Source organism: Serratia oryzae (genome assembly GCF_001976145.1).
Lineage (GTDB): Bacteria > Pseudomonadota > Gammaproteobacteria > Enterobacterales > Enterobacteriaceae > Chania > Chania oryzae.
On sequence record NZ_MOXD01000005.1, the window covers coordinates 288,356 to 345,878 of the forward strand.

A 57,523-nucleotide genomic window follows, 5' to 3' on the forward strand; every position below is an offset into this window, starting at 1 on the left:
TCTCTGGGCGCAGTGCCACCTGAATCGGCACCCCATCCACAACCGAAGAGTCAGGATCCACCTTCAGCGCATGGCGCAGGCCGGGGCTTTGCAGGATCAGAGCGTCATCGCGCCGCTCTTGCAGCACGCAGTCGAACACGTTGACCGAACCGATAAATTCGGCGCTGAAACGGCTGTTCGGATGCTCATAAATCTCTTCCGGCTCACCAATCTGCACGAACTTGCCACGGTTCATGATGGCAATACGGCCCGCCATGGTCATCGCTTCTTCCTGATCGTGCGTAACCATCACGCAGGTCACCCCCACTCGCTCCAGGATATCCACCACCTCAAGCTGCATGCGGTCGCGCAGTTTTTTATCCAGCGCCCCCATAGGTTCATCCAGCAACAGCAGCTTTGGCCGCTTAGCCAGGCTGCGTGCCAGCGCCACGCGCTGACGCTGCCCGCCAGAAAGCTGGTGAGGTTTGCGCTTGGCATACTCCTGCATGTGTACCAGAGAAAGCATCTCCGTAACGCGATCGTTGATTTCCGCGCGCGGCATTTTGTCCTGCTTAAGGCCAAAAGCGATATTCTGCTCCACCGTCATATGCGGGAAGAGCGCATAGGACTGGAACATCATGTTCACCGGCCGTTGATAAGGCGGAACGAGGGACATGTCCTGACCATCGAGGACAATCTGCCCTTCTGTTGGCTGTTCAAAACCGGCCAGCATACGCAGCAGCGTGGACTTTCCACAACCGGAGGGGCCAAGCAGCGCAAAGATTTCGCCTTTGTAGATCGTCAGGCTGACGTCTTCGACCGCGTTTTGGCCATCAAAGGTTTTGGTGAGGTTACGGATTTCCAGCAGAGGGGTAAATACCTTCTGCGACTTGGCTTGAGGACGAGGAATGGCGTCGTTCAATCGGGGTGCTCTCCGGCTAAAACAGTACAAATAACCACGGCAATTACCATGGCCCAGAATGGCAATGCAGGCGGGAATACCCTCCGCCTGCTGGTCAGATAATATGGATAATCAGGCTCTATCTGCAGAACCCTTACACATTACTTCCCGCTTTTAACTTTAGTCCAGGCGCGGGTAATTACACGATCAACTTTCGGCGACTGCACGTTCAAGGCAAACAGTTTGGCACGAATATCCGCTGGCGGATAAATGTTCGGGTTATCACGCACCTGGGCATCCACCAGCGCAGTGGCTTCTGTAACCGCATTGGCATAGAAGACGTGGTTACTGATATCCGCAATCACTTCCGGTTTCAGCAGGAAGTTCAGGAACTGGTAGGCCGCATCTTTGTTTTTCGAGTCTGCTGGCATCGCAAACATATCGAAATAAGCCAGTGCCCCTTCCTTCGGAATGGTATAGGCCACATTCACACCGTTCTTCGCTTCCTTGGCACGGTTGGCTGCCTGCATCACGTCACCGGACCAGCCGATCGCCACACAGATATCCCCGTTCGCCAGATCGTTAATGTATTGCGAAGAGTGGAAATAACGGATGTTCGGGCGCAGTTTCATCAGCAGATCGTTCGCAGCGCCAGTGTAATCCTCTGCATTGGTGCTGTTCGGATCTTTGCCCAGATAATGCAGGATGGTGGCATACACTTCACTTGGCGCATCCAGGAACGACACCCCACAGCTTTTGAGCTTTTCCAGGTTCTCTGGCTTGAGGATCAGATCCCAGCTGTCAAGCGGCGCATCCTTGCCCAATACGGCCTTCACCTTATCGACGTTATAACCGATACCGGTCGTTACCATCATGTAAGGAATGCCGTACTTGTTGTCTTTGTCGTTATTTGCCACCAATTTCAGCATCTCAGGATCGAGATTTTTGTAATTAGGGATTTTGCTCTTGTCCAACGGTTCAAAAATACCGGCCCTGGACTGGCGCTCAAGGAAGTTGGACGAAGGCACGACCAAATCATAACCGGTGCTGCCCGCCATCAGTTTGCCTTCCAACACTTCATTGGAGTCGAAGACGTCATACACCACTTTAATGCCAGTTTCTTTCTGGAATTTGGCGAGGGTATCCGGCGCAATATAGTCGGACCAATTGTAGATGTGCAGCGTATTCTCCGCGGCTGACGCTGTAACAGAAGCAGCCATCAGCAAACCGGCGACAACACCCGATAACCACTTTTTACGTTGGTTGACCATCCGTAACTTCCTCCAAAAACAAGGGGTAAATTTGTATCCTGAATTGATACAAAACCTTCGACTCACCGAGCGCAATCGTTGCGACCACGAATGAATGGCTATGCAGTTGATTACATAAACTTTTTTCATCTGCTCAGCCCATGTGTTCACAAAGGGAAACACAAGCCTTGAAAAGAATCAGCAGCATAACCGGAGTTGCCGGGGTGTACCAGCCTTCAGAGTAAAAAACGCCTTTTATCGATTTTTTATGCAGCAGTTCTTTATGTGATACGCCAATAGCGCTACAAGTAGCGATAAATATCTGGCGAAAAAACAGAAATACAGAATATTTAATGGTTGGGGGAAACAGGTATAGCATGCCACCGGAGCTATGGCATGCATAATGTACAAAGGGGATCAATGCAGCATCGGTTGGCGGGCAGCAGTAGCCAGGTTCTCTTCTTCATCGCCCATAAACAGCAGATCGTTCGCCCTGGCTTCCAGGATCACCATCGAGATCTGCTCTTCACCCTGCTGCATAAAGTACGCAAACTGTTCATAGGCCACGCCAACGGCAATGCTCAACGACTGGCACACAATCAGTTTCGGCAAATTATCGTCCTGAATATCGACAAACGCTTTAATCGTCAACGAACTGGCATTGATCTGGCTCAGATCGGCCACCAGCGGGATCAACGCCGTCGGTTTGACCTCCGCCAGTGCAGAGAACAGAATCACGTCATCGACCAGATCGATTTTAGCATCGAATACACCGTCAAAATTTTGCATGTGCGGCAAGTGCAACGCCTGGCAAGAGTCACATTCAAAGAATGAGATACCCAGTTGATCCAGCCAACGTCGTAATAACGCCAAATCGGGGACGATGAGTGAATCCATAAATAACCAGCCTCACAATGCTCAAAACGTGAAAAGGCGCATAGCTTACGGAATATTCACCCGAGATACCACGATCAAAGGCACTAAATTCGTTAATCAGATAATTACGAATGTTGCAAGGCAAGATTGCGCTAGCTAAAACGAGCCATCAGCCACCGTTGACATCACCTTCCCGACTTCAACCGAAGGCTTGGCCGAACACGCTGTTCAACGTATTCCAGCATTATTCCGGCGATATCTAGCCCAGTGGTGGTTTCTACCCCCTCCAACCCTGGAGAAGCATTCACTTCCATCACCAGCGGACCACGATCGGCGCGCAGAATATCCACCCCGGCCACATCCAGCCCAAGCGTCATTGCGGCTTTGATCGCCGTGGCGCGCTCCTTGCCGGTGATATGCACTTTGCGAGCGGTGCCCCCACGATGCAGGTTCGAACGAAACTCGCCAGGCTTTGCCTGCCGCTCAATGGCCGCAACCACCCGCCCCCCAACCACCAGACAGCGGATATCGCTACCTTTGGCCTCGCGGATATACTCCTGCACCAGAATGTGGGCATTCAGGCCGCGAAACGCATCGATCACGCTCTCTGCCGCCTGACGGGTTTCTGCCAGTACCACACCGATCCCCTGCGTGCCCTCAACCAGTTTCACCACCAGCGGCGCTCCGCCCACCAGCTCGATCAGATCGCCGGTATCGTCCGGCGAGTGAGCAAAACCGGTAATGGGCAGATCGATTCCCTGGCGGGCCAGCAGTTGCAACGAATGCAGTTTGTCACGCGCGCGGGTGATGGCCAAAGATTCATTCAACGGATAACTGCCGAGCAGCTCAAACTGGCGCAGCACGGCGGTGCCGTAAAACGTCATGGCAGAGCCGATACGCGGGATCACCGCATCGTAACGCTCCAACCTGCGGCCACGGTAATGAATACTCGGTGCCGCCGGGTTGATATTCATATAACAAGAGAGCGGATCGATGATGTCGATACTGTGCCCGCGCTGTTCCGCTGCTTCCCGCAGCCTTTTGCATGAATACAGCGAACCATCACGCGAAAGAATGGCAATTTTCACTCGTCACCCCAGGAGACATTATCACCTGCACAGGCAGGCACTCCCCACGGCCGCGGTCACTCCTGCGGGCCATGGTCTTTTTTATCGGCTGGCGGCACCTTTTCTGGCGGCTGACGGTTGCGCAATAGCGGGCTGAATCCCTGCGCCATACGCAAAACCAGATAGGCCGCAGCCGGAACCATCAGCACCACACCAAGAAAAATCATGCCGACGGCGGCCTGCTGTGAGGCCAGTATGCCGGGCAAACGTACGTAGTCATGAGTACTCAGGTAGGATAACACCAGCAGCACCATCCCCAGGCCTTCAAGCACCAACACCGGGCGCGGTAAGTCACCGAATGAACGCATATTTTTCCTCTCCAGACTTGCAGCGTTCAGTGTAGTGAATTCCCCGCTGCCGCAACAGCCCCTCGTGATTAATCGGTTCTATGAATCAGACTAACAGGCAGATCCCGCTTTTTTTTACTAACGGCAACGGGCATAGTAAGGCCCACGAACGTGAGTGATTACGCTACTGATGTCTTTTTATGACGGATGGAATGTCGTTACAATAGCGGTTAATAATTTGAATAACAGACTAGGAGTGTGACATGTTTGCTGTAATCTTCGGACGTCCGGGCTGCCCTTACTGTGTCCGTGCTAAAGAGTTGGCGGAAAAACTGACTGAAGATCGCGACGATTTCAACTTCCGTTACGTTGATATCCACGCTGAAGGTATCTCCAAAGCCGATCTGGAAAAAACGGTCGGTAAACCGGTAGAAACTGTGCCGCAGATCTTTGTCGATGAGAAGCACATTGGTGGCTGCACTGATTTTGAAGCCTATGCCAAAGAGAACCTGAATCTGTTCAAGTAACCGTTCGCGGTTAGCTCGTCAAAAAGGCGCCTCCGGGCGCCTTTTTGACGACTATTGCCTTTCACGCTGGCAAAATCGCTGTAGGGCATGTACGGCAACACGCATAAACAAATACAGCATGGCACCAAAGGCGCACCAGAATACCGCACTGACGCTATACGCCAGTTCCTGCCAATATGAGTAACCGGGCATCAACCAGAAATAGCGGATAAAAAAACACAGTGGCACTGCATACAAGGCACCAAGCAGTGGGCACAAAATACGTTTTTTACTCGAAAGATGGCTGGCGATGACACCGGGGATCACAAACAGCAGCAGACCCGTTTCCCCACTGTTAGCCGTTCCTGCCCCATTAAAAACCCCGCCCTTCTGGGCTAAAAAAATCAGGCTGAACAGCAGGAAACTGCTGAGAATACCGACCCAGTAGCGATAGTTCGCCATTGTGCTTCTCCCCTTTAGCGATGTGACCACTGACTACACCGTAAAAACAGCCTTGCCACCGATGTGGTGATGCGTAGCCAATCTGGCAACGCTGACTGAACTTTTCCTTGGCTAAAAGAGGGTTAAAGATATCGATGGAGCACTTGGGCAGCTTTATGCTGGCTGTCGCGCACCAGAGCGACTAGAATAAGCGCCGCTGAGCGACGGTTTAATTGCCTTCCGTTGGCTAGCTGTTTCTATAAGTTTTTATCCATATATTCTATGGATAAATTTATATCTTATAGTTTTATACATCAAGAATTTACTGGTAAACAATAAGTTATCCTACGTGAACATAAACGTCGCTAGTTTGTTAAACGGTAACTACATCCTGTTACTGTTTGTGGTACTCGCCCTGGGGCTCTGCCTCGGAAAACTCCGCCTGGGTTCAATTCAACTCGGTAATTCTATTGGTGTTTTAGTGGTATCACTGCTCCTCGGCCAGCAACATTTCGCTATTAACACCGAAGCGTTGAATCTCGGTTTTATGCTATTTATTTTTTGCGTTGGCGTTGAAGCTGGCCCGAACTTTTTTTCGATTTTTTTCCGCGACGGCAAAAACTACTTCATGCTGGCGTTGGTCATGGTCGGCTCGGCGATGGTGATCGCCATCGGCCTTGGCAAACTGTTCCATTGGGATATCGGCCTGACTGCGGGGATGCTCGCCGGTTCCATGACCTCTACCCCCGTGTTGGTAGGAGCTGGCGATACGCTGCGTAATACCATTACCAATGGCCCGGCCTTGCTGGCGGCCCAGGATCATCTGAGCCTGGGTTATGCCCTGACTTACCTGATCGGCCTGGTGAGCCTGATTTTTGGTGCACGCTACCTGCCAAAATTGCAGCATCAGGATCTGCCAACCTCCGCCCAGCAGATTGCCCGCGAGCGCGGCCTGGATACCGACAGCCAGCGTAAAGTCTACCTGCCGGTGATCCGTGCTTATCGCGTGGGTCAGGAACTGGTTGCCTGGGCAGACGGCAAGAATCTGCGTGAGCTTGGCATTTACCGGCAAACTGGCTGCTACATTGAGCGCATTCGCCGCAACGGTATTCTGGCCAACCCAGACGGCGATGCCGTACTGCAGGTCGGGGACGAAATCTCGCTGGTGGGCTACCCCGATGCCCATGCACGCCTTGATCCCAGCTTCCGTAACGGTAAAGAAGTGTTCGACCGCGATCTGCTGGATATGCGCATCGTGACCGAAGAGATTGTGGTTAAAAACAGCAATGCCGTAGGCAAACGCCTGAGCCAGTTGAAACTGACCGATCATGGCTGCTTCCTGAACCGCGTGATCCGTAGCCAGATTGAAATGCCGATTGATGACAGCATTGTGCTGAATAAAGGTGACGTATTGCAGGTCAGCGGCGATGCGCGCCGGGTGAAAAGCGTGGCAGAGAAAATTGGCTTTATCTCCATTCACAGCCAGGTCACCGATCTGTTGGCATTCTGCGCCTTCTTTATTATCGGCTTGCTGATTGGGCAGATCACCATTCAGTTCAGCAACTTCTCATTCGGTATCGGTAACGCCGCCGGTCTATTGATGTCTGGTATCATGCTTGGCTTCCTGCGTGCCAACCATCCCACGTTCGGCTATATCCCACAGGGTGCGCTCAACATGGTGAAAGAGTTTGGCCTGATGGTATTTATGGCGGGCGTTGGCCTGAGTGCTGGCGCAGGCATTGGTAACAGCCTGGGGGCGGTGGGCGGCCAGATGCTGATCGCTGGCTTGATCGTCAGCCTGGTGCCGGTAATCATCTGCTTCCTGTTTGGTGCTTACGTGTTACGGATGAACCGTGCTCTGCTATTCGGTGCCATCATGGGTGCGCGAACCTGTGCTCCGGCGATGGAGATCATCAGTGATACCGCACGTAGCAATATCCCTGCGCTGGGGTATGCCGGCACCTACGCTATCGCTAACGTCTTGTTAACATTGGCAGGTTCACTCATTGTCGTGATATGGCCAGGAATATGGGGATGACCTATCAGCAAAAGGAATAATTCAGAGGCAAAATATTTTTGATTTTTTTATCGACAGCCAGAACTTTTCAAGTTGCCGACAGTCTGAATTAGTGCCACTGCTTTTCTTTGATGTCCCCAATTTGTGGAGCCCGTTAGTCCCGCCGTTTTAGGTTCAAGACTAGCGGGTTTTTTGTTGCCTGAATTTTAGTGCCATTTAAAACAATCACTTACAATGCAATGAATTACCTGATGGCGACGAAATGGCGGCGCATTTTTTATGGGCGAAAAAAAACCTGCTTTCGCAGGCTTCTTTCAGATCCACAGCGTTCCCTGGTTTTCCCTGGTTGGATGTGGCGGCACAGTATCAATTTTTCCAGGGGTAACGATCTGGCGCTGGATAGACAACTATGCTGACACTGAGGGTGCAGAATAAAAGGATCGCAAGAGGATCCTTTTTATTTTGTAGCCTTCTTGCCATCAGCAATTTCTTGATGCAACAAGATGATAATGATTCTGAATAAGTAACTAACAAGAAAAAAATAACCAGCTATAGCACCCTCACCGTATGTTTGCTAACCTAGGTTATCATCTTACTTTCTTGAATATAATTAAAATTAACGAAACACAAATCAAAAAGCCAAAAATGGCAGCTTTAAGAACATTGTCAGTAGCTTTTACAACTGAATCAATTGCCTGGAAATATTCATTTAGAGGTATTGGCCCAGAAAGTTGCATGCTTTGATTCTCGTAGAAAGCGGAAAATGAAAGTGATGCTACCGCCAACCCAAGAAAGTAACCAAGCGAAACAACGCCAATCAAACTCCAACGGAGTATAAACTTTTTTTTATTTATCAATGTCATAAGAACCACCTAAAGAACCACCAAAAGTTCCACCTGAATAAGGAGATAAAGAATTCCCCATAGCTGCACCTCCTGCTGCGACCTCTTGAATTTGTGTTCCCATAGACGGGTCTAATAGACTCAGGTTGTCAATGTTGGGATATTGCTCTTTAAATTTTTTTGTTACCTCTACAATATACATTGAAGAGAGATCAGAACTTTTAGCGATGAGGTATCGCTGCAATGATATAGGAACGGTAAAGTCTTCTTCGCCCTTAATTATCGGGAGCTTTGTCGTGATTGGAACATGGCTGATTTCAAACATTTTTGAGCCAGCAGCCTTAATACCCTCTATAGATCGAGTTGTACAGTTGTTACCTGTTACATCATACTTATCGATAGTACGTCCTCTTCTCTTCGTTATTTCTTTCATTTCAGGGGTTTGTATCGCTGGCTTTCCTGAGCTCCATAGTTTTTCAAAGAAATCTCGCGTTTGCTTCAAATTTGCATCATCGATCTGAAAAACCCGAGCGCCCAAACGATATAGCTCAAAACGATAATAACCTCTTGCGTCCTCATCTTTTAAAAAATTGAGGATACCATCACCCGTCAAATCAGCTGGCCCTGTTCGCCCGTAGCGTCCATAGGTGTAAAGATAAATAGTGTTATTCTCGTGAACAGAAACAAAAGAGTGCCCAGCACCTGTAGTCTCTGTCCATATGTAGACCCCATTCAACAATGGGTTATCTTCAGGTCTACATGTTCCAATAACTAGGCTTTCTTGTTTCACTTTTTTAGCCGACTGTCCGTACTGCTGTGATTCCGGCGAGGAGACCGTAGTATCCGAGGCCGAACTAGCAGTGACTGAACTCAGCTCATAACTATGCGTCAGCATCGACGGAATAAAGCGCGCTTTACACGGGCAACTGCTAAAGCTATCCAGCGAACCAGCATACTTACGTCCCCGAAGACTATCGTTACCAACGTGTCCCACAATGACGTACATCCCTGGATGTACACCACAGGTCACGCGGTCACTTTCACGGGCTGTCGCTTTCCTGAATATCGTTTCAGTAATATCGCCTTCGGTGATAATACCACCGCAGGTCGTTTTATCCCCGCACACCAGATAATAGCCTTTCGCCATTACTTCATTCCCCACATCCGAACCATGAAACCCTCTGGAAGTTGGTCAGTTTCACGGTAACAATGCATCTGCGAACCCTGCGGAGTACTGATAATTTCATCGCCATTATCAAGTTCACTCCCCACAAGAGCAACTGGCAGCCCTTCGATCATATGAGCAAAACCTGCGCCTGAAATAATGCGTGCCGTTGAACCATCTGGATAGATTACCTCATCCCCAACACGCGCTACGGCGTATCCTGCAGCCCACCTGAACTCATAGGTAACAGCCCTAATTTCGCCCCCCCTGACGGGTACGACTGCCAACCGTAGCTGTTCTGAATATTTTAACTACAGGTATGACGAGTTAGGATCATTGAAAGTGGCTAACACATCAGGAGTCAGTTCGTTGTTGTACTGCGTATCCATGCAATTCCTTGTGCTAAGAATAGGTAAAATTTCTTCTCATAATACTCAAGATATTATGATGAATGGAACGCACTCATATAATGCCGTTCCATTTATCACGAGTTATGAGCCAAAATTGGCAGGTGTAACTATTTAGAGTTGATAATTAAGAATAATATTCTCTATCATTGCAATGTCCTTATAGCCAATCCTTAGCAACGGCCTTTCCTCATACTTCACTTCAGGACTACGCACAGAAGGCCGATCCCGCAGGCCATAATGATGCACCTCGGCCATGCGCTTCACCCGCCCGACAAACTCCACCACGGCGGCATCGCTGCTGCCACTGGCTTTCATATAGCGGGCGGTGCGCAGCTTAGTGAACATCGCCCGCTTGATGTGGCCTTTCTTGTTTCTCAGTGTGGCCTTGCGTGGCGCATAAGGCGTGCCGTCCGGGGCCTGTTGGCGCTTGATATTCTGCTGCTGACTGGCGCGCAGGCGCTTGGCAATGGTCACGGCCAATGCCTTGCGCGATTGTGGCGACAATTTGCTAATCAACCCCGCCAGCCGGGTGTCAAAGGGTTTCAGCTCATTTATGCCATCTACTCACTAACTCACCGTGGACATAGAGCTGCATCGGGCGGGTGACGTTCTCCGGCAACGGCGGTTCCGGCAGGTGGTCAACGAGCAGTGCCCCAGCCTGTTCTTTCACTATCACCCGCTCAGTCAGTTGCAGATTAATGCTGATATCAAACGAACCGTCGTTGTTGATATCAGCTTCGAAAGTGTAACCGGTGCGCCGCTTTTCTTCGGTTGCCATAATGTCCGGCTGGTGCTCACACAACCACGCCAGGATGGGCACGATGATAAAATCCATGTCCCCGGTGTAATCCGTAATCAGCAGGTTCAGCCGAAACTGGTATTCAAACGAAAGTGAGTTTGCCAACGTGGACGCAATGCGCTCGCTGTCGGTAAACAGGCGCAGGTCCTCCGGGTGGCGTTGCAGCCAGGGCAGTGACTCAGTCAGGGCGGTGCGCAACTGTTGGTGGATTTATAAAAATACGTTATAAATTAATAAATATAAAAGGATCCTCAAATGTCAGCACAGGCTATGATTGATCGCTTAACGGAAAAATACCCAAACGCTATCTCCTGGGCATTTGGCGACTCACCGGAACTTGCCGATGAACTTGTGGCCTTGGTCATGCAAGGGGGAAAAACGGCAACCTGTGGTTCTCTGCACGCCTTTGAGCAGGAAGAAGTTTCCCCTTCAGTCGGTGGCTACAGCATCATTCTGAGCGGAGAAGGTCAACCGGTTTGCGTGATTAGAACTCTCGCTCTCCGTCTTGTGCGATTTTCCGAGGTGAGTGAAGAACAAGCCAGAAAAGAAGGTGAAGGCGACTTAAGCCTGGAATATTGGAGAACCGAGCATCAGGCCTTTTTCGAACGTGAAGGCACCTTCGCTGAAAATATGGAACTGGTGTTTGAAGAGTTTCAGCTTCTCGAAGTTCTATAATTTAGCGTTAATCGCAACGATGCAGACTCCCCCACTAACGCTCTATTGCTCAGCAAAAAAATCAGCCCATCGAAACCGACAGGCTGATTTAATACTGAGCAAACGCCTGAGGTTTATTTCACCACCGCCCGCCCGATAGTCTCGCTAGCGGACCAGATGCGATAACGGACTTCAACGTCTTTCGGGACATAAACCACGATCGGTAGCCTGCTGTTATAACGCTGCATCGCAGCATCTCCCAAATTAGCCGCGACGAACTCTGGCCGTTTGCCGCCATCCGGGCAGGCCATCATGGTGGATGCCGGTGCCGAGAGCTTAGCCAGTACAAAGTAGTCATAGCCCCAACCGGCCAGCGTTCTGCTTTCTAAATTGCCGCCCATCATATGTCGGTTACAGTCCACTTCCAGCGTTTTACCGATCAGCAACTCTACTTTGAAGTTCTCTTCATTTTCCTGTTTAGGCAAATAAATGACCTGGCGGCTCATCCCCTTCTCTGCTTTTGGGAATGGTGCGACTTTTTCTAGCGGTTGCTGGCTAAGATCGCCATTTTCAACGGCCATTGATGCGGCAACGGCGCTGGTCGAAGCTGCCATCAGCAGGCTGGTAAAGACGAAGGAAAACTTATTCATTTTTTTATCCCTATGATTCATCTGATGATATCGGGGTACGTTAGCACAATGTATAAAAATTGATTATAGGTTAAATCCAGATGTTCTCCCATTTTTGCCCGGCTCTCACCACACAACCCATTAAGGTTTTCTTAAGACGGAATAATTACAGTATTGTTATTCATTACCGCAAATGAGCCATCACGTGAACTCGTCGCCTCCTTCAGAACCTTCATTAAATCAATCCTCAACAGCCATGCAAATTAAGACCGATGTTCTTTACACTCTGCCAACATCCTTTTACCGTTGGCAGGTTTTGGGCTTGCTCACGGCTGGGCTGTTATTTATCTGGCTGTCGCGCAATGAACAGTTGGATTGGGCAATCAGTAATTACTGGTATGACGCCGCAAGCCAGCGCTTTCCTTGGCAGAACAACTACTGGCTGGATCTGATCAACCATCGTTTGCTGAAGATCGCTGTTATCACCAGCACTGTGCTGGCGCTTTTTTACGGCATTTATCGCCGCAATACGCGCCTGATCGTCACGATGCTATTGATTGGCGTCGGGCCCCTGGTCGTTGGCATATTGAAAGCGGTCAGTGCACATTCCTGCCCATGGGACCTGCTGGAATACGGCGGTAATGCGATGTCGTTCCCGCTGTTTGGCCCCACGCCCGCATTGCCAGGCCCGGGCCGCTGCTTCCCCGGAGGCCATGCCTCCAGCGGTTTTGCTCTGATGGCGCTGTTTTTTCTGTTTTATCCGCAACGCCCGCGCCTGGCTTACTGGTGCTGGTTGGGCGGCATCACCTGCGGCATGCTGATGGGTTTTGGTCAGATCATGCGTGGGGCACATTTTCTTTCCCATAACCTGTGGGCCGGGTGGTGGGTTTGGTTCGGCCAACTGGCTGTTTATTGGTGGGTTAGCGGTTATTTAAGCCGTAAGACGAGGTAATATATGATGGAGCAATTAAACTATCTGCTTTTCGCCTGGATCAATGCGACGCCAGCCAGCCCGGAATGGCTGATCGATCTCGCTACTTTTATTGCGCGGGATCTGATTGCCATCATACCGTTATTGATTATCGGTTTATGGTTCTGGGGGCAACAGCAGCAATTGAACTCACAGCGTGAAGTGGTGGCCAAAGCGACAATTGCTCTGTTATTTGCCATGAGTGCCTCTGCCGCTATTGGTATGTTGCTGCCACACGAGCGGCCATTTGCGGTGGATGTTGGCTATACCTTTCTGGCACACGCGCCAAACAGTTCCTTTCCTAGCAATCACGGCACCGCCATTTTCACTTTCGCGCTAGCTTTCCTGTTCTGGCACCGCACCTGGTCTGGTCTGCTGTTGCTGGCTGTGGCAGTAGCCATCGCCTGGTCACGCGTATTCCTTGGCGTGCATTGGCCGCTGGATATGTTGGGTGGCTTCCTGGTCGGCCTTGTCGGTTGCCTGTTTGCACAACTGCTCTGGAACCTGTTTGGTGAGGCGATCGCGCGCCAACTGACGCGTCTGTATCACTTCCTGTTTGCTTTCCCAATCCGCAAAGGGTGGGTGAAAGAGTAATTCCCGCCGACGGGGGCACATGCCCCTGTCGCTCTCGGTCTTTCCTCCCGCAATTGCCAATCTCGTCTCTGGTTTCATCCTGAGGATTACCAAGCGCAAATTGTTAGTTAAATAACATTTTCATCGGTAAATGAGCTTTTATTCTGAGACCTCCCCGCAATGGCCGCTATCAAGGCGCAACCCTAAATGTTAGAATAGTCACATTACACGTTATTTTAACCACCTCAGAGGGATCACCATGACCACCGAACAGATTGATTATGCCCGCTACATCGACCATACCCTGCTGGCGATGGATGCCACCGAAAGCCAAATTGCCAAACTGTGTGAAGAAGCCCAACAGCATAATTTTTATGCGGTATGCGTAAACTCCGGTTATGTTCCACTGGTGGCGCACCTGCTGCAGGAAAGCGAAGTCAAAGTCTGCTCAGTGATCGGCTTCCCGCTGGGTGCTGGCCTGACCGTCGCTAAAGCATTTGAAGCCAAAGCAGCTATCGCAGCGGGCGCTCAGGAAATCGATATGGTGATCAACGTCGGTTGGCTGAAAAGTGGTCTGCTGGATGAAGTAAAAGCTGATATCGCTGCGGTACGCGAAGTTTGTGCGGCAATTCCGTTGAAGGTGATATTGGAAACCTGCCTGCTCAGCGACGCACAGATCGTGCAGGTTTGTGAAATGTGTCGCGAACTCGACGTCGCCTTCGTTAAAACCTCAACGGGCTTCAGCACTGGCGGAGCACGCGAAGAACACGTCAAACTGATGCGAGCCACGGTTGGGAGTGAGATGGGGGTAAAAGCCTCTGGAGCCGTGCGCGATCGTGCCACCGCTGGGAAAATGATCGCCGCGGGTGCTACGCGCATCGGTACCAGTTCAGGTGTGGCTATTGTTTCAGGCGATAGCGCAGCAGCGGGCAGCTACTGAATATCGACACGGTTTGCGATGCGGGGGAGCACAGCGCTAGCCCGCATCGCTGCGTTGAATGCCATCCGCTATAGCAATGAGAGCAATTATATGGACACACGGCGTGCAGAGCGTATCAACCAGCTCGTTCAAGCCTTAAAGCGCACGGACAAGATCCATCTGAAAGACGCCGCCGCGCTGTTAGGCGTCTCGGAGATGACCATCCGCCGCGATCTCAATGCGCAACCGGCCGCCGTGGTTTTGCTCGGGGGTTACGTGGTGGCCGAGCCACGCAGCAACAGCGTGACCCATTACTTTGTTTCCGATCAGCAAGCCAAGCAGGTAGCCGAGAAACGCCGCATCGGCCTGTTGGCCGCCGCGTTGATCCAGCAAAACCACACGGTATTTTTTGACTGTGGCACCACCACGCCAGCCATCATTGACGCCATTGCTGACGAACTGGCCTTCACCGCGGTGTGCCATTCACTCAACACCTTTCTGGCGTTACAGCATAAAGCCAACTGCAAGGTGATCCTGTGTGGTGGCGAGTTCAAACCGAACAACTGCATATTCACCGCCGTTGGCCAGCATAATGAACTCGATCGCATCTGCCCCGATATCGCCTTTATCTCTGCCGCAGGCGTTACCCTGCAACAGGGTGCGACCTGCTTCAACTTTGATGAGCTGGAAATGAAGCACAAGGCGATGCGCATGGCGCAGCAAAAGATTCTGGTGGTGGATCATAGCAAGTTTGGCCAAATCAAACCGGCCTGCATTGGCCCGTTGACGCAATTTGACCGAATCATTAGCGATCGCCCGCCGGAACCTGAGTTCACCGCATTCTTCAGCGAGCAGGCGATCGCCATTCACGTTTAATCCGCAATTCAGGGCTGAATTTGCCCTATCCCCGGCTTGAAATAGCCAATGCCTATTGTGTTACGAAAACGCCAGGTCTGCCATTGTGGCCATAACACCTCGGAAATCATCGCGATCGCAATCCAGCGAAACCAGGTGGCGAAGGTGTTGCTGTAACCCTGTGGCTCTTTATACCCCTTCACCCAACCGTCATAACCGCGCTCACCGAGCAGCGTGTCGGGGAAGCCGCCGTCCGGATTCTGGAAATCCAGCAGTTTTACCAACATGCCACGCAGCCAGAATTCGATCTCATCGCGCCGATGCGGGCAGCGGGCAGCGCCGTGAGCCAGAATATCGATAATATCGACATCAATACAGGCGCTGCGAATCGCGATCGGCTGCTCTAGGCAACGACTCATCGACTGGTTGAAATAAGGGATCTCTTCATCCAACGCATAAAAAACATGAAGATTATGCGTTGCCCCACAGAGCGCAAACAGCAGCGCCTCTTGGCTAAACTGCTGGCCAGGCCCCCAGAAACCTGAATAAGGTTCACTTTGCTGGTTATGCCAGAAAATCATATCCTGCAGACGCTGAGCGGCTGCGCCAGTTGGGTTTCTCTGCTGCTCAAGCAGCAGGAAGCTGCCCAGGTTCACGATATTATTCCCTTCCAGCCAAGGGTCGCGCATGTCGCGCTGGCCTAACCACGCCCAGAAATATTGCGGATCAAGGAACGGGGTTAGAAAAGGCAGCTCTATGCGATCTAATTGCTCTAAAACCTCTAATGCCCCCATACAATAGTTGGTGGCATGAAAGCGCATATATTGGCGGGTCGCTTCAATATCGGGGCGCTTCCAGGTGTCCTCCCAACGTAACCCCGGCAACAGGAAATAGCCGTCTTCCTGCTGATGGCTTAAAATCCAGTCTGCCAGCCGCTTTTTCTCCTCAATATGATCGCCCAGCAGCACCCGGGCCAGGGTTCCGTCATAAGTGCCAGAAAGTAACATCTGCGGCCAGTATTCTGGCTGATGATATTCGCTAACGCGTAATACGCCGGGCACGCCATCAGGCAACTGCATGCTATTCAACCAACGCAAACTCTGGTTTTTAGCCGCCAGAATACGCTCCTGCAACAGGCTATCGGTCAATTTCATCTTATTTCCTTTTAATCGTTAAGTTTTGCCGCAGACATATTGGGGATTAAGAAGTGCATAATGAGGAAGCCAAGCAGATAGGCAAAACCGCCCATCAGGAAAATAGACCAGTAGCTTCCGGTGGCCTGTAATATATGCCCCGTGGCCTGCGCAAAAATAATAGAACCGATGGAGCCAATTAAGCAGCCAATACCGACCACTGCGCCTACGGCCTGTTTAGGAAACATATCCGATACGCTGGTGTAGAGATTCACCGACCATCCTTGATGAGCGGCAACCGCAATACCGATCAGCGCTACCGCCAGCCAAAGATTAGAGACGTTAGAAACCAGCAGAATAGGTAAAACACACATGGCGCACAGCAGCAGCGTGAATTTACGTGCCTTATTGACCGCCACGCCGCGATTGACCAGCCATGCAGGAAGATACCCTCCTCCCAACCCACCTAAGGTGGCCAGAATATTGATTAATACCAGCGGCATTGCCATGTGTGCCATATCAATACCGCGGGCATCATGCAGCCACTTTGGCAACCAGAAGAGGAAAAACCAGAAGATGGGATCGGTCAGAAATTTGCACAGCGCAAAAGCCCAGGTCTGGCGATGCTTTAACAATCCTAACCAACTGACTTTTTGCGCTGTCTGTTCAGCAGATTCAGGGGTATCGTCCTGATTGATCCAGGCTAACTCCTCCTGATTGACTTTTTTTATTTTGCCCGGCTTGCCGTATAAAAATAGCCAGAAAGCAATCCAGACAAACCCTACAGCACCTGTGACAATAAAGGCTTCACGCCACCCCCACTGCAGCGCAATCCAAGGGATGATAATCGGTGCGAAAATGTTGCCGATGTTAGAGCCTGAGTTAAAAATCCCGGTAGCGAAAGCACGCTCACGTTTAGGAAACCATTCCGCCGCTACCTTGACCGCTGAAGGGAAGTTGGCGCTTTCCCCCAACCCAAGAAAGATACGGGCGTAAATAAATCCCACGACCGTACTGGCTGCGCCATGGGCCATTGCCGCCAGGCTCCAGATCGCCAGGGCGATCGGTAACACCAGGCGAGCCCCGTACAGATCGACGATCCGGCCACAGATAAATAAGCCCAGGGCATAGGCGGCCTGAAACGCGGTGACAATATTGCCGTACTCAATTTCACTCCAGCCAATATCTTTTTGTAACATTGGGGCGAGTAACCCCAAAATAGAACGGTCAAGATTATTAATGGTGACAGAAAAGAACAATAATGCGCACACGGTCCATCGGTAGCGGCTCATGCTAACCCCCGACTTTACCGCCTGTTCACTGAGTTCGCTGCGTAATTCACTCATCGTATTACCCTCCAGTGCCAGATAGAAACAGCCTAAAAACACGCCATTCCAGTCTATGGGGGCACGGCAAAAATGCAGACGGGCACGAAATAGAATTGAGAGTTCAAAAGGCACCGGGTTATTTTTTGTGAGCAACTTCGCTGTTATCGGACGTTATTGTGATAAAGATCACGCGAATTAAAATAAATTCGTGAGCAACATCACTCTCTAACCTGGTTGAATTAAGATGTTCATCACAATTCTATTTTTTCATCATGCCTTGTTTCCTGCTCGCCGCCTTAGACTCCACAGCCCTAAAGCTCTACCGGTTATTCTTCAGCAATACTTTATCGTAGAAGGGAAATACCATGCTGGAAAAGTCTGACCTGGCTGACAATGCTGTTGAATGCCTGCACAACGAACAATACGATCGCCCCTATAACCTGCAGAATCTTAATTACCGCAACCTGCTGTTCTCCGGTGGCCGAGAGCGGGAAAGCCTCGGTGGCGAATGGCGCTTTACCCTGGATCTGCACGATACCGGGTTAAGACAAAAATGGTTTCTGCTGCAACAGCGCGACGCAGAAACACGCCGAGATCCCTACGACTATGATCCGTTCGCCGGGCAAACCATTCCTGTCCCCAGTTGCTGGCAGATGATAAAAGACAAGTGGTTTTATTTTGAAGGCAGCGCCTGGTATACGCGTGAAATTGATTATATAGAGCGCGACGAAGATGAACGCGTTTTCTTGCGCGTTGGCGCTGCCAACTACGACTGCAAGGTCTTTCTCAACCATCGCTTTATTGGTAATCACTATGGTGGTTCAACGCCTTTCTGCGCAGAGTTAACCCCGCAACTGCAACCGGGTAATAATATCCTGATGCTGTGCGTAAATAATAACCGCACCACCGACAGACTGCCGCTGCGCAACAATGACTGGTTTAACTATGGCGGAATTTATCGTGAAATCGATTTAATCCGCACACCCGCCAGTTATATCCGCGATCTTTTTGTCTATCTGGTTCCTGACGGCGGTTACAACCGCATTGCGGTCAGAATCGCCGTTGAAGGCCCGGCAACTGAGGTTAATTTTACTTTAACTGAGTTGGGTATCAGCCAAAGCTTACCGGTGGTTGAAGGGGTCGCAGAAGCTACCTTCTGCGTGCAACCAGTGCTTTGGTCGCCCGAGCAACCCAAGCTTTACCAGGTTATGGCATCACTGGGGCGAGATTGGGTGAGCGATCGCGTGGGTTTCCGGCAGATAGAGGTGGTAGGCACCGATATTCGCCTGAATGGCCGCTCGCTCTACCTGCGAGGAGTTAACTGCCATGAAGACGATCTGCTGCTGGGGAAAATGGCCAGTGAAGCCGATATTCGCCGCCGCTTTCGCGATGCCAAGGCGCTGAACTGTAATTACCTGCGCCTGGCGCACTATCCGCATCACGAAATGGCCGCACGTATTGCCGATGAAGTGGGCCTATTACTGTGGGAAGAGATCCCGAACTATTGGGCTATCGATTTCAATAACCCTGCCACGCAGCGCGATGCGCATAACCAGCTGATGGAGCTGATTATGCGTGACCGCAACCGCGCCAGCGTCATTATCTGGTCGGTGGGTAATGAGAACGCCGACACCGATGAACGCTTGCATTTTATGACCACGCTGGTTAAGGCCGCGCGGCAGGCCGATCCCAGCCGGTTGATTTCAGCGGCCTGCCTGGTTAACCACGCCAAAATGAAGATTGAAGATCGGCTGGCAGACCATCTCGACATTATCGGTCTGAATGAATATTACGGCTGGTATGAAGAGAACTTTGAGGATCTGATCGCGTTGGGGGAAAACTCATCGCCTACCAAACCGGTAGTGATTACCGAAACCGGGGCCGAAGGGGTTCTGGGCGAACACGCGCCACAGTCGGGCCCGTTTTCTGAACACTACATGGCTGAAGTCTATCGCAAACAAACCGCCTATCTGCCCAAGCTCGGCTACGTGCGCGGCTTCACGCCATGGTTGCTGTACGACTACCGCTCAGAAAGACGACAGAACCCTTACCAACAGGGGTTTAACTGCAAAGGATTGATCGCGGCCGATAAGCACACCCGCAAAGCGGCTTTTTACATCCTGCGGGATTTCTATCAACAGCTGAAGCAGGCCGAGTCGTTATCGGACTAATCCTGAGACAGGCTATCCGCCAGGTTCATCAGCCTGGCGGGATCAAATAGCATCGCCAGATAGTGGGGCTGCTGCTGTTCCTCCTTGTCCAGCCACTCCTCAATACGCTGCGCCACCTGCCGCAACTGCGCGATCTGCCGCGACAGCTCGAAGGAGGATATCTCCCCTTGGCTACCATAGCGTTCAAGCATCAACTTCATAGCCACCCCTTTCGCCACGGCATCGAACATGTCGGTGTAATAGGCAACCCGATCCCAGACCCGCTTGAAAAGAGCGCCCTTGTCCTCTTTAATATCAACGCATTGTAAAATATGGTGCAACTGACTGCGGGAGCTTTGTGCCAAAAAAAGTGCCCGTTGCTTCTCTAGCAGCAATTGCTGGTACTGTTCACGACCAGTATCAGGGCTATCGTTGGGAAAAAGCGACGATGCTGCCAGGTATCCCTCGGTATGACGCGCATGCAGTTGCAGCAGTTGCACCGCCTGAGCATAACTTTCCGGCACCTGGCTATAGTGATGCAAAACATGGCCCAATATATAAGGGGTTTTCCTCATCCATTCATAGCTGCTGGTATAGAGCTGATGGAACGCGTTCAGTTCGGCCACGTCCACTTTATGGTCCAGCATATCAGTCAGCCAACAGTGAAACGCCTGTTTTTCTGACAGACACATTTCACGGCCAAACATCGCCAACCCGTGCAGGTTGACCGAATTAACCGAGTTAATCAGCGAACTATTAGAAATCCATTCCCAACTGAGCCTGCCAGTGATGGCCTCCAGGCGATCGCCTGCCGCGTTCTCGCCCCAACTGAGCCGCCCCTGAATTTCGTCTAACAGATAACAAGGCAGCAGGGTCCATCCATACTCCAAGCCCCACATGTCAAACTCAATCCACTTGATGCGGCCTGCCAACTCGGTGAGCAATGGGTTGTTGGCAAATCCAGGGCGGTACCCGTTAGCTACCGCTTTCAATGACACTCGCACATCCGGCGGCAGCACCTGTAACGCATTAATCAATTGCCATGGTGCTGCATCATCATCAATATAATCGCGCAGCACCATTTTCTTCCCTTGGCTGCGCAGTGTCTGATAAAGGTAGGGAAGCGTGGACGACCAGTTGGCGCGATAGGCCTGATGCCGCGGCAGATTGACAATCACCCCGTCGATACCGGGCAAATGTTGTAATGTTTCAACCAACGCCTGCTGATAGAAATTTTTCCAGAACAGTTCGTCCGCACTGCTGTTTTCTATCAGTGCATATTCAGGGTACTTTTCCTGTAATTTTCCGCCATGAGGGAATGCCTCTCCCTGAAGCCAAACGCCGATACCGGCGAGATTGCAATAACGGTATAAACGCTGCAGATATAACAGGCGTTCCTGCCGTTCACGCAGCAGGTTGTCACGGCCATGCAGGCAATAAGGAGAGGGTAACACCAGCAGAGCGAGTAGATCCTGCTGATGGACAACCAGGCCGTTAAAACGATCCCGCTTCATAACGGCAATCACTTCCTGCAAATGTGGCCAATGCCAGATTAACGAGGAATTAACTTCCAGTAAGCGAAGCGGAATCAGCGTTTGCATGGTTATCAACGTCTAATTAGTTGCAGCTTGGCGGATATGACTGGATTAACTCAACAGCAACCCATCATCATCCAGCTTTTCGCCGCGCGTTTTTTCGAACATCTCCAGCAGATCGGTCACCTGCATGTTGGCCCGCTGCTGACCGCTAACGTCCAGCACCACGCGCCCCTGGTGCAGCATCACCGTGCGATGCCCATGATCCAGCGCCTGCCGCATCGAGTGTGTCACCATCAGCACCGTCAGTTGCTGTTCGGCGACAATACGATCGGTTAGCGCCAACACAAAGGCAGCGGTTTTAGGATCGAGCGCTGCCGTATGCTCATCCAGCAACAGCAGGCGCGAAGGTTGCAGCGAGGCCATCAACAGGCTGACCGCCTGCCGCTGCCCACCGGAAAGTAACCCCATGTGATCGCCTAAACGATTCTCCAAGCCCAGTTCCAGCGTCGCCAGCTTGTCACGGAACAGCGCACGCTGTTGGTTTTTAACCGCACGCTGAAACCCACGGGCTTGGCCACGTTGTAGCGCCAGCGCCAGGTTCTCTTCAATGCTCAACCCTTCACAGGTGCCCGCCAGCGGATCCTGAAATACCCGAGCCACCATGCCAGCACGGCGCCAGGCTGGCATGGTAGTCACGTCCTGATCGCCAATAAACAACTGACCGCGATCGGGGGTAATATCACCGCTGATCGCATTCAGCAGCGTAGACTTCCCCGCACCGTTGCTGCCAATCACCGTGACAAACTGACCGGCTTCAATGCTCAGAGACAGACCACGCAATACCGGGTTTTCCAGCGGAGTGCCGGGATTAAAGGTTTTAAACAGCTGCTCGGCACGCATCATGATGGCCGCCTTCCTTGCTTACTTTTCAATTTTTGTTTCAACTTCGGCAAAATCAGTGCCAGCGTCACCAATACAGCGGTAATCAGATTCAGATCCTGCGCCTGCAGGCCGATAAAGTCGGCATTCAGCGCCAGCGCAATCATCAGGCGGTAAACCAATGCCCCCAGCAAGGTCGCCAAAGTGATCAGATAAAGGCTGCGCGCGGGTAACAGTGTTTCACCAATGATCACCGCCGCCAGCCCGACGACGATGGTCCCAATCCCCATGGAGATATCGGCACCGCCCTGAGTTTGCACATACAGCGCGCCGGCCAGCGCAATCAACGCATTAGAAAGCGCCATGCCGATCACCGTCAGCCGATTGGTGGCAATACCCTGCGCGCGCGCCATACGGGGATTCGCGCCGGTTGCACGCAGCGCCAGGCCGACTTCGGAGGTCAAAAACGCATCCAGCGCCAGCTTGACCAACACCACTATGACCAGCAGCAGCAGCGGCTGAATCAACCAGGAATTATCTTCAATCTGGCTGATAAACGGAGTAAAGACGCTGGGCAACCCAATCAGAGCCAGATTAGGGGCACCCATAATACGCAGATTGATGGAATACAGGGCGATCATCACCAGAATACTGGCCAACAGTTGCAGAATGCCGAGCCGCACATGCAGCCAGGCGGTCAGACAACCGGCACCAGCCCCGGCGAGAGCAGCCAGCCCACAGGCTAGCCAAGGGTTGTAACCGCTGACGATCATGATCGCCGCAACAGCGCCCCCCAGAGGGAAGCTGCCATCCGCCGTCAGATCAGGAAAGTTAAGCAAACGAAAAGAAATCAACACCCCAAGCGCCACCAGCGCAAAGATCAGGCCGATCTCCAAAGCCCCCATAAGGGAAATTAACGACATGCAAACCTCATAAAAAACCTTGGCCCACCAGAACTGGCAGGCCATTCCCTAGATTAAAAAAACTATGCGCCGCAAAGCGTTACTTGATAACTTCTTGTGCTGACTGCACCAGTTCCGCTGGCAGTGTCACGCCCTGCTTGTTCGCGGCGGCTGGGTTCACGCTCAGGCTGAGCTTATTACCCACCTCTGGCGCGATAGTGCCCGGCTGCTCACCCTCTAACAGGCGCACGACGATTTTACCGGTTTGCCGCCCAAGATCGTAATAGCTCATGCCCAGCGCAGCAGCAGCACCGCGTTTGGCAACGCTGTTGTCGCCAGCGATCAGCGGGATTTTAGCCTGATTCGCTACAGCGACCAACGATTCGTAGGTGGAGATCACGTTGTTATCGGTATTGGTGTAGATGACATCAACTTTACCCACCAGGCTTTTCGCCGCCGGGGTCACGTCAACGGTACGCGCCGCCGGTGCTTCAACCAGGGTCATACCGCGTTTGGTTAACTCATCTTTCAGCTCTTTCACCACCACCGTCGAGTTGACCTCACCCGGGCTGAATACCATGCCAACGCGTTTGGCATCTGGCTTCACCTTTAGAATCAGGTCTACCTGCGGGCCGATAGCGACGCTGTCAGAAACGCCGGTCACGTTGGTGCCGCTTGGCTCCCAGCTCTTAACCAGCTTGGCCGCCACCGGATCGGTTACCGTAGTAAACACCACCGGAATGGTTTTGGTGGCAGCGATCACCGACTGAGCCGCCGGGGTTGAGATCGCCACTATGGCATCGGGTTTGTCACCGATAAACTTACGTGCAATCTGCCCGGCGGTAGCCATATTCCCTTGCGCACTCTGAAATTGAATCTTGACCTTATCCTTGTCATAACCTGCGGCCTTTAATTCATCAATGACGCCGTCACGCGTCGCATCCAACGCCGGATGATCAACGATCGATACGATAGCCACTGATTTCGGCGTAGCTGCATAGCTGCTTACTGCGAACAGGGTTGCTGCAACAGCGACAAAAATCTTTCGATTATTTAAAAGCATAGGGGCATCCTTTTAGAGTTATAGTCAGTGCCTGAAATAGCGGCAAATTATCCTAACACAGTGTTTTACAGCCATCTACGAGACTACATTCCCTTAACATCCAAATTCAGAAGAAATCATTCGATAAACTCACCACAATTAGTGATTAAGATCACAAATATCCCCTAATTGCCGCAAAGTGGAAAAATCGGCGCTTGGTCAGTATCGAAGCTCTTGATGCGTGACGATCGCGATGGGACGGCAATTAACCCGCAATAATTTGTACAAAATACCGGCAATCAAACACGTTAAATAACTTATTACCCCATAATTTCAGGTTAATGAATTGCAACAGCTTGCCTAGGTTATTATTTTTACGGAATAAAATTGCTGAAAATTAAGCCAAGTTCACTCTGAATAAAAATATGACACTCTATGTTCATTACCAATAATACGATTTAAAGCCTAATAGCCATTTCACCTTCCTGCGTAAAATATCGGCAATTTCCTTTATTTATATGATAAGAAAATATGCATTTTTTTGTTGCACAGCTCTATTTATTGCTTCACCAGATCCGCCAGCACTCGCTTTAATTCCTTTATAAACAAATCGTTAATCTCTTTTAATTTGCAATAGATAAACATCAATCACAATGAAAAGGGGTTTAAGCCAAATCAAAACGCCGTATTGAAATATATTACCAAGTATAAGCAATCAGGCAGTTTTTTATCTGGCCAAACATCACCAAGCCTGAACCTTCAGTGCAGAATAAATGAAATCGGTTTCAGCATGAGATCTCTTACATCTGCGCAACATATGCACGAAAATTCATAAAAAAAGCAAAATAACGCACAAATGACGCATTTGAGAGTGAGATCACGGTTGCTTATGCTGTAAATCGTTATCTTGCCGCCAACAAAAATCGGCAGGCAAAGATCTTCCGGCAGAAGTTGCGGCTTTTAGCTATTTAACAGCAGAAAGTCATTGGGTTAGTTATCCGGCAACCATCGCAAACGGTAATTAGCATAATAAACAACCAGGGGGCGTCATATCACCCCGCAAGTAATACCTAATGCTGATCTCTGACGAAATCTGATATTTCGCCGGGCAGCTCTATCCTGAAAATTTGCCTTTAATTTCAAATTAACGTGTTCACTTCGGAGATATTTATGGACACTACACAGACCGGCACTATTGCCTCTGCGGCCTCGGCTTCCAGCACGACCTGGCGCAAATCTGACACCATGTGGATGTTGGGCCTGTATGGCACCGCCATCGGCGCAGGCGTACTGTTTCTGCCCATTAACGCCGGTATCGGTGGTTTGATTCCCCTGATTATTATGGCGATCATCGCCTTTCCGATGACGTTTTTTGCCCACCGTGGCCTGTGCCGTTTCGTTCTTTCCGGTAAAAATCCCGGTGAAGACATCACCGAGGTGGTAGAGGAGCACTTTGGCATCAGCGCCGGTAAGCTGATCACCCTGCTCTATTTCTTTGCGATCTACCCTATCCTGCTGGTCTACAGCGTGGCGATCACCAATACCGTTGACAGTTTTATTACCCACCAGTTGGGGCTGGTGTCACCGCCGCGCGCGATTCTGTCCCTGATCCTGATCGTCGGGCTGATGACCATCGTGCGTTTCGGTGAGCAAGCCATCGTGAAAACCATGAGTATTCTGGTGTTCCCGTTTGTCGGCGTGCTGATGATGCTGGCGCTGTATCTGATCCCTAATTGGACCGGTGCCATCTTCGAGAACCTTTCTCTCGCCGGTTCCGGCAGCGGTTTGGGCCACGGTCTGGTGATCACCCTGTGGCTGGCGATCCCGGTAATGGTGTTCTCCTTTAACCACTCACCGATCATCTCCGCTTTCGCGGTGGCAAAGCGTGAAGAATATGGCGCAGGCGCCGAGAAAAAATGCTCACGCATTCTGGCTTATGCTCACATCATGATGGTTCTGACGGTAATGTTCTTCGTCTTCAGCTGCGTGTTGAGCCTCTCTCCGGCCGATCTGGCCGAAGCCAAAGCGCAGAATATCTCGATTCTGTCTTATCTGGCCAACCACTTTAACAACCCGATGATCGCCTATATCGCCCCGGTCATCGCGTTTATCGCCATCACCAAATCTTTCCTGGGCCACTATCTGGGTGCCCGTGAAGGCTTTAACGGCATGATCTCCAAATCCATGAAGAGCCGCGGCAAAACCATCAGCAGCAATAAGCTGAACCGCATCACGGCGATCTTTATGCTGGTGACCACCTGGATCGTTGCGACATTGAACCCGAGCATTTTGGGCATGATCGAGAACCTCGGTGGCCCGATCATCGCCATGCTGCTGTTCCTGATGCCGATGTATGCCATCCGTAAGGTTCCGGCCATGCGCAAGTACAGTGGGCATATCAGCAACGTATTCGTGGTCGTGATGGGGCTGATTGCCATTTCCGCCATTTTGTACACCCTGTTCGGCTAACCACGCTCAGCCGGCGCTGCATGGCGCCGGCTTTTCACCCTCCCCCTTCCTGGTATCCATGCCTGTAACCTGAAAAAGAAGGTTAAGACAATGATCAGCGTTTTCGATATTTTCAAAATCGGTATCGGCCCATCGAGCTCCCATACCGTCGGCCCGATGAAGGCTGGCAAACAGTTTACCGATGACTTGATCGCCCAAGGGCAACTGCACGACACCACCCGCGTGGTGGTCGACGTTTATGGCTCGTTGTCGCTCACCGGTAAAGGGCACCATACTGATATCGCCATAATCATGGGCCTGGCGGGGAATCTGCCGCATGACGTGGATATCGACAGCATTACCGGCTTTATCCGCGACGTGGAGCAGCGTGGCCGTTTGCTGTTAGCCAACGGCGCGCACGAGGTCGATTTCCCGCGTCAAGGCGGCATGAACTTCCACAGTAACAATTTGCCGCTGCATGAAAACGGTATGCGCATCAGCGCCTACGCCGGTGAGCAACGGCTACACAGCAAAACCTACTACTCTATCGGCGGTGGTTTTATCGTTGATGAAGAACATTTCGGCCAACCCGCCAACAATGCCGCCCCCATCCCCTACCCTTACCGCTCCGCGCAAGAGTTGCAGCAACATTGTAAGGAAACCGGGCTTTCGCTTTCCGGGTTGGTGATGCAGAACGAATTGGCACTGCGCAGTAAAACGGAAATCGAGGCGCACTTCGCTGACGTGTGGCAGGTGATGCGCACCGGCATTGAACGCGGGATGAATACCGAAGGCCTGCTGCCCGGCCCGATGAAGGTTCAGCGCCGCGCGGCCGCTCTGCGGCGTATTCTGGTGACCGGTGACAAGAACAATATTGATCCGATGAACGTGGTGGATTGGATCAATATGTTCGCCTTTGCCGTAAACGAAGAAAACGCCGCCGGTGGCCGCGTGGTAACCGCACCAACCAACGGCGCCTGCGGCATCATTCCGGCGGTACTGGCGTATTACGATCAGTTTATCCGCCCGGTCAATACCAACTCTTACAGCCGTTTCTTCCTGGCCTCCGGAGTGATCGGCACGCTGTACAAGATGAATGCGTCGATCTCCGGCGCTGAAGTCGGTTGCCAAGGGGAAGTGGGCGTCGCCTGCTCCATGGCGGCGGCCGGATTGGCAGAACTGATGGGGGGCAGCCCGGCACAGGTGTGCATTGCCGCAGAAATCGCTATGGAACACCATCTGGGGCTGACCTGCGATCCGCTGGCTGGCCAGGTGCAGGTGCCTTGCATCGAGCGTAACGCCATTTCTGCGGTGAAAGCCGTCAATGCCGCGCGCATGGCACTGCGCCGCACCAGCGAGCCGCGCGTGTGCCTGGATAAGGTGATCGAAACCATGTATGAAACAGGCAAAGACATGAACGCCAAGTACCGCGAAACCTCGCAAGGCGGCCTGGCAATCAAAGTAGTGGCATGTCATTGATCTGATTTGGGGCCGCTCAAGTGGCCCCGCTTATCTTCAGCCGAAGATGCCACCAAACCACTGGCTCAGTTTCATCATCACAAAGTCCCACATGCGGCTTAAGAAGTTGCCCTGTTTCACCTCCTGCATCACCACCAGCGGATGCTGCTCAATGGTTTTGCCGTCCAGCAGGAAATTGACGGTGCCGACAACCTGATTTTTCGCCAACGGCGCTTCCAAGGTCGGCTGGTTGAGCTGATAACTGGCCTTCAGATTCTTCATCTGCCCTTTCGGGATGGTTACGGCCGCGTCTTTGGCCACCCCCAGCGGCACTTCACCCACGTCACCAAACCAGACTTTCTGCGTGACAAAGGCTTTGTCGGCCTTGATCGGGATCGCGGTTTCATAGAAGCGGAACCCCCAGGTCAGCAGTTTCTCGCTCTCGCTGAAACGCACGCGATCGCTCGGTGCCCCCAGCACAACCGAAATCAGGCGCATGGGGCCCTCGGTCGCGGAGGCCACCAGATTATGCCCGGCACCGCTGGTGTAGCCGGTCTTGATACCGTCCACGTTCAGATTGGTGCTCCACAACAAACGGTTACGGTTGATCTGGCGGATTTTGTTAAACGTGAACTCTTTCTCTTTATGCAGCGCATATTCGTCCGGCACGTCTCGGATCAGCGCCTGGCTCAGCAGCGCCATATCGCGCGCGGTGCTGTATTGCCCTTCGGCATCCAAGCCGTGCACCGTCAGGAAATTGGTATTCTGCAAGCCAAGAGATTTAGCATAGTTATTCATCACCCCAACGAACGAATCCTGGCTACCCGCCACAAAATCCGCCAGCGCGATACTGGCATCATTGCCAGACTGAATAACGATCCCTTTATTCAGTTCCAACACTGGCACCTGATCGCCCGGCTTGATAAACATCAGTGAGGAGCCGCGCAGCACCGGGTTACCGGTTGCCCAGGCATCTTTCCCCACGGTGACCAGATCGTCCGGCTTGATTTTGCCCGCTTTTATCGCCTGGCCGATCACATAGCTGGACATGATTTTAGTCAAGCTGGCCGGGTCAAGGCGGGTATCAGGGTTGCCTTCTGCCAGGATCTTGCCACTGTTATAGTCCATCAGCACATAGGCTTTAGCATCCACTTGCGGTATTTCTGGTGCTTCTGCCGCTTGTACGCTGCGGGTAATGAGCAGTATGACGCCTACACCGAGGGCCAATTTTTGAAGAGAGGTGGAGTAAGTTTTTTTCATCATGACGTCGCCAGTATGTTCGTTTAACCCATTGAAATAGCGTTAACCCGCAAACATGTTTACGTTTTCAGCCAACCAGCGAGAGTGGCTCAATGCAACGCTGTACCTAAAATGACCCTGTAGTGAGTTTATACCCAAAATAATTCGAGTTGCTTGTAGGCGGCAACTGAATGACAAATCAGTCAAAGACTGATTTGAACAGCGCTTGCGCTAGCCCGTAGGGTGAGCCTAGAAGAGGCTCATCATCCCCAGGAGCTTACTCAGGTAAGTGACTGGGGTGAGTGACAAATCTGCTAAGCAGATTTGAACGCTGCTTGCAGCGGCCCCGAAGGGGTGAGGCCCAATATGGGCCGAGTCACGCAGCCAACACCCAAGCAACTTGAAGTATGACGGGTATATTCGGTTTCTCTTATTCTGGCAGGGATTGGCCTGATTTTTCTGAACTTTTACATAACTGTACGCTTTAGTGGGCAAATTGGCTAAAAAGCGTGCCATTAGCATCAATTGTGGCGTGTTTGGCTCAGGAAAACCTCCCCCTATCGCTGAACGGTCATCAACCCCGATAACGAACTGAGCGCCCTGGCTGCACATGGTGGTTGGAAAGTGTGCCACTGGGAACGCTGATGATTTGCGTATCACATAGCAAAAAATGCCTTTGCATGTGACAAAAACCACTTTATCGCGTAGGTATTAACGCTACATTCTCAAACACATACAGAGGTGTTTTATGTTGACCATTTGGGGCCGGGCAAATTCGAATAACGTGAAGAAAGTACGCTGGTGCGCCGCAGAGTTGGGGTTGAACTACACCCACATCAACGCGGGTGGCACTTACGGCAAAGTGAATGAACAGCCGTACCGCGCACTCAACCCCAACGGTCTGGTGCCACTGTTGCAGGACGGCGACTTCGTACTGTGGGAGTCCAATACCATTGTGCGTTATCTGGCAGCCAAGTTCGGCCAGGCACCGTTTTATCCGCATGATCTGCAAGCGCGCGCCGCCGCCGAAAAATGGATGGATTGGCTCACCTCAACCATTGCCGCCCCCTTCCGGACCCTTTTCTGGGGCATGGTTCGTACACCTGCCGAACAGCGCGATCGTGCTGCTATTGATGCGGCGATCGCCGAACTGGAGCAACACTTTACGATCGTTGAACACCAACTGGCACAACAGCCTTACCTTTCAGGCGCAGAGTTCGGTATCGGTGACATCCCGTTGGGCAGCTTCATTTACGCCTGGTTTGAACTGCCGATCACGCGCCAACCGCGCCCGCATATGGAACGTTGGTATCAGCAACTGTGTGCCCGCCCTGCATACCAAAGCACCGTGATGATCCCCCTTACCTGATGCGTCACGCCCTGGTTTTTAACCCATTGAATTTAAAAAATTCGCCGCTATACACTAAATAATTCGAGTTGCATGTAGGCGGCAAGTCCGAGAGTCGCCAGGAGCATAGGCCACTATGTGACTGGTGCGAGCGGGCGCAGCCAACACCCATGCAATTTGAAGTATGATGTGTATAAAGTGGAGCTATCACTCAGGAGGAAATATGAATATCACCGTAACAGATGACCTGCGCCCAGAAGACACCGAAGAAATCCGTAATCATTTAAAGGTTTACAATCGCCAATTTGTCGGCGATATCCTGAATAAGAATATCGGGGTGTTTATCTTGGATGCTCAGGGTAACAAAGTCGCTGGGCTGACCGGCAATACCGTTGGCCACTGGTTAAGCATCGATTTATTGTGGGTTTCCGAGTCGTTACGCGGCGAAGGCGTTGGCAGCAAGCTCATCAAAGCAGCAGAGCAACAGGCCATATCGGAAGGTTGCAAATACGCGCGGGTCGACACCTTCAGCTTTCAGGCTCGGCCTTTCTACGAAAAGCAGGGCTACCAGTTACAGATGATATTGCACAATGCTCCAATAGAGCATGAGCGCTATTTTTTCACTAAATCTCTCACGGACTGACAGGTAAGCGGATGGAAAGCCAAACCATGGTGGTAAACTGCATCGCCTACAAAGCGGGTAAGCGATTAGGCGACATCACTATCGATGATATCAGCGAAGTGGTTAAAGCGCCGGATACCTTCGTCTGGCTGGGACTATGGCAACCCGAAGACGCTTTTATGCGCAAGATCCAGGAAGAGTTTAGCCTGCACGATCTGGCAATTGAAGACGCGCTTTGTGCCCACCAGCGGCCAAAAATCGAAACCTATGGCGACTCTCTGTTCATCGTGGTGAAAACCGTTCAATGGGAACAAGGCGAAGTGGAGTATGGCGAAACGCACTTCTTCGTCGGTAAAAACTTTCTGATCACCGTGCGCCACGGTGCCTCTTCCAGTTACGCCCCCATCCGCGCCAAAGCCGAAGAAAACCCGAAGCAACTGTGCCATGGGCCAGGATTTGCCCTGTATTCGGTGCTGGATTTCATCGTCGACAATTACCGCCATATCGTTGGCAAATTTGAGGAGATGATCGAAGACATTGAATCCAGCATGTTCAAGTCGGAGTTTGATGAAACCGCGATCGAAAATGTCTACAGCCTGCGCCGCCATCTGCTCGGCCTACGCAACGCTGCATTGCCGATGGATGAGATCTGCAATCAGTTGATTCACCTGCATGAAGACGTGATCCCCAAAGAGCTGCGCGCCTATGTGCGTGACGTACAGGATCACGCCCGGCAGGTTGCCAGCACTCTGGACGACATGCGTGAGATGCTGACCAACGCCATGCATGTGAATCTGGCGCTGGTGACCGTTAAGCAAAACGAAGTGGTTAAGCGGCTGGCCGGTTGGGGGGCGATCCTGGCGATCCCAACGGTGATTTTCAGCCTGTATGGGATGAACTTTGCCGATATGCCCGAACTGAAATTCCCCTGGGCCTACCATGCCACGCTGGGCGTGACCGTCGTCGGCTGCGTTTTCCTGTATCGGAAACTTAAACGCTCCGGCTGGCTGTAACTTCTGAGCCAAATTTTGCCGGGCTGTTTTTTATTTATGCCCTTGCACATAACGGTGTAATTTCACGTTGCTCATGTGTAAAATCCGCTCGTTTCTTTTTTGGATTGAGCTATGTCACAGACTATGACCCCAAAAGCCCCCCGTGTCGGCTTTGTTTCACTAGGTTGCCCGAAAAACCTGGTTGATTCTGAACGGATCCTGACTGAACTGCGTAATGAAGGCTATCAGGTAGTACCCCGTTATGACGACGCCGAACTGGTGATCGTCAACACCTGCGGCTTTATTGACAGTGCCGTACAAGAATCGCTAGAGGCGATCGGTGAAGCATTAAACGAAAACGGTAAGGTGATTGTGACCGGCTGTCTGGGTGCAAAAGAAAACCAGATCCGTGAAGTGCACCCGAAGGTGCTGGAAATCACCGGGCCGCACAGCTATGAGCAGGTGCTGTCCCACGTTCACCAATATGTGCCAAAGCCAGAACATAACCCGTTTACCAGCCTGATCCCGGCGCAGGGCGTGAAACTGACGCCGAAGCACTACGCCTATCTGAAGATTTCTGAAGGCTGTAACCACCGCTGCACTTTCTGCATCATCCCCTCGATGCGTGGCGATCTCGACAGCCGCCCGATCGGTTCAGTGCTGGATGAGGCCAAACGCCTGGTGGAGTCCGGGGTAAAAGAACTGCTGGTGATTTCGCAGGATACCTCGGCCTACGGCGTTGATGTTAAACACCGTACCGGCTTCTGGAATGGTCAGCCGGTGAAAACCAGCATGGTCAGCCTGTGCGAACAGCTCTCAAGCCTGGGTGCCTGGGTGCGTTTGCACTATGTTTACCCTTACCCACATGTGGATGACGTTATTCCGCTGATGGCGGAAGGCAAAATTCTGCCGTATTTGGACATTCCGCTGCAGCACGCCAGCCCGAGAATTCTCAAGCTGATGAAGCGCCCTGGCGCGGTAGAGCGCACGCTGGAGCGCATCAAACGCTGGCGTGAAATCTGCCCAGACCTGACTCTGCGCTCGACCTTTATCGTTGGTTTCCCTAGTGAGACCGAAGAGGATTTCCAGATGCTGCTCGACTTCCTGCAGGAAGCCAAGCTGGATCGCGTAGGCTGCTTCAAATACAGCCCGGTGGAAGGCGCGGCGGCCAACGAATTGGCCGATCAGGTGCCGGAAGAGGTGAAAGAAGAACGTTATCACCGCTTTATGCAACTGCAGCAACAGATCTCGGCCCAGCGTCTGCAAGACAAGATTGGCCGCGAACTGCTGGTGCTGATCGACGAAGTTGACGAAGAAGGTGCGATTGGCCGGAGCATGGCCGATGCACCGGAGATCGACGGTGCGGTCTACCTGAACGGTGAAACCGGGGTAAAAGTGGGCGAGATCGTCAAAGTGAAGATCGAAAACGCCGACGAATATGACCTCTGGGGCTCGAAAGTCTGATTTAAACCACGGTAAATGCCAGCCAAAGGCCACCTCTACAAAGGAGGTGGTTTTTGAGAAAAACTCACCAACTTAATCACTCAATTAACTCGCCCCCTTATTTCAACAGATCATGCTTATCTGACAGATCGGTTTTTCAGCTTTTCAGGGCCGGTAACCGGGCCAGAAAATTTTGCGCAGCCGGGGACAACAGTTTATCACGGTGGTGGGCGTAGCTTATCCCCCTTAAAAACAGAGGCTCTTTGAGCTTGATTTCCCGTATCTGGCCGCTGCGTATTTCCTGCTCAACGGCAAGACGGGAAACCACGGATATTCCCAGACCGTACACCACTCCCTGTTTTATACCTTCAAGGCTACCGATTTCCACCAGCCGGAGCCGCTCAGGTTCGACACCGGCTCTACGGAGATTTTCCAGTAAAAAGCTCCGGGTAGCAGAAAATGCGGGTTTAATCAAAAATGTCTCATCCTGAATCTCCCTGATGCTGCATTCCTGCCGGGCTGCCAGCCAATGATCTGGCGGACAAATCAGCACAAAGCTATCACTTAGGAAATTAACCAGCCGATACTTTTTTGTGTCGATATCAATATAGTCGGAAATAATAATAAAATCAGTCTCATGCGCTGCCAGCTTGCGGGACAGTTTTTCCGTTGTTGATATATCCAGCCGGATATTCACCCCAGGAAAGGTTTTTTTAAAATCAGCCATAATGCGCGGCAACAGCCAGACGCCACAGAAATGGCTGGCCCCCACGTTGACCGTGCCTGAATCAGGATTATCAAACTGCCGCATATGTTCCCGAGATTGTTTCAGCAGATTGAGGATTTGCAGCGCATACTCGCGGTAAACCACCCCCTGGGATGTCAGATGCAAGCGGTTGTTCAGCCGCTCAAACAATGGCGTGTTCAGTGTCTCTTCCAGTTTTTTGATTCTTATGCTGACCGCAGGCTGGGTGCAGTAAAGTTGCTCGGCAGCACGGGTGACGCTTAAACATTCTGAAAGGACCACAAACGCTTCCAACTGCCCGATATCCATGCACAACTCCATAAATTATATTTATAGTAACTATAGAATAATATAAATGTACGTCATTGACGATAATGTACAGACTGAAAGAACTTACCAACGCCAGGGACTTCTTTCATGAGAAAAATATTATTGCAGCCTGAACTGCAAAAAAAAGGTCTGACGCTGAAACAGGTCGGTTTACCACTTGCCGCCCTGATCCTGATTCTACTAATGAATATTCCGGTGCCGGAGGGGCTCACGCCGCAAGGGATTAAATCTATTGCCATTTTTTGTGCCGCACTCACACTCTGGGTCTGCGGTTCCCTGCCTATCTACCTCACCTCCATGCTGGTTATTGTCTTACTGCCCCTGACCGGCACGGTTTCAAAGGAGAAGCTGGTTTTTGCCACGCTGGGGTACGATGTGATCTGGCTGATGGTTTCAGCCTTTATCCTGACCTCTGCAATGATCAAATCCGATATCGCCCGCCGTTTCGCCCTGTGGATGATCACCACGTTTGGCCAAACGCCACGCAGGGCGCTGTTTGTGCTGGTGGTAATTAACTTCTGCCTGGTCTTCTTTGTTCCATCTACCACCGCCAGAGCTACGCTGATGGTACCCATCTGCATGATCCTGCTGGAAATTTATAAAGCGACCCCGGGGAAAAGCCATTTTGGCCGAGTCATGATGCTCCAGGGGGTACAGGCTGATGCCATTGCCACCTCCGGCGTGATGACAGGAACGGCAGCCAACATTATCGCGGTCGGTTTTATCAATCAGCAGGCCGGTGGGCATATCGGCTATATGGACTGGCTGCTGGCATCTTTTCCACTGGCAGTGGTCAGTATGTTCCTGTCATTCCTGATCGGCCTGAAATTCTGGTCATTCAAGGGGGAAATCGATTTTCAGGGGGCGCTGGAAAAACTGACGCAGGAGCGGAATCAACTGGGAAATCTGTCGCTCAGCGAAAAGAAAGCCATGGCGATATTTCTGCTGGCTGTGGTGCTCTGGGCAACCGAAAGTTACCACAAGGCAGTGCTGGGATTTGAAATCAGCGTGTATATGACGGCGGTGATTGCCGCTATCCTTTGCCTGATGCCCAGGACGGGTCTGCTTACCTGGTCTGAAGCCAACATCAAATGGGATCTGATGATTTTTGCAGCCGGAGCCTATGCCGCCGGAAATACGTTGGAAGACACCGAAGGCGCACAGTGGCTGATTGGCAAACTGGTTCACGGCCTGGGGCTAGAAAACATGAGTACCTGGATGGTTTATATCGTGGTGATTTTCATCTCCATGTACAGCCACCTGATTTTCACCAGTAAAACGGTCAGAACCACCATCCTCATTCCGGCCTCGATCGCCCTGGCGAAAACCCTCGGTATGGATCCCGTCACGCTTGCATTGGCGGCCTCTCTGACCCTGACCTACACCATCACGCTGCCGCCCCACTCCAAGGTTAACGCCATTTACTTTTCAACCGGCTATTTCAGCGTACTGGATCAGATGAAGTACGGCCTGACCACCTGCTTTATTGGTGCGTGCGTGATTAGCATTGCCATTTTCACCTGGTTCCGCCTTCTGGGATATGGATTATAAACAATAGGATCTAATGTATGCGCCTTATTTTGCTCCGACATGGAGAAACCCTCTGGAACAGAGAATCACGCCTCCAGGGGCATGAAAACTCAACCTTATCCGACAAAGGTGTCCTCCAGGCAACTCGGATAAAAGATTGCATCCGGCAACTCTCTCCTGCCAGAGTGGTGACCTCAGATCTGGGGAGAGCCAGGCAAACGGCTGAACTGATTGGCTACCCGGATGCACAGCCGGATGAAAAGCTGCGAGAACTGCACATGGGGGAATGGACCGGGCTACGTAAACCAGATTTGATCGAAAGCGACCCCCACAGTTACTGGCAATGGCGTGCGGGAGAGTACACTCCGGCAGGCGGCGAGAGCTGGCAAGCCTTCTGTATGAGGATCAACACGGCATTGCGTGGTTGGGTGTTGCAGGAGGATTCGGATCTGCTGGCGGTAGTGCACAGCGGTGTCATTCGCGCCGCCTGCCAGGTTTTCCTGAATTTACCGGCCGAACGATTGCTCCCTGTTACACCGGCAACCATAACAATCTTTAATTTCGACTGCCCTGAGCAGCAACCAAAGCTGGAAGCTTACAACCTGGGTGCTTTCATCCCTGACAAAGAGGCGGCGGATTAACGTTTTTTCTGTCGTATCAACGTCATTTTTCAGGCGTAAAAAACCGACTGTTGAGGTCGGTTTTTTTATTGGCACTCTTTCTACCGGTTACCTATCGCCCGGCATCACGCAATCGCCGCCAATGCAGGACGGTTTGATTTTATTACCCCATAGGCATGCGCGCCGGATCTGGGTATTGATATTCAAACCCCAATTCCTTGCAGATCCGGTTGCCGTCCACCAGCCGCCCTTCCTGTTCCGGCTCTTCGGCAAACTGCGGCGGAGGCAGATGCAACTGCGCTGCCAGTGCCGGATAGAACTCACGCTTGATTGGGTGGCCAGGTGCACAAAGATTGTAAACATGCCCCCCTTTGGGCAATTTCAGCAACAATTGGATGGCAGCAATCACATCATCCTGATGCACCAGATTCACTCCTTGCGAACCACCTTTAACATCAACCTTGCCCGCCAGGAAACGGCCCGGATGCCGATCGGTGCCCACCAGGCCCGCCAGGCGTAAAATATCAACTGAGGTATTCGGCAACTCATGCAGCCAGCGCTCCAGTTCTGCCAGCACCCGCCCAGAAGGGGTTACCGGTTTGAGCGGTGAATCTTCACGCACCGTGCCGGTGGTATCGCCGTACACCGAGGTCGAGCTGGTAAAGATAATATGCGGCACCCCAAACGCCATGGCGCTGTCAACCAGCATGCGCACGGCATTAAAGTAGCCTTCGCTACCCTCTACGGTGCGCCTGGCGGGCAGCGTGATCACCAATGCGTCGGCGTAAAGCAGTTGCTCCAGATCCTGAGCTTCGCAAATCAGTTCAGGTGTCAGTTCGAGCTGGTAACATTCAATACCGCTCATGCGCGCGGCTTCGACACCATCCGGCGTGGTTTTACTGCCCACCACCTCAAATCCGCGGCTCATTAACGATAAAGCCAGCGGCATGCCTAACCAACCCAGGCCAATAATGGCGACTTTTTTCATTAACACCCTCTCCTGAAGATAACAACGCTTGGTGAATAAGGCTACGCCACTCGACATAGGGATACAATCAACTCACGTAAAGGTTAGGTAAAGCTGTCGCGAGCGAATAATTCAGCCTGTTTCAATGAATTAAATTTATGATGATAAAAAACAGTTGCGCAAGACCATACTGATAGTTTAGGTTAATCAGCAACTCAGCACTGGCTGATTTACTTTAAAAGAGAAAACACATGACTCGCGTTCAGTTCAACCACCATCATCACCATCACCCAGACTAGTCTTTCGGGCGATGTGTGCTGGAAGACGGTTTAAAATCTTCCAGTGGCGCGTAGAACCAAACAAACGCAAGAGAAAGCCCTCGGAAGATACCTTCCGAGGGTTTTTTTTTGGCTCCGGACAGACAGAAAAATAGTTTTTACAATAAATTCATAAAATTACAGATTAAACAGAGGTTACCATGTTGGATAAAACACGTTTACGGATAGCAATGCAGAAATCAGGCCGCCTGAGTGAAGATTCTCAGGAACTGCTGGCCCGCTGCGGTATCAAGATCAACCTGCAGCAGCAACGCCTGATTGCCTTCGCCGAGAATATGCCGATTGATATCCTGCGCGTGCGTGATGACGACATTCCAGGGCTGGTGATGGATGGCGTGGTGGATCTGGGCATTATCGGTGAAAACGTGCTGGAAGAAGAGCTGCTCAACCGCCGCGCACAAGGCGAAGACCCACGTTACTTCACCCTGCGCCGCCTGGACTTCGGTGCCTGCCGCCTGTCGCTGGCCACCGCGCTGGACAGCGAATATACCGGTCCGCAAAGCCTGCAAGATGCCCGCATTGCCACCTCTTACCCCCACCTGCTGAAGCAATACCTCGACAAACAAGGCGTTCGTTTTAAATCATGCCTGCTGAATGGTTCGGTGGAAGTGGCCCCGCGCGCGGGCTTGGCGGACGCCATCTGCGATCTGGTGTCCACCGGTGCGACGCTCGAAGCCAACGGCCTGCGTGAAGTCGAAGTAATCTATCGCTCCAAAGCCTGCCTGATCCAGCGCGACGGCGAAATGCCTGCGGCCAAACAGCAGTTAATCGACCGCCTGATGACCCGTATTCAGGGCGTGATCCAGGCGCGCGAATCCAAATACATCATGCTGCACGCACCGAGCGATCGTCTGGATGAGATCATCGCCCTGCTGCCGGGTGCCGAGCGCCCCACCATTCTGCCGTTGGCCGGTGCACAAAACCGCGTCGCGATGCACATGGTGAGCAGCGAAACCCTGTTCTGGGAAACCATGGAAAAACTGAAAACTCTGGGTGCCAGCTCCATTCTGGTGCTGCCAATTGAGAAGATGATGGAGTAACGCCATGTCGAACTTCAATACCGTCGTCAGTTGGGCTGCCTGCAACGCGCAACAGCGTGCAGAGCTGCTGATGCGCCCGGCGATCTCCGCTTCAGACAGCATCACCCGCACGGTGCGCGAGATCCTCGATAACGTGAAGGCCAACGGTGACAGCGCGCTGCGTGAATACAGCGCCAAGTTTGATAAAACCGAAGTGGGTGCGCTGCGCGTCACTGCGGAGCAGATCGAACAGGCCTGTGCCCGTTTGGGTGACGAAATCAAGCAGGCGATGGCGATCGCCGTCGCCAATGTGGAAACCTTCCACAATGCGCAAAAACTGCCGGCGGTGGATGTCGAAACCCAGCCCGGCGTGCGCTGCCAGCAGGTGACCCGCCCGATCGACTCGGTGGGGCTGTACATCCCTGGCGGTTCAGCACCGCTGTTTTCTACCGTATTGATGCTGGCTACTCCGGCGCGCATTGCCGGTTGCCGCCGCGTGGTGCTGTGCTCACCGCCGCCGATTGCCGACGAGATCCTCTATGCCGCCAAGCTGTGTGGCGTGCAGGAAGTGTTTCAGGTCGGCGGCGCGCAGGCGATTGCCGCGATGGCGTTCGGCACCGATTCCGTACCGCGCGTGGCAAAAATCTTCGGGCCTGGCAACGCCTTTGTCACCGAAGCCAAACGCCAGATCAGCCAACGGCTGGACGGCGCGGCAATTGATATGCCCGCAGGCCCTTCCGAAGTACTGGTGATCGCCGACAGCGGCGCGACCCCGGCGTTTGTCGCCTCCGATCTGCTGTCGCAAGCCGAGCACGGGCCGGATTCGCAGGTGATCCTGCTGACGCCGGACGCCGCCATGGCGCAAGCGGTAGCAACAGCGGTTGAGCAGCAGTTGGCCGCATTACCACGTGCAGAAACCGCCCGCCAGGCGCTGGCCAGCAGCCGGTTGATCATTGCGCAGGATTTAGCCGAATGTATCGCCATCAGTAATCAATACGGCCCAGAACATTTGATTATCCAAACCCGTAACGCACGCGAGCTGGTAGACAGCATTACCAGCGCCGGTTCGGTGTTCCTTGGTGACTGGTCGCCAGAATCGGCCGGGGATTACGCTTCAGGCACCAACCACGTGCTGCCAACTTACGGCTATACCGCCACCTGCTCCAGCCTGGGGCTGGCGGATTTCCAGAAGCGTATGACGGTGCAGGAACTGACGCCGCAGGGCTTTATGAATCTGGCTGCTACCATCGAAACGCTGGCGGCGGCCGAGCAACTGATCGCCCACAAAAACGCCGTGACCTTACGCGTCGCCGCCTTGAAGGAGCAAGCATGAGCATTGAACAATTAGCACGTAAAAACGTGCGCGAGCTGACCCCCTACCAGTCGGCGCGCCGTTTGGGTGGCAAGGGCGACGTGTGGCTGAATGCTAACGAATACCCGGTCGCGCCAGAGTTTCAGCTAACCGCGCAAACCTTTAACCGCTACCCGGAATGCCAACCGGCGCTGGTGATCGAGCGCTATGCCGCTTACGCCGGGGTGAATCAGGATCAGGTGCTGGTCAGCCGTGGCGCCGATGAAGGCATCGAGCTGCTGATCCGCGCCTTCTGTGAACCGGGCAAAGACGCCATTCTGTTCTGCCCGCCAACCTATGGCATGTACGCCGTCAGCGCTGAAACCTTTGGGGTTGAGCGCCGCACCGTGGCCGCCAAAGCCGACTGGCAGCTCGATCTGCCCGCCATCGCTGCCAGTCTGGACAACGTCAAGCTGATCTACGCCTGCAGCCCAAACAACCCGACCGGTAATCTGCTGGATCCAAACGACCTGCGTGCACTGCTGGAGATGGCAGCTGGCAAGGCGATCGTCGCGGTGGACGAAGCCTATATCGAATTCTGCCCGCAGGCTTCTGTTGCTGGCTGGCTGAGCGACTACCCTAACCTGGTGATTCTGCGCACGCTGTCGAAAGCCTTCGCACTGGCTGGCCTACGCTGCGGTTTTACCCTGGCTAATGCCGAGGTGATCGCCCTATTGCTGAAAGTGATCGCCCCCTACCCGCTCTCTACTCCGGTAGCCGATATCGCAGCCCAGGCGCTGAGTGCTGAAGGGCTCAGCCAGATGCGCCAGCGGGTGGCAGAAATCAGCGCTAACCGCAGTTGGCTGCAACAGGCGCTGCAAGACTGCCCCTGCGTTGAGCAGGTGTTCACCAGCGAAAGCAACTACCTGCTGGTGCGCTGCAATGCTGCCAGTAATGTGTTTAAAACGCTGTGGGATCAGGGCATTATCTTGCGCGATCAGCATAAGCAGCCTGGTCTTGCCGGCTGCGTGCGCATCACCATCGGCACGCGTGAAGAATGCCAACGCGTCGTTGACGCACTCAAACCCCTGCTTGGCACAAAGGAGCCAATGTGAGCCAGAAATTCCTCTTTATTGACCGCGACGGCACGCTGATTGCTGAGCCACCTGAAGATTTCCAGGTTGACCGTTTAGATAAACTGGCGCTGGAGCCGGACGTAATCCCTTCCCTGCTGGCGTTGCAGCAGGCGGGCTATACCCTGGTGATGATCACTAATCAGGACGGCCTCGGCACCGCCAGCTTCCCGCAGGAAACCTTCGATCCGCCGCACAACCTGATGATGCAGATCCTCAGTTCACAGGGGGTAAAATTCGACGATATCCTGATCTGCCCGCACAAGCCGGAAGATAACTGCGAATGCCGCAAGCCGAAAATCGCCATGGTGAAAGGCTATCTGCAGCCAGGCGTGATGAACGCCGCCAACAGCTACGTGATTGGCGATCGCCAGACCGATATCCAGTTGGCCAACAATATGGGCATTCAGGGGCTGCTGTACCAGCGTGAAACCCTTGGCTGGAAAGCCATTACCCAGCAGTTAACCCAGCGCGATCGCCACGCTCACGTTAACCGCGTGACCAAAGAGACGCAGATTGACGTCAACGTCTGGCTGGATCGCGAAGGCGGCAGCAAGATTAAGACCGGCGTCGGCTTTTTCGACCATATGCTGGATCAGATCGCCACCCACGGCGGTTTCCGCATGGATATTCAGGTGAATGGCGATCTGTACATCGACGATCACCATACGGTGGAAGACACCGCGCTGGCGCTGGGTGAAGCGCTGAACAAGGCGCTGGGCGACAAACGCGGTATTGCACGCTTTGGCTTTGTGCTGCCGATGGATGAGTGCCTGGCGCGCTGCGCGATGGATCTCTCTGGCCGCCCGCATCTGGAATACCGTGCAGAGTTTAACTACCAGCGCGTGGGCGATCTCAGCACCGAGATGGTCGAGCACTTCTTCCGTTCGCTGTCTTACACCATGGCCTGCACCCTGCACCTGAAAACCAAGGGCAAAAACGACCATCACCGCGTCGAAAGCCTGTTTAAAGTGTTTGGCCGCACGCTGCGCCAGGCGATCCGCGTTGAGGGTAACACCCTCCCGAGTTCGAAAGGGGTCCTGTGATGAACGTGGTGATCCTGGACACCGGTTGCGCCAACCTCTCTTCGGTAAACTACGCGGTGCAGCGGCTGGGTTATCAGCCCAAAGTGAGCCGTGACCCGGAAATTGTGCTGCGCGCCGACAAGCTGTTTCTGCCCGGCGTCGGCACCGCGCAGGCGGCCATGGAGCAGTTGGTAGAGCGTGAACTGATCGAGCTGATCAAAGCCTGCACCCAGCCGGTGCTGGGCATCTGCCTCGGCATGCAGTTGCTGGCAGAAAGCAGTGAAGAGAGCGGCGGCATCAAAACCCTGGGCATTATCGACACCCCGGTAAAGCAGATGAGCGATCTCGGCCTGCCGCTGCCGCACATGGGCTGGAATCAGGTGACTTCTCAGGCGGGTAACCACCTGTTCCGCGGCATCGAGGACGGTGCTTACTTCTACTTTGTTCACAGTTATGCGATGCCGATATGCTCAAGCACCATCGCTCAGGCGAACTACGGCGAGCCATTCACCGCCGCCGTACAAAAAGACAACTTCTTTGGCGTGCAGTTTCATCCAGAGCGATCTGGCACGGCCGGGGCTCAACTGTTGAAAAACTTTCTGGAGATGTAGCCAGTATGATTATTCCCGCTTTGGATTTGATCGACGGCAACGTGGTGCGCCTGCATCAGGGCGATTACGGCCAGCAGCGCGACTACGGCAATGACCCGTTGCTGCGCCTGCAGGATTACCAGCGCCAGGGTGCACAGGTGCTGCACCTGGTGGATTTGACCGGTGCTAAAGACCCGGCTGCACGCCAGATCCCGCTGCTGCGCAAGCTGCTGGCTGGCATCAGCGTGCCGGTGCAGGTTGGCGGCGGCATTCGTAATGAACAGGACGTTGCCGCGTTGCTGGAAGCCGGTGCCACCCGCGTGGTGATTGGTTCCACCGCCGTGAAACAGCCGGAGATGGTACAGGGCTGGTTCGAGCGCTACGGCGCCGATGCCATGGTGCTGGCGCTGGACGTGCGCATTGATGCCGCTGGCACCAAGCGCGTGGCCATCAGCGGCTGGCAGGAAAACTCGGACGCCACGCTGGAACAGGTAGTGGAACAATACCTGCCATTCGGCCTGAAGCACGTGCTGTGTACCGATATTTCGCGCGATGGCACATTGAAAGGTTCCAACGTGGCGCTGTATCAGGAAGTGTGCGAGCGCTATCCGCAGATCGCCTTCCAGGCTTCTGGCGGCATCGGCAACTTGGATGATATCGCTCAGTTACGCGGCAGCGGTGTCGAAGGGGTGATCGTCGGGCGCGCCCTGTTGGACGGTAAATTCAGCGTCGAGGAGGCAATCGCATGCTGGCAAAACGGATAATCCCCTGCCTGGACGTGAAAGATGGGCAAGTGGTGAAAGGCGTGCAGTTCCGCAATCACGAGATCATTGGCGATATCGTCCCACTGGCACAGCGCTATGCACAGGAAGGGGCCGACGAACTGGTGTTTTATGATATCACCGCCTCCAGCGACGGACGCGTGGTGGATAAAAGCTGGGTATCGCGGGTGGCTGAAGTGATCGACATTCCTTTCTGCGTGGCCGGTGGCATCAAAAGCGCCGAAGACGCCAGCCAGATCCTGTCGTTTGGCGCGGACAAAATCTCCATCAACTCACCGGCACTGGCCGACCCAAGCCTGATCAGCCGTTTGGCCGATCGCTTTGGCGTACAGTGCATCGTGGTCGGTATCGACACCTGGTATGAAGCCGAAACCGGCAAATATCACGTCAACCAATATACCGGCGACGAAAGCCGCACCCGGGTGACCGAGTGGCAAACCCTCGATTGGGTGCAAGAAGTGCAGAAGCGCGGCGCTGGGGAGATCGTGCTTAACATGATGAACCAGGACGGCGTGCGTAACGGTTATGACTTGGAACAACTGAAGAAAGTGCGTGACGTGTGCAAAGTGCCGCTGATCGCCTCCGGCGGTGCGGGCACCATGGAGCACTTCCTGGCTGCCTTCCGCGATGCGGACGTTGACGGTGCGTTGGCCGCTTCGGTATTCCATAAGCAAATCATTAATATCGGCGAACTGAAACGGTTCCTGGCGGAACGTGGCGTGGAGATGCGTTTGTGTTAACAGAACAACAAAGAAATCAGTTGGATTGGGTAAAAACCGACAATCTGCTGCCGGTGATCGTCCAGCACGCCGTTTCTGGCGAAGTATTGATGCTCGGCTATATGAATCAGGAAGCGCTGGCGGTGACCGAGCAGAGCGGCAAGGTGACGTTTTTCTCACGCACCAAACAGCGGCTGTGGACCAAGGGCGAAAGCTCCGGCCACTTCCTCAACGTGGTGAGCATCACGCCAGACTGCGATAACGACACCCTGCTGATCCTGGCGAACCCGATCGGCCCAACCTGCCACTTGGGCAACAACAGCTGCTTCCACCCGGCAAGCAGCGACTGGGGCTTCCTGTATCAGCTTGAGCAGTTGTTAGCCTCGCGCAAAACCGCCAGCCCGGAAAGCTCGTATACCGCCAAGCTGTATGCTAGCGGCACCAAGCGTATTGCGCAGAAAGTCGGTGAAGAAGGGGTAGAAACCGCTCTGGCCGCCACGGTGAACGATCGCGAAGAGCTGACCAACGAAGCCTCTGACCTGATCTATCACCTGCTGGTGTTGCTGCAGGATCAGGAGCTGGACTTAAGCAAGGTGATTGGCCGCCTGCGGGAACGGCATCAGAAGTAGTACCGGCTCAGCCACCAAATTCCCCCTCACCCTAGCCCTCTCCCGCGGGGAGAGGGGACCCGTTCAGTGCACATTTCAAGCACCAAAGCCGCAGCCAGCCATGAACTCCGCCCGTAGGAGGCGACTGGCAACTTGTGTAGATTCCTATGCCCATCAGGGGAACCGATCGCGTTTATTGGGTTCTTTCTGGTGACTCATCACGAGTACTAAAATCGGTGTTTTTACATTCCCAATAAAAAAAAGCCGCCGGGCGTTAACCTCGGCGGCTTTTTATCATTTAACAATCGGGATTATTCCATCCATTCGGTATGGAATACGCCTTCTTTGTCGGTACGTTTGTAAGTGTGAGCACCGAAGTAGTCACGCTGCGCCTGGATCAGGTTAGCTGGCAGCACCGCTGAGCGATAGCTGTCGTAATAGGCGATCGCCGCAGAGAAGGTTGGCGTCGGGATGCCATTCTGCACCGCATAGGAAACCACATCACGCAGCGCCTGCTGGTATTCGTCGGCAATCTGCTTGAAGTAAGGGGCCAGCAGCAGGTTAGCGATGTCGGCATTTTCCGCGTAGGCATCGGTGATTTTTTGCAGGAATTGAGCGCGGATGATGCAACCGGCACGGAAGATCTTGGCGATCTCACCGTAGTTCAGATCCCAGTTGTTTTCCTTGGAAGCGGCTTTCAGCTGTGAGAAGCCCTGCGCATAGGAAACAATCTTGCCCAAATACAAAGCGCGGCGCACTTTCTCTACAAACTCGGCTTTATCGCCGCTGAAAGCAGCGACTTGCGGGCCGGTCAGCACTTTGGATGCCGCAACGCGCTGGTCTTTCAACGAGGACAGGTAACGCGCAAACACCGACTCGGTGATCAGCGACAGCGGTTCGCCCAGATCCAGTGAACTTTGGCTGGTCCACTTGCCGGTGCCTTTGTTGGCCGCTTCGTCCAGGATCACGTCGACCAGGTATTTACCCTCTTCGTCTTTCTTGGTGAAGATGTCTTTGGTGATGTCGATCAGGTAGCTGTTCAGCTCGCCTTTGTTCCAGTCGGCAAAGGTTTCTGCCAGTTGCTCGTTGTTCAGGTTCAGCGCCTGCTTCAGCAGAGAATAGGCTTCTGCGATCAGCTGCATGTCGCCGTATTCGATACCGTTGTGCACCATTTTCACATAGTGCCCGGCACCGTCAGCACCGATATAGGCCACACAAGGCTCACCTTCGGCTACGGCAGCGATTTTCTTCAGGATCGGAGCCACCAGTTCGTAAGCTTCTTTCTGGCCGCCCGGCATGATAGAAGGCCCTTTCAGCGCGCCCTCTTCACCACCGGAAACGCCGGTGCCGATGAAGTTGAAGCCTTGAGCAGACAGTTCGCGGTTACGGCGGATGGTGTCCTGATAGTAAGTGTTACCGCCATCGATCAGGATGTCGCCTTTTTCCAGGTGCGGAGTCAGAGAGGCAATGGTTTTGTCCGTCGCTTCGCCCGCTTTCACCATCAGCAAAATGCGGCGCGGCTTTTCCAGCGATGCGACAAACTCTTCGACGGTGTAGTAAGGGGCCAGGTTTTTACCCGGATTCTCAGCAATAACCTCGTCAGTTTTGTCGCCTGAACGGTTAAAGATAGAAACGGTGTAACCACGGCTTTCGATGTTCAATGCCAGATTGCGGCCCATTACCGCCATGCCGACAACGCCGATTTGTTGTTTGGACATTAGGAACTCCTGTCTGAAGATAACACCTGCATCACGGCTCACGGCCAACAGGTTTTTTTGATGTGGCTCACATGTTAACTCAGGATTGAGGACGGTGGGTAGTGATTGGTGCGATAGGTCACAGAATGAGACCCACCTGTTTTAATACCTAAAGAAAAAAGCACCGGTCAATATCAGCTAAGACCGGTGCTATTTCGCGAGAGCACTGAAAAAGATTACACCGACGTCTCTGATGACTGCCGCTGTTTAAAGGCCTTCACTTTCTCTGCCAGCAACTGCTCACTACTGCGGATCATGTCTGTATATTGGGTATTAACGAACCCCCACAGTGTCGAATGTTGATCCTCGGCATAACCCACCATGAATGGCAACGTCGTTACCACGGTCAACCCTGGAGCGGACTCAAGATAGCGATCAATCGTGTTGTTCTCAGAATCGATATTCTTTTCATCCCATTGACTGATGAGTTCAATACCGCGACGTGAGTAAATGTTCATTACCATGCTGGTCATACGGTTAATGTATACATATTCGATGCCATCAATCTCTTTCACTGCTAGGATGCTGGTGTCATCATGCAAATGCGCAATAATGCCGGCAAAGACATGCCAATCCCATTCCGTTGAACGCAGATGACTGACAACCTTTTCAAGCTTAATGTCAAAATCAGCAGGGAATAGTACGTCGTCTTCACAAATCATCGCCATTTCAGACTTACGATCGGCGAGCGTTGACAACATATACTTATAACTCATCCCACATCCAATCCAACCGATCCGATGACGGACACCCTCAACGATCTGAAAACCATGCGTAGGCTTACTCAAAAATGCCTGTTTCCTGACGGGCGTTTCTGTCAGTGACAAGCATAGCTTCGGAATATCCGTCTCATTGTGAGGAACAAAGTCAGCGCTTTCTTTATACGTTTGGAAATCAATCAGATCGTTTGCCAGCAAATAACGCTTAAAGTAGACATCAAACTGCTTGTCCGTGCGCGTAAAATCGGCAATATCCTGACGGCGGCGAGCATATAAGTTTTCGTCATCCAGCAATTGAGCAATTTTATCTGCCATAGCATTAATATCACCAACCGGCGCGAAATCGATCACATTGGCTAGCATGTCATGATGCTGAATGTCGGAACTGCTTTCACTAACAATTGGCGTGCCCAATGACAAGGTTTCATACAGCCGTGTCGTCTCTAATAACGCGTCTTCGTAATAATGAATATTGATAATTAATTTGGCACGCTGTACTAAACGGGTCAAATCCTCACCAAATACTTCAGAAGCCACATGTACATTAAAACGTTTGCTCAATTGACGTAGATAACTCTGACGGCGTTCGCAATTAGGGTCGCCGTAGAACAACACGTCTACGTCTTTTTCACCTTCTACGGGTTGTAAATTATACCCCGTCTGCGACAAATGCTCTGCATAGTTAGCATAAGATGAAATTGGCATATAAAACAGTTTCTGATACGGTATACCCTGCTGCAAGAGGTATTCAATATTGGTCAATGAATAGTCGAACACAGCGATAGCATTATTCAGAATGGCAAAATAGTCTGCTGTGAACCAGCGAGGATTAATTGACTGTTCCATTTGGAAAGCCACGTAGTTTTTGGGCAATTCAGGGAACATTTGCGGGCAAATAACAATATGTATCTGCCCACTGTCCGCAGCGGCTGAATAAGCATGAGCAATCGTAACGCCTAGCCCGATATCGATAAGTGACTTTTCTACCCGGTGCGCTACGTACAGTGTATGTCGGGATGCGAGAATAACCACATGATTCGTATCAATATGCGAGAGGGGCATTGGCATATCAGCCGTATTTTTTGCCACACGTCGCAAGTTGGCAAACAACTCCGAAACATTGCCTTTAGCCAAGAGACGAAATGCCGTTTTGGTCTTTCTACCCAGGGCTTTATAAGGATGCGGATGGCTGCGGAATGCATGCCAAGTTTTTGCTAACAGGGAACCTTCACAACTAGGGCGATGTGCCAAATAATGACGAGTCAGATCGCGTATAACACCAAACTCGCCACGGGTTGCCCGCCCCAGCATGCGCACGGGCACGGTTAGTTTCCAAGATAAACTTTTACGCATCATTAAGATAGCAGAGTGCTGATAATGCAACTCTTCTTCTTTTTGACACAACGTGGTGCGTAACTCACTCACCGCTTGTCCCAGCTCTTTTTCTTGATTTTGCGTGCGTTGCTCTAAAAGCTGAAACCGTTGTATGCTTTCATCCAGCAGCAATTGCTTTTGCTTCAACGACTCTTGCAGAGCGTTATTTTCCTCTAGCTGAAGCCGCAATTGCTCCTTTTGCTGCTGCAACTGTTCTTCCTGAGTAGTAATACATATCTGCTTCTCTTCGATACACTGCACGTACTGTTCCATAGTATGATAAATTTCTGCCCGCAAATCATTCTCTTGCTTAACGCGAGAGGTGATCAAATCTCCAACCTTTGTTGCTACTTCCTTTGTACTTGCCAAATCTTCAGATTCCAATAAAAAACAATTCATGTGGTAATTTACAATATCAATCTCCGCCGGGTTAGACAGGCGAAAATATAAATACTCTTGGTCAAACATTAATTTAAATGGCACAAGGTAGGAAAATAGATAAAAGGCCATTCGATTAACACGTTCAGACTCACTGTCAGCATCAGCAATAAACGAATAAGAACTATCTCCTAATACTTGAACAGGCTTTTGCAATAGTAATGCTTCAAGACCCACGCTTGAGTTTATCGTCAATACTTGCTTACAACGATACAAAAAATCAAGGCTGTTTGCCGAATCATCCAATTTCATATTGCCCGCTTTCAATTGGAAACGGCTACCAGGATGAGGGCGAATAAGTAATTGCTCATCAGAACAAAACGTTTGAGCGTATGAAATCAACGATAGATTATTAAATCCTCGGCTATATGCAACGATGTTTGAATCATCTTCAACCTGCATCGCTAAGCCGACATCAAATTCCGTAACTTTATCTTCCGGTAATGGTACCTGAGCAAAAAAGCGATGCAGCTCCGGCATTGTCAGCTGAACCTGGTAATCATCAGCAACATTCAGATAGCGTGAATAGGCCTCCGTATTACCATTTACCCCCGAGAAATCAACATATCCGGTGCTCCAATACATTGGAGCACGTAGGGGACCGATCTCAAAGTGAATCACTGGAATTGAGAGTTTACGCGCAACATTTTCCAACGATGGGCAATTACAGATACTGAGGATAGCATCAATGGACCCGGCTTGCTGCGACAGAAATATGGATTCAAGCTCAAGCTCCAAATCTGGGATATTCTGCGTTAGAAACGCATTAAATGCCCCTATTGGATTATGTCCATTGCTCTCTAACAAACGGTTGAAGAGATCATCACCAAGCATCTTGAATTCATGTGTGCCGAACAACTCCTGCCCTGGTATTCCGTATCCCAAATTAGCCATGGTGGGTTCGTGAAACTCCCAGCGGCCTTGTTCGAGCCATTTTTGCGGAGAGTCAAGATAATCGGCCCCCGTAATAAACAGGCTTTTTTCTTTTAAAGAATAGAGCAGACGATAAAACACCCATAAATAGGGTGCTTTGACCCCACGAAAAGGGCATGGCGGTAAAAATACGGCAAGCATACGGCTATTCATCCTCTAATTGAATCTGAATAGGGGCATGAATAACCCCACCTAACTCACGCGGCGACCAGAATTTTAAGCGCATCATCGGCCGACGCTGGTCGAGCTCTTCGCGATCCCCCTTACCCACTCGCGCCAAACCACAGTGAACAAGATAGTCGCCTGTGTTAATGGGCAATTTAACCTTGTAGACAACATGTTGTTCACCTGGGGTTAAGGAAATAGGTATTCCGGCACCAATATTGCTGTCGCCCCAAATATCACCGCCTTGCGCTTTTGAAATCGAAACCCCCAAAGCAATATCGTCAATATGTTCAGAAGACAATATGGTGTAATCCAAGGTGAGTTCCTCACCGGCTCGGACTAAAGGTTTTTCCGATAGTGAAGAACCGTCAGATTTATATATCTGCAGGCTTTCAATAATAGCTCTGGCACTGCCAAACCGTTTCTCACCGATCTCAACGTTAGTGTGTTCTAGTTGAATTGCTTTGAGCGCCTTAGCATCTTTGGTATTTGAGCTATCCGCTGGCGGGCGTTTTTCTTTTGGCGCAGCTTGGGTCAGCAACATCCCCTTCTCATAAGCAAGAACCGCAGCCAACACATCATGAGTATCCCCCACCAACTGGCCATCGCTCATAACCAAACAGCGATCGGCATATTCAAGTATGCTGCCCGTTGAGTGGGTGACCATAATGATGGTTACGCCCTTTGCTCTCAGTGCCTCCATACGCTTGTAGCATTTGTACTGGAAGCCGATATCGCCGACGGCCAACGCCTCATCCACGATCAGTATTTCCGGCTCAACACAGGCCTGAACGGCAAATGCCAGGCGAACATACATACCGCTTGAGTAGGTTTTTACCGGTTGATCAATAAACTCGCCAATATCGGCAAAATCAACAATCTCTTGGAAGCGAGCATCGATCTGTTCGCGGGTAAAACCAAGGACAGAACCGTTAAGATAAACATTATCGCGGCCGGTAAACTCGGGGTTAAAACCTGCCCCCAACTCGAGCAGCGCCGCAATTCTGCCATGAACCTGGATTTCGCCCTCAGTCGGGGTCAAGGTACCGCAGATCATTTGCAGCAGGGTGGATTTACCTGCACCGTTACGGCCAATAATGCCTACGGTTTCGCCTTTCTTGATGCTAAAAGAAACGTTTCTTAGCGCCCAGAACTCACGGAAATAACGGCGAGATTCACGGCGAACGGCCCGTTGCAATTTAGGGGCAAAAAACTGTTTCAGACGATCGCGTGGGCGATCGTAAATCTGGTAGCATTTGCTTAAGCCCGTCACTTGAATGGCAATCTCATTAGAGGACATCAGCAAACCCCTTTCTGGTTTTCTGGAAGAAGACAAAACCCAACCAAGCCACAACTGCGGCGGCCAGGGTATAAATACCCAACCCCAGCCAATCCGGAATACGCCCCCAAATTAGCACATTGCGAGATTGCTCGATGATAAATGTCAGAGGGTTCAGCATGATCCAAATCCTGTACTTCTCTGGCAACGCGGTAATTGGGAAAAAGACGGGCGAGAGAAACATCATAACCGTAGTGATTATCGCCGTTGTCTGCCCCACATCGCGGATGTATACCCCCAACGACGCGAGGATCCACCCCAGCCCTAAGCAAAATATCACCAGCGGCAGTAACACCAACGGCAAGAAAACGATCGTCCAGTGCAGGAAACCGTTAAACAGGAAGAAAGCGCACAGCAACACCATCACGCTGATTGAGGTATGAAACAGCGCAGCGCAAAGGCTAATCACCGGCAGCGTTTCCAAAGGAAACACCACTTTTTTCACATAGTTGGTATTCCCCAGAATGATTTGCGGTGCCCGGTTAACCACTTCTGCAAAAAAGCCGTGAACAATCATGCCAACAAACAAAATCACGGCAAATTGGGTACGGCTCTCATCACCACCAACAGACCAGCGAGCCTTAAAAACCACTGAAAAAACAAAGGTATATACTATCAGCATAAACAGGGGGTTCAAGAATGACCACGCAAGCCCCATCGTGGAACCCTTGTAGCGGCCAACGACCTCACGTTTTGCCATCTGCAAGATAAGAGATTTATGTCCCCAAATATTGCGAACCAAGGCAAGTGGCGAAAGAGGCAACGACTTATGCGGATTGCTCATTTAGCCGCCCCCACCACACGCGCAGCATGCCCCACCTCAAAATGACACCCAGTTACAAACAACATTAGCACTACCTTAGATTTAATTAGACTCATAAAACTACCGCTTCTGCTAATCGACCATTTTACCGCTTCTCGGTAGGTGAAGTCATGGGAATCGTCTTTAAACATTTTTGGTTTGCAAGGACACGTTCTCGGTCAAAAAACCATCCCCATTTGTTAAAGTATGAAATCACCGACTTAATGTGATAAATGAGTAAATTCAGACTCTTATAAGAGCCTTTACTGAAAGCATGGGTAATTGTTGCATCAGGATAGAAAAGTATTTCTGTCAGCGGTAATGCGCGCCTGCAGAGATCGATATCCTCTGAATACATGAAATATCGTTCATCGAAGCCATTTAGCTGCTTCAGCAACTGCGAATCCATCAACATAAAGCAGCCAGAGACCGAAGGAATAGAAAAAGATTGTGTGTAATCAGCATGGTGGAGCTCATAGATCACATCAAGCTTTGCCCCCCAGCGTGGCGCAAAGCGGCGCAGGAACAAGTTGGCTGGTGTGGGCAACAAACGGCAGCTGTATTGAAAACGCCCATCGCTGTAATGGATGCGTGGAGAAACAAACTTGTGCTTCCCATCACGGGCAAAGTGATACAAGCGCTCAAGCTCCCCCTTGGCAAAGCTGATATCTGGATTACAAATCAAAAAATAGCTGCATTTGTCCAGATAGTGCTTCATTGCAAAATTATGGCCGCAGCCAAACCCTTTGTTCTGCCCAAGAGAAAGGTAACTTATTCGCGGATTGTTTAATGTGGCGGCCCACTCAGCTCCCCCGTTATCAACCAAGACAATCTTTTCAACACAGGGTTCGCTGAGCAAAGATGACAACGTGTCCTCTAACTGAGCATAGCTATGGTTGAACAACACAATTGAAGCAACGATTTGATATTGTTTTGATTCTAAAGACATGCCGTATGAGGTTCCTGAACCCGTAATACTTGCCATCATGCATAGCCATACAGATTGGGTAGTGATTGCGCTCATTATTCACCCACACGGAGCGAAAACGGATAACTCAATGAGTAAAGCGCCAAAGGGGACAACCTTATCCCTTTAATTGCATCCAGTGAAGGTGCAATTCTGTAACAACAGTTTGTAAAAGAGAACTATGTGCAAGCCACTCTGAGCTAAGGCCTTAAAAAGGCTAAGCGAGAGTATGACAAACGAAGCACCGGAGGGTAGCACAAATATTCGAAATATCCGACACTGACCATAAAAAACTTGGCTAGAAAAGTTATCACTGGCTATTTTTTACACGCTGGCATTCAGCCAGTGCCTAATGACTAGGCAGATTCCACTGGCTGGCTAAAACTTTAGAGAAAACAGCTTACTGTGGGGTTTTGATGTATTGCAATTTTTTAGATTGAGGCAGGAAGTGCGGGGGGAGAATGCGATCAAATTGATCAAGAGGAGATAACGCAGGCTTATCAATTGGGATATTTCAAAAATAAGCCTGCGGGAAAACACCGTTGTTACACCTGGCAGCGGGTTACAACAAAGCTAACGCGCTCTTTCCAGGGGGATAACTCAACACCTTCATTCCGAATTTTTGTACAATTCAAAACGGAATATTTTGGCCTTTTAGCAGGGGTGGGATACTGCTCAGTGGTGATGCCATTAACGGCAGGAACCTGAGTTAATACTTTCTGCTGCAATGCTGAAGCGAATATAACTTCTGCGAATTCACTCCAGGTAACTTCACTGTTACCACAGAAATGGTAGATGCCACCGGGCGCTTCTTTTTGCAGCAATACCAGCAACGCAGCAGCAATATCGCCAGCATAGGTTGGGCAACCGCGCTGATCGGCTACAATCCCCAAACTCTCTCTTCCTTGAGCCAGACGCAGCATCGTTTTGACGAAGTTATTACCATACTCGCTGAACACCCAGGCAGTACGGATTATCAACGCCGCAGGTTGGATCTCACTGACAGCCAGTTCGCCATTCAGTTTGGTTTTACCGTACACGCCTAATGGATTGGTCGCGGCCATTTCGACATAAGGCGCGGTTGCCTCGCCGTCAAAAACATAGTCTGTAGAGATATGCACCAGCCGGGCACCGCAGGCGTTAGCCGCAAGCGCCAAGTTTTTCGGCCCTATCTCATTAATCAACATCGCAACATCTTGTTCAGACTCGGCTTTATCTACCGCGGTATAAGCAGCGGCATTGACGATAACATCCGGCTGGTATTCGGCAACGACTGACTGCACTTTTTCAAGATCAGTAATATCCAGGCTGTCGGAGTCTGTTGCCAGAACACTCCAGCCTGTTGGCAGACGATCACAAAAACAACGGCCTAACTGCCCTTTGGCTCCGGTAAGTAATACTTTCATTGCCCTAACTCCTTCAATAACTTACCGAGTTTATCTTTTGCTGAGAGCAGCGGGTTGGCAATTGGCCACTCGATCCCCACTTCAGGATCGTTCCACAGCAGGCAATCTTCATGCGCGGGGTTGTAATAGTCGGTGCATTTATACTCAAAATCTGCCGTATCTGATAACACCACAAAGCCGTGCGCCAAACCCGGTGGGATCCAGAACTGGGTTTTATTCTCTTCTGACAGCTCTAACCCTTCCCATAAACCGTAGGTGGGTGAATCGGGACGAATATCTACCACCACATCAAAGACCTCACCACGGACAACACGAACCAGTTTCCCCTGAGGGTTTATCTTTTGGAAATGCAACCCACGTAAAACCCCGCGCGAAGAGCGCGAATGGTTGTCTTGCACAAAATCCAGATCGATATCCAGCATTTCCTGGTAACGTTTTTTCTCAAACGTTTCCAGAAAGAATCCACGCGCATCCCCAAATACCTTTGGTTGAATGATCTTCACGCCATCGATTTTGGTATCTGTGACTTGCATTCTATTTCTCCACAATCATTTGCGATGAGTACTTTACATATAAGGTCTTACTGAGCAATGCGGCTCTTGCCTCTAGTGGGTATAAGGGCATGCACATAAGCCACCCACTAAAAAAACAATACTTTTCAATTTTATGCTGTTAACTAACGGGTTAACCCTAAGCGTTCGCCAGCATAGGAACCATCTTTTACGCGGCTCCACCAAGCTTTGTTAGCCAGATACCATTCAACGGTTTTTCTAATGCCACTTTCAAAAGTTTCTTGCGGTTGCCAACCCAGTTCGCGCTCGATCTTTGACGCATCGATCGCGTAGCGCCGATCGTGACCGGGCCGATCGGTAACAAAAGCGATCAGTTCTTCATATTTTGCCAAGTTAGCTGGCTTATTCGGCACCAGCTCATCTAGCAAACGGCAAATTGCTTGCACAACTTCGATATTTTTCCGTTCGTTGTGGCCACCGATGTTGTAGGTTTCGCCCACTTCACCTTCACAAACTACCTGATACAAAGCGCGCGCATGGTCTTCAACGTAAAGCCAGTCGCGCACTTGTGCCCCATTACCATAGACCGGTAATGCTTTTCCTTCCAATGCATTGAGAATTGTCAGCGGTATCAGCTTTTCTGGGAAATGATAAGGGCCGTAGTTATTTGAGCAGTTCGTCACGATTGTCGGCAAGCCGTAGGTGCGTAGCCAGGCTCTGACCAGATGATCGCTCGATGCTTTTGAAGCTGAATAGGGGCTGCTTGGCGCATAAGGCGTGGTTTCAGTGAACAGATCGTTAGTGCCGTGCAGATCACCATACACTTCGTCGGTTGAGATATGGTGGAAGCGGAATGCTTTTTTTGCGGCCTCGCCCAGGCCTTGCCAATACTGGCGAGCTGCCTCAAGCAAGGTGTAGGTGCCCACAATATTGGTTTCGATAAACGCCGCAGGGCCATCAATGGAGCGATCAACATGGCTTTCAGCCGCCAGATGCATGACAGCGTCGGGGGTAAACTCTGCGAAAATGCGATCCAGCGCCTGCCGGTTGCAGATATCCACCTGCGCAAACTGGTAACGCTCATTACCCGCGATAGATTGCAATGATTCGAGATTGCCTGCATAGGACAGGCTATCCAGTATCAGGATGTGATCTTTGGTGTTGTTGATAATGTGCCGAGCAACGGCTGAACCAATAAAGCCTGCACCACCGGTAACGATAATTTTCATATAACCCTCTATAAACGACAGGGTGCGGCCAAAATTCGACCACACCCGCGTCTATGATTTAAAACTCAACAAACACCACACATTAGCGACACTGCTCATTAAAGAGCCATTGCTAAATAAAACATTTACAATCAGAGCGTTAAGAATAATCCCAACGTTAAAAAACGATGCATTGTACAAGAAACTATTGCTGTCTGCCATCGGAATGCAGACATTTATGATTAAGATAAAACGGTTAGGGTTAGATCAACGGTAGCCCTGTGGGTTTTTCTTCTGCCAGTTCCATGTGTCGCGCATCATAGCATCAATACCACGCCTAACTTCCCAACCGAGCTCCTGCTTAGCCAGTTTGGCATCGGCCCAAAACGCCGGAAGATCCCCAGCTCGGCGTGGCAAAATCTGATAAGGAATCGTCACGCCAGAGGCTTTCTCGAATGCATGCACCATATCCAGCACGGAATAA

Annotated in this window: 55 protein-coding genes and 1 other annotated feature (2 of these 56 cut by a window edge); of the genes, 25 read left to right on the forward strand and 30 right to left on the reverse strand. The window is 51.6% G+C overall.

The features are described 5' to 3' along the window. The 5 genes from potG to BMI79_RS11640 form a co-directional block, all read right to left on the reverse strand. Positions 1-901, reverse strand: partial view of a putrescine ABC transporter ATP-binding subunit PotG gene (gene potG, locus BMI79_RS11620; RefSeq protein WP_076942297.1) — the 5' portion only. It extends 233 nt beyond the left edge of the window; 901 of the gene's 1,134 nt are visible here — the first part of the coding sequence; the start codon lies at positions 899-901; its stop codon lies beyond the left edge, outside the window. A gap of 140 nt (positions 902-1,041) precedes the next feature. Next, entirely contained in the window at positions 1,042-2,151 is a 1,110-nt protein-coding gene (gene potF / locus BMI79_RS11625) for a spermidine/putrescine ABC transporter substrate-binding protein PotF (RefSeq protein WP_076942298.1), read from the reverse strand. Between the two features lie 396 nt (positions 2,152-2,547). Beyond that, positions 2,548-3,027 carry a YbjN domain-containing protein gene (locus tag BMI79_RS11630; RefSeq protein WP_076942299.1) on the reverse strand — a complete coding sequence of 160 codons (480 nt, stop codon included), beginning with the start codon at positions 3,025-3,027 and terminating at the stop codon, positions 2,548-2,550. Between the two features lie 164 nt (positions 3,028-3,191). Next, positions 3,192-4,094, reverse strand: coding sequence for a 30S ribosomal protein S6--L-glutamate ligase (rimK, locus tag BMI79_RS11635; RefSeq protein WP_076942300.1), 903 nt, complete (start codon positions 4,092-4,094; stop codon positions 3,192-3,194). A gap of 56 nt (positions 4,095-4,150) precedes the next feature. Beyond that, positions 4,151-4,441, reverse strand: a complete 291-nt coding sequence (locus BMI79_RS11640; RefSeq protein ID WP_076942301.1) for a YbjC family protein — start codon at positions 4,439-4,441, stop codon at positions 4,151-4,153. Positions 4,442-4,683: 242 nt separating this feature from the next. Between BMI79_RS11640 and BMI79_RS11645 the strand changes: the two genes are divergently transcribed. Then, the gene (locus BMI79_RS11645; RefSeq protein WP_076942302.1) at positions 4,684-4,947 is read left to right on the forward strand and encodes a GrxA family glutaredoxin; all 264 of its coding nucleotides are present in this window, start codon (positions 4,684-4,686) and stop codon (positions 4,945-4,947) included. 51 nt (positions 4,948-4,998) lie between these two features. On the opposite strand, the gene BMI79_RS11650 is transcribed toward BMI79_RS11645, so the two are convergent. Then, positions 4,999-5,388: an inner membrane protein YbjM gene (locus BMI79_RS11650; RefSeq protein ID WP_076942303.1), complete on the reverse strand. Its 390-nt coding sequence runs from the start codon at positions 5,386-5,388 to the stop codon at positions 4,999-5,001. Positions 5,389-5,716: 328 nt separating this feature from the next. Here BMI79_RS11650 and BMI79_RS11655 point away from each other — a divergent pair, with 328 nt between their 5' ends. After that, positions 5,717-7,405, forward strand: coding sequence for an aspartate:alanine antiporter (locus tag BMI79_RS11655; protein ID WP_076942304.1), 1,689 nt, complete (start codon positions 5,717-5,719; stop codon positions 7,403-7,405). A 566-nt stretch (positions 7,406-7,971) separates the two neighbouring features. Here the strand turns inward: BMI79_RS11655 and BMI79_RS11660 are convergent. The 5 genes from BMI79_RS11660 to BMI79_RS11680 form a co-directional block, all read right to left on the reverse strand. After that, a complete protein-coding gene (locus BMI79_RS11660) occupies positions 7,972-8,247 on the reverse strand; it encodes a hypothetical protein (protein WP_076942305.1) in 276 nt (91 codons plus the stop codon). After that, entirely contained in the window at positions 8,231-9,373 is a 1,143-nt protein-coding gene (locus BMI79_RS11665) for a PAAR domain-containing protein (RefSeq protein ID WP_076942306.1), read from the reverse strand. Before BMI79_RS11665 ends, BMI79_RS11660 begins: the two co-directional genes overlap by 17 nt. Continuing rightward, entirely contained in the window at positions 9,373-9,678 is a 306-nt protein-coding gene (locus tag BMI79_RS11670) for a PAAR domain-containing protein (protein ID WP_095996123.1), read from the reverse strand. The genes BMI79_RS11665 and BMI79_RS11670 overlap by 1 nt, the downstream gene beginning before the upstream one ends. A 234-nt stretch (positions 9,679-9,912) precedes the next feature. Next, the gene (locus BMI79_RS11675; protein ID WP_076942307.1) at positions 9,913-10,356 is read right to left on the reverse strand and encodes a phage virion morphogenesis protein; all 444 of its coding nucleotides are present in this window, start codon (positions 10,354-10,356) and stop codon (positions 9,913-9,915) included. Beyond that, positions 10,349-10,798 carry a phage tail protein gene (locus BMI79_RS11680; RefSeq protein ID WP_425272350.1) on the reverse strand — a complete coding sequence of 150 codons (450 nt, stop codon included), beginning with the start codon at positions 10,796-10,798 and terminating at the stop codon, positions 10,349-10,351. Before BMI79_RS11680 ends, BMI79_RS11675 begins: the two co-directional genes overlap by 8 nt. 57 nt (positions 10,799-10,855) lie before the next feature. On the opposite strand from BMI79_RS11680, the gene BMI79_RS11685 reads away from it, so the two are divergent. Next, positions 10,856-11,275, forward strand: coding sequence for an ASCH domain-containing protein (locus BMI79_RS11685; protein ID WP_425272351.1), 420 nt, complete (start codon positions 10,856-10,858; stop codon positions 11,273-11,275). Between the two features lie 113 nt (positions 11,276-11,388). Here BMI79_RS11685 and eco read toward each other — a convergent pair whose 3' ends face one another. Continuing rightward, positions 11,389-11,904: a serine protease inhibitor ecotin gene (eco, locus tag BMI79_RS11690; protein ID WP_076942309.1), complete on the reverse strand. Its 516-nt coding sequence runs from the start codon at positions 11,902-11,904 to the stop codon at positions 11,389-11,391. 172 nt (positions 11,905-12,076) lie between these two features. Between eco and BMI79_RS11695 the strand changes: the two genes are divergently transcribed. The 4 genes from BMI79_RS11695 to deoR all read left to right on the forward strand — a co-directional run bounded on the left by BMI79_RS11695 (position 12,077) and on the right by deoR (position 15,221). After that, positions 12,077-12,835, forward strand: coding sequence for a phosphatase PAP2 family protein (locus BMI79_RS11695; protein WP_076942310.1), 759 nt, complete (start codon positions 12,077-12,079; stop codon positions 12,833-12,835). Positions 12,836-12,841: 6 nt separating this feature from the next. After that, complete coding sequence (ybjG, locus tag BMI79_RS11700; RefSeq protein ID WP_076942311.1) at positions 12,842-13,447, forward strand: undecaprenyl-diphosphate phosphatase; 606 nt, start codon at positions 12,842-12,844, stop codon at positions 13,445-13,447. Between the two features lie 238 nt (positions 13,448-13,685). Further along, positions 13,686-14,366 carry a deoxyribose-phosphate aldolase gene (gene deoC / locus BMI79_RS11705; RefSeq protein ID WP_076942312.1) on the forward strand — a complete coding sequence of 227 codons (681 nt, stop codon included), beginning with the start codon at positions 13,686-13,688 and terminating at the stop codon, positions 14,364-14,366. Between the two features lie 90 nt (positions 14,367-14,456). Next, positions 14,457-15,221 (forward strand): DNA-binding transcriptional repressor DeoR, encoded by a 765-nt coding sequence (deoR, locus tag BMI79_RS11710; RefSeq protein WP_076942376.1) that lies wholly within the window; start codon positions 14,457-14,459, stop codon positions 15,219-15,221. A gap of 8 nt (positions 15,222-15,229) precedes the next feature. On the opposite strand, the gene BMI79_RS11715 is transcribed toward deoR, so the two are convergent. Together BMI79_RS11715 and BMI79_RS11720 are read right to left on the reverse strand one after the other, a co-directional pair. Next, positions 15,230-16,354, reverse strand: coding sequence for a prenyltransferase/squalene oxidase repeat-containing protein (locus BMI79_RS11715; RefSeq protein WP_076942313.1), 1,125 nt, complete (start codon positions 16,352-16,354; stop codon positions 15,230-15,232). A gap of 11 nt (positions 16,355-16,365) precedes the next feature. Continuing rightward, positions 16,366-17,679, reverse strand: a complete 1,314-nt coding sequence (locus BMI79_RS11720) for an MFS transporter (RefSeq protein ID WP_083704429.1) — start codon at positions 17,677-17,679, stop codon at positions 16,366-16,368. A gap of 347 nt (positions 17,680-18,026) precedes the next feature. On the opposite strand from BMI79_RS11720, the gene BMI79_RS11725 reads away from it, so the two are divergent. Further along, positions 18,027-19,832, forward strand: coding sequence for a glycoside hydrolase family 2 protein (locus BMI79_RS11725; RefSeq protein ID WP_076942315.1), 1,806 nt, complete (start codon positions 18,027-18,029; stop codon positions 19,830-19,832). Here the strand turns inward: BMI79_RS11725 and BMI79_RS11730 are convergent. The 4 genes from BMI79_RS11730 to BMI79_RS11745 form a co-directional block, all read right to left on the reverse strand. After that, positions 19,829-21,412: a hypothetical protein gene (locus BMI79_RS11730; RefSeq protein ID WP_076942316.1), complete on the reverse strand. Its 1,584-nt coding sequence runs from the start codon at positions 21,410-21,412 to the stop codon at positions 19,829-19,831. The two genes, BMI79_RS11725 and BMI79_RS11730, sit on opposite strands and share 4 nt — an antisense overlap. A 45-nt stretch (positions 21,413-21,457) precedes the next feature. Further along, positions 21,458-22,252 (reverse strand): ABC transporter ATP-binding protein, encoded by a 795-nt coding sequence (locus BMI79_RS11735; protein WP_076942317.1) that lies wholly within the window; start codon positions 22,250-22,252, stop codon positions 21,458-21,460. Continuing rightward, a complete protein-coding gene (locus tag BMI79_RS11740; protein WP_076942377.1) occupies positions 22,249-23,151 on the reverse strand; it encodes an ABC transporter permease in 903 nt (300 codons plus the stop codon). Before BMI79_RS11740 ends, BMI79_RS11735 begins: the two co-directional genes overlap by 4 nt. Before the next feature lie 79 nt (positions 23,152-23,230). After that, positions 23,231-24,193 carry an ABC transporter substrate-binding protein gene (locus BMI79_RS11745; protein ID WP_076942318.1) on the reverse strand — a complete coding sequence of 321 codons (963 nt, stop codon included), beginning with the start codon at positions 24,191-24,193 and terminating at the stop codon, positions 23,231-23,233. A gap of 1,149 nt (positions 24,194-25,342) precedes the next feature. Here BMI79_RS11745 and BMI79_RS11750 point away from each other — a divergent pair. Both BMI79_RS11750 and BMI79_RS11755 read left to right on the forward strand, forming a co-directional pair. Further along, positions 25,343-26,641: an HAAAP family serine/threonine permease gene (locus BMI79_RS11750; protein WP_076942319.1), complete on the forward strand. Its 1,299-nt coding sequence runs from the start codon at positions 25,343-25,345 to the stop codon at positions 26,639-26,641. A 90-nt stretch (positions 26,642-26,731) separates the two neighbouring features. After that, positions 26,732-28,099, forward strand: coding sequence for an L-serine ammonia-lyase (locus tag BMI79_RS11755; protein ID WP_076942320.1), 1,368 nt, complete (start codon positions 26,732-26,734; stop codon positions 28,097-28,099). Positions 28,100-28,135: 36 nt separating this feature from the next. On the opposite strand, the gene BMI79_RS11760 is transcribed toward BMI79_RS11755, so the two are convergent. Next, the gene (locus BMI79_RS11760; RefSeq protein WP_076942321.1) at positions 28,136-29,341 is read right to left on the reverse strand and encodes a serine hydrolase; all 1,206 of its coding nucleotides are present in this window, start codon (positions 29,339-29,341) and stop codon (positions 28,136-28,138) included. Between the two features lie 724 nt (positions 29,342-30,065). On the opposite strand from BMI79_RS11760, the gene BMI79_RS11770 reads away from it, so the two are divergent. The 4 genes from BMI79_RS11770 to rimO all read left to right on the forward strand — a co-directional run bounded on the left by BMI79_RS11770 (position 30,066) and on the right by rimO (position 33,743). Further along, positions 30,066-30,686, forward strand: coding sequence for a glutathione S-transferase family protein (locus tag BMI79_RS11770; RefSeq protein ID WP_076942323.1), 621 nt, complete (start codon positions 30,066-30,068; stop codon positions 30,684-30,686). Between the two features lie 202 nt (positions 30,687-30,888). Next, positions 30,889-31,308 (forward strand): GNAT family N-acetyltransferase, encoded by a 420-nt coding sequence (locus tag BMI79_RS11775; protein WP_076942324.1) that lies wholly within the window; start codon positions 30,889-30,891, stop codon positions 31,306-31,308. Between the two features lie 11 nt (positions 31,309-31,319). After that, on the forward strand, positions 31,320-32,300 hold the full coding sequence (locus BMI79_RS11780) for a magnesium and cobalt transport protein CorA (protein ID WP_076942325.1): 981 nt from the start codon (positions 31,320-31,322) through the stop codon (positions 32,298-32,300). A gap of 111 nt (positions 32,301-32,411) precedes the next feature. Further along, on the forward strand, positions 32,412-33,743 hold the full coding sequence (rimO, locus tag BMI79_RS11785) for a 30S ribosomal protein S12 methylthiotransferase RimO (RefSeq protein WP_076942326.1): 1,332 nt from the start codon (positions 32,412-32,414) through the stop codon (positions 33,741-33,743). 136 nt (positions 33,744-33,879) lie between these two features. On the opposite strand, the gene BMI79_RS11790 is transcribed toward rimO, so the two are convergent. Next, positions 33,880-34,788, reverse strand: coding sequence for a LysR substrate-binding domain-containing protein (locus tag BMI79_RS11790; RefSeq protein ID WP_341865652.1), 909 nt, complete (start codon positions 34,786-34,788; stop codon positions 33,880-33,882). Positions 34,789-34,884: 96 nt separating this feature from the next. Between BMI79_RS11790 and BMI79_RS11795 the strand changes: the two genes are divergently transcribed. Together BMI79_RS11795 and BMI79_RS11800 are read left to right on the forward strand one after the other, a co-directional pair. After that, on the forward strand, positions 34,885-36,348 hold the full coding sequence (locus BMI79_RS11795) for an SLC13 family permease (protein ID WP_076942328.1): 1,464 nt from the start codon (positions 34,885-34,887) through the stop codon (positions 36,346-36,348). Positions 36,349-36,365: 17 nt separating this feature from the next. After that, positions 36,366-36,968, forward strand: coding sequence for a histidine phosphatase family protein (locus tag BMI79_RS11800; RefSeq protein WP_076942329.1), 603 nt, complete (start codon positions 36,366-36,368; stop codon positions 36,966-36,968). A gap of 142 nt (positions 36,969-37,110) precedes the next feature. On the opposite strand, the gene BMI79_RS11805 is transcribed toward BMI79_RS11800, so the two are convergent. Further along, entirely contained in the window at positions 37,111-37,935 is an 825-nt protein-coding gene (locus tag BMI79_RS11805) for an SDR family oxidoreductase (protein ID WP_076942330.1), read from the reverse strand. A 230-nt stretch (positions 37,936-38,165) separates the two neighbouring features. Here BMI79_RS11805 and hisL point away from each other — a divergent pair, with 230 nt between their 5' ends. From hisL to hisIE, 9 genes are all read left to right on the forward strand, one after another. Next, complete coding sequence (gene hisL / locus BMI79_RS23555; protein ID WP_100396937.1) at positions 38,166-38,213, forward strand: his operon leader peptide; 48 nt, start codon at positions 38,166-38,168, stop codon at positions 38,211-38,213. Beyond that, positions 38,189-38,323: a sequence feature (His leader region), on the forward strand. (Overlaps the previous gene by 25 nt.) Before the next feature lie 69 nt (positions 38,324-38,392). Next, positions 38,393-39,292 (forward strand): ATP phosphoribosyltransferase, encoded by a 900-nt coding sequence (hisG, locus tag BMI79_RS11810; RefSeq protein WP_076942331.1) that lies wholly within the window; start codon positions 38,393-38,395, stop codon positions 39,290-39,292. A gap of 4 nt (positions 39,293-39,296) precedes the next feature. Continuing rightward, the gene (hisD, locus tag BMI79_RS11815; RefSeq protein ID WP_076942332.1) at positions 39,297-40,604 is read left to right on the forward strand and encodes a histidinol dehydrogenase; all 1,308 of its coding nucleotides are present in this window, start codon (positions 39,297-39,299) and stop codon (positions 40,602-40,604) included. Further along, positions 40,601-41,677: a histidinol-phosphate transaminase gene (hisC, locus tag BMI79_RS11820; RefSeq protein WP_076942333.1), complete on the forward strand. Its 1,077-nt coding sequence runs from the start codon at positions 40,601-40,603 to the stop codon at positions 41,675-41,677. Before hisD ends, hisC begins: the two co-directional genes overlap by 4 nt. Further along, positions 41,674-42,741: a bifunctional histidinol-phosphatase/imidazoleglycerol-phosphate dehydratase HisB gene (hisB, locus tag BMI79_RS11825; protein ID WP_076942334.1), complete on the forward strand. Its 1,068-nt coding sequence runs from the start codon at positions 41,674-41,676 to the stop codon at positions 42,739-42,741. The genes hisC and hisB overlap by 4 nt, the downstream gene beginning before the upstream one ends. Further along, the gene (gene hisH / locus BMI79_RS11830; protein ID WP_076942335.1) at positions 42,741-43,331 is read left to right on the forward strand and encodes an imidazole glycerol phosphate synthase subunit HisH; all 591 of its coding nucleotides are present in this window, start codon (positions 42,741-42,743) and stop codon (positions 43,329-43,331) included. Before hisB ends, hisH begins: the two co-directional genes overlap by 1 nt. A 5-nt stretch (positions 43,332-43,336) precedes the next feature. Continuing rightward, positions 43,337-44,074 (forward strand): 1-(5-phosphoribosyl)-5-[(5-phosphoribosylamino)methylideneamino]imidazole-4-carboxamide isomerase, encoded by a 738-nt coding sequence (gene hisA, locus BMI79_RS11835; protein ID WP_076942336.1) that lies wholly within the window; start codon positions 43,337-43,339, stop codon positions 44,072-44,074. Further along, positions 44,056-44,832 (forward strand): imidazole glycerol phosphate synthase subunit HisF, encoded by a 777-nt coding sequence (gene hisF / locus BMI79_RS11840; RefSeq protein WP_076942337.1) that lies wholly within the window; start codon positions 44,056-44,058, stop codon positions 44,830-44,832. Before hisA ends, hisF begins: the two co-directional genes overlap by 19 nt. Then, positions 44,826-45,440 (forward strand): bifunctional phosphoribosyl-AMP cyclohydrolase/phosphoribosyl-ATP diphosphatase HisIE, encoded by a 615-nt coding sequence (hisIE, locus tag BMI79_RS11845; protein ID WP_076942338.1) that lies wholly within the window; start codon positions 44,826-44,828, stop codon positions 45,438-45,440. Before hisF ends, hisIE begins: the two co-directional genes overlap by 7 nt. A 290-nt stretch (positions 45,441-45,730) precedes the next feature. Here the strand turns inward: hisIE and gndA are convergent, their stop codons facing one another. The 9 genes from gndA to galE form a co-directional block, all read right to left on the reverse strand. After that, positions 45,731-47,137 carry an NADP-dependent phosphogluconate dehydrogenase gene (gene gndA / locus BMI79_RS11850; protein WP_076942339.1) on the reverse strand — a complete coding sequence of 469 codons (1,407 nt, stop codon included), beginning with the start codon at positions 47,135-47,137 and terminating at the stop codon, positions 45,731-45,733. 215 nt (positions 47,138-47,352) lie between these two features. Continuing rightward, positions 47,353-50,781, reverse strand: a complete 3,429-nt coding sequence (locus tag BMI79_RS11855) for a GT99 family glycosyltransferase N-terminal domain-containing protein (protein WP_076942340.1) — start codon at positions 50,779-50,781, stop codon at positions 47,353-47,355. Between the two features lie 4 nt (positions 50,782-50,785). Next, positions 50,786-52,105: an ABC transporter ATP-binding protein gene (locus BMI79_RS11860; protein WP_076942341.1), complete on the reverse strand. Its 1,320-nt coding sequence runs from the start codon at positions 52,103-52,105 to the stop codon at positions 50,786-50,788. Next, positions 52,095-52,928 (reverse strand): ABC transporter permease, encoded by an 834-nt coding sequence (locus BMI79_RS11865; protein WP_076942342.1) that lies wholly within the window; start codon positions 52,926-52,928, stop codon positions 52,095-52,097. The genes BMI79_RS11860 and BMI79_RS11865 overlap by 11 nt, the downstream gene beginning before the upstream one ends. A 124-nt stretch (positions 52,929-53,052) precedes the next feature. After that, positions 53,053-53,970, reverse strand: coding sequence for a glycosyltransferase (locus BMI79_RS11870; protein ID WP_241680045.1), 918 nt, complete (start codon positions 53,968-53,970; stop codon positions 53,053-53,055). A gap of 488 nt (positions 53,971-54,458) precedes the next feature. Beyond that, the gene (gene rfbD / locus BMI79_RS11875) at positions 54,459-55,319 is read right to left on the reverse strand and encodes a dTDP-4-dehydrorhamnose reductase (protein WP_076942344.1); all 861 of its coding nucleotides are present in this window, start codon (positions 55,317-55,319) and stop codon (positions 54,459-54,461) included. After that, positions 55,316-55,852, reverse strand: a complete 537-nt coding sequence (gene rfbC, locus BMI79_RS11880; RefSeq protein ID WP_076942345.1) for a dTDP-4-dehydrorhamnose 3,5-epimerase — start codon at positions 55,850-55,852, stop codon at positions 55,316-55,318. Before rfbC ends, rfbD begins: the two co-directional genes overlap by 4 nt. A 143-nt stretch (positions 55,853-55,995) precedes the next feature. After that, entirely contained in the window at positions 55,996-57,060 is a 1,065-nt protein-coding gene (gene rfbB / locus BMI79_RS11885) for a dTDP-glucose 4,6-dehydratase (protein ID WP_076942346.1), read from the reverse strand. Positions 57,061-57,306: 246 nt separating this feature from the next. Next, positions 57,307-57,523, reverse strand: partial view of a UDP-glucose 4-epimerase GalE gene (galE, locus tag BMI79_RS11890; protein WP_076942347.1) — the 3' portion only. Its footprint extends 797 nt past the window's final position; 217 of the gene's 1,014 nt are visible here — the last part of the coding sequence; the start codon falls outside the window, past its right edge; the stop codon is at positions 57,307-57,309.

Bases quoted from the DNA above. Each gene is read 5' to 3' on its own strand.
- potF (WP_076942298.1), bottom strand. From the start codon at position 2,151: ATGGTCAACCAACGTAAAAAGTGGTTATCGGGTGTTGTCGCCGGTTTG.
- BMI79_RS11630 (WP_076942299.1), bottom strand. From the start codon at position 3,027: ATGGATTCACTCATCGTCCCCGATTTGGCGTTATTACGACGTTGGCTG.
- BMI79_RS11640 (WP_076942301.1), bottom strand. From the start codon at position 4,441: ATGCGTTCATTCGGTGACTTACCGCGCCCGGTGTTGGTGCTTGAAGGC.
- BMI79_RS11645 (WP_076942302.1), top strand. From the start codon at position 4,684: ATGTTTGCTGTAATCTTCGGACGTCCGGGCTGCCCTTACTGTGTCCGT.
- BMI79_RS11650 (WP_076942303.1), bottom strand. From the start codon at position 5,388: ATGGCGAACTATCGCTACTGGGTCGGTATTCTCAGCAGTTTCCTGCTG.
- BMI79_RS11660 (WP_076942305.1), bottom strand. From the start codon at position 8,247: ATGACATTGATAAATAAAAAAAAGTTTATACTCCGTTGGAGTTTGATT.
- BMI79_RS11665 (WP_076942306.1), bottom strand. From the start codon at position 9,373: ATGGCGAAAGGCTATTATCTGGTGTGCGGGGATAAAACGACCTGCGGT.
- BMI79_RS11685 (WP_425272351.1), top strand. From the start codon at position 10,856: ATGTCAGCACAGGCTATGATTGATCGCTTAACGGAAAAATACCCAAAC.
- eco (WP_076942309.1), bottom strand. From the start codon at position 11,904: ATGAATAAGTTTTCCTTCGTCTTTACCAGCCTGCTGATGGCAGCTTCG.
- BMI79_RS11695 (WP_076942310.1), top strand. From the start codon at position 12,077: ATGAGCCATCACGTGAACTCGTCGCCTCCTTCAGAACCTTCATTAAAT.
- ybjG (WP_076942311.1), top strand. From the start codon at position 12,842: ATGGAGCAATTAAACTATCTGCTTTTCGCCTGGATCAATGCGACGCCA.
- deoC (WP_076942312.1), top strand. From the start codon at position 13,686: ATGACCACCGAACAGATTGATTATGCCCGCTACATCGACCATACCCTG.
- deoR (WP_076942376.1), top strand. From the start codon at position 14,457: ATGGACACACGGCGTGCAGAGCGTATCAACCAGCTCGTTCAAGCCTTA.
- BMI79_RS11715 (WP_076942313.1), bottom strand. From the start codon at position 16,354: ATGAAATTGACCGATAGCCTGTTGCAGGAGCGTATTCTGGCGGCTAAA.
- BMI79_RS11720 (WP_083704429.1), bottom strand. From the start codon at position 17,679: ATGAGTGAATTACGCAGCGAACTCAGTGAACAGGCGGTAAAGTCGGGG.
- BMI79_RS11725 (WP_076942315.1), top strand. From the start codon at position 18,027: ATGCTGGAAAAGTCTGACCTGGCTGACAATGCTGTTGAATGCCTGCAC.
- BMI79_RS11730 (WP_076942316.1), bottom strand. From the start codon at position 21,412: ATGCAAACGCTGATTCCGCTTCGCTTACTGGAAGTTAATTCCTCGTTA.
- BMI79_RS11735 (WP_076942317.1), bottom strand. From the start codon at position 22,252: ATGATGCGTGCCGAGCAGCTGTTTAAAACCTTTAATCCCGGCACTCCG.
- BMI79_RS11740 (WP_076942377.1), bottom strand. From the start codon at position 23,151: ATGTCGTTAATTTCCCTTATGGGGGCTTTGGAGATCGGCCTGATCTTT.
- BMI79_RS11745 (WP_076942318.1), bottom strand. From the start codon at position 24,193: ATGCTTTTAAATAATCGAAAGATTTTTGTCGCTGTTGCAGCAACCCTG.
- BMI79_RS11750 (WP_076942319.1), top strand. From the start codon at position 25,343: ATGGACACTACACAGACCGGCACTATTGCCTCTGCGGCCTCGGCTTCC.
- BMI79_RS11755 (WP_076942320.1), top strand. From the start codon at position 26,732: ATGATCAGCGTTTTCGATATTTTCAAAATCGGTATCGGCCCATCGAGC.
- BMI79_RS11760 (WP_076942321.1), bottom strand. From the start codon at position 29,341: ATGATGAAAAAAACTTACTCCACCTCTCTTCAAAAATTGGCCCTCGGT.
- BMI79_RS11770 (WP_076942323.1), top strand. From the start codon at position 30,066: ATGTTGACCATTTGGGGCCGGGCAAATTCGAATAACGTGAAGAAAGTA.
- BMI79_RS11775 (WP_076942324.1), top strand. From the start codon at position 30,889: ATGAATATCACCGTAACAGATGACCTGCGCCCAGAAGACACCGAAGAA.
- BMI79_RS11780 (WP_076942325.1), top strand. From the start codon at position 31,320: ATGGAAAGCCAAACCATGGTGGTAAACTGCATCGCCTACAAAGCGGGT.
- rimO (WP_076942326.1), top strand. From the start codon at position 32,412: ATGTCACAGACTATGACCCCAAAAGCCCCCCGTGTCGGCTTTGTTTCA.
- BMI79_RS11790 (WP_341865652.1), bottom strand. From the start codon at position 34,788: ATGGAGTTGTGCATGGATATCGGGCAGTTGGAAGCGTTTGTGGTCCTT.
- BMI79_RS11795 (WP_076942328.1), top strand. From the start codon at position 34,885: ATGAGAAAAATATTATTGCAGCCTGAACTGCAAAAAAAAGGTCTGACG.
- BMI79_RS11800 (WP_076942329.1), top strand. From the start codon at position 36,366: ATGCGCCTTATTTTGCTCCGACATGGAGAAACCCTCTGGAACAGAGAA.
- BMI79_RS11805 (WP_076942330.1), bottom strand. From the start codon at position 37,935: ATGAAAAAAGTCGCCATTATTGGCCTGGGTTGGTTAGGCATGCCGCTG.
- hisG (WP_076942331.1), top strand. From the start codon at position 38,393: ATGTTGGATAAAACACGTTTACGGATAGCAATGCAGAAATCAGGCCGC.
- hisD (WP_076942332.1), top strand. From the start codon at position 39,297: ATGTCGAACTTCAATACCGTCGTCAGTTGGGCTGCCTGCAACGCGCAA.
- hisC (WP_076942333.1), top strand. From the start codon at position 40,601: ATGAGCATTGAACAATTAGCACGTAAAAACGTGCGCGAGCTGACCCCC.
- hisH (WP_076942335.1), top strand. From the start codon at position 42,741: ATGAACGTGGTGATCCTGGACACCGGTTGCGCCAACCTCTCTTCGGTA.
- hisA (WP_076942336.1), top strand. From the start codon at position 43,337: ATGATTATTCCCGCTTTGGATTTGATCGACGGCAACGTGGTGCGCCTG.
- hisF (WP_076942337.1), top strand. From the start codon at position 44,056: ATGCTGGCAAAACGGATAATCCCCTGCCTGGACGTGAAAGATGGGCAA.
- gndA (WP_076942339.1), bottom strand. From the start codon at position 47,137: ATGTCCAAACAACAAATCGGCGTTGTCGGCATGGCGGTAATGGGCCGC.
- BMI79_RS11855 (WP_076942340.1), bottom strand. From the start codon at position 50,781: ATGCTTGCCGTATTTTTACCGCCATGCCCTTTTCGTGGGGTCAAAGCA.
- BMI79_RS11860 (WP_076942341.1), bottom strand. From the start codon at position 52,105: ATGTCCTCTAATGAGATTGCCATTCAAGTGACGGGCTTAAGCAAATGC.
- BMI79_RS11865 (WP_076942342.1), bottom strand. From the start codon at position 52,928: ATGAGCAATCCGCATAAGTCGTTGCCTCTTTCGCCACTTGCCTTGGTT.
- BMI79_RS11870 (WP_241680045.1), bottom strand. From the start codon at position 53,970: ATGAGCGCAATCACTACCCAATCTGTATGGCTATGCATGATGGCAAGT.
- rfbD (WP_076942344.1), bottom strand. From the start codon at position 55,319: ATGAAAGTATTACTTACCGGAGCCAAAGGGCAGTTAGGCCGTTGTTTT.
- rfbC (WP_076942345.1), bottom strand. From the start codon at position 55,852: ATGCAAGTCACAGATACCAAAATCGATGGCGTGAAGATCATTCAACCA.
- rfbB (WP_076942346.1), bottom strand. From the start codon at position 57,060: ATGAAAATTATCGTTACCGGTGGTGCAGGCTTTATTGGTTCAGCCGTT.